Origin of the sequence: Ferruginivarius sediminum (assembly GCF_003344765.1) — a bacterium.
Classification (GTDB): domain Bacteria; phylum Pseudomonadota; class Alphaproteobacteria; order Kiloniellales; family Rhodovibrionaceae; genus Ferruginivarius; species Ferruginivarius sediminum.
Genome location: NZ_QPMH01000006.1, coordinates 173015 through 229811 on the forward strand (window position 1 = coordinate 173015; position 56797 = coordinate 229811).

A 56797-nucleotide genomic window follows, 5' to 3' on the forward strand; every position below is an offset into this window, starting at 1 on the left:
CGCTCAAGCGCGGCCTGGTACATCTGCCGCTCGCTGTACGACTGCTCGCCCTGGTCCTCGTTGCGGTGCAGGTCGCGCACGACCTCGGCAATGGAGACGGGATCGCCGGAGTTGATCTTCGCCTCGTACTCCTGCGCGCGGCGGCTCCACATCGTCTTCTTGGCGCGGCTACGGCCCTTCAGGGTGGCCAACGCGCTTTCCATGACCTTCTTGGTCGACAGCTTGCGCAGGCCCGAATTCGACGCCTTCGTCACCGGCACGCGCAACGTCATGCGGTCCTTGTCGAACTTGATGACGATGAGTTCCAGCTTCGTACCGGAAATCTCCTCCATCTCCACGCCGGTGACCTTGCCGACGCCGTGCGCCGGGTACACGACGTAGTCACCTTCGGAGAATCCCATTTCCTTCTGCTTCGCCTGCGCCATTTTTCTATCCCATCATCCACATCGACAATGCGGCCGAACCGCCATTCGCACACGCGACGGCGACAAACGTACTGCGGCGCAGCCCTCCCCCCGAGGTCGGGTCCCGCCGGTACGGCCAATACGAATTGCGCGCGAAATCCAGGCCCCCCTCAAGGCCCGTTCGCTTCGCCAAGCTACACCCCTAAGAAGCGGCGTAGTGCGCCCACGGAGTGCATGGGGCAGACAGCCGTGCGACTACTCACCCCAACCACTTCAAATATATACATGAATTTTTTATTGCAGGCAAGTTTTTGCGGCGCAGCAATTTCGGCGCCGGTCGCGCACGCACGCCTCCTTCCGAGGGGTAATCGCGCAGGATTCCAGGCATAAGCCTTTGCCCGCGAATTCTGCAAGGCTGGTATGCGCGACCGGGTGCCGCTGGGTGCGTCTATTCGTCGCCGGTTCCAGGCTCGCCGGTGAAGTACTTGTTGTACTTGTCGGGCTCGCCGTTGCGTTCGTCGGCGTCCGCCGGCGCCTCCTTCTTGCGCGTAATATTCGGCCAGATTTCGCTGTACTTGGTATTCAACTCCAGCCACGCCTCCGCCTGCGGGTCCGTGTCCGGCACGATCGCCTCGGGCGGGCACTCCGGCTCGCACACGCCGCAGTCGATGCACTCGTCGGGGTGAATCACAAGCATGTTGTCACCCTCGTAGAAGCAATCCACGGGGCAAACCTCGACACAGTCGGTGTACTTGCACTTGATGCACGCTTCCGTGACAACGTACGTCATCGTCGCTTCTTTCCCTCAATCAACTGCGCGCCAGCGGCGGCGGCAGCCGTTCACCTAATTGTCGATACCCAGGCGCGACAAGGCCCGTTTCCGCGCTTCGCCGCTTTCCCGGTCGCTCACGTAAATCAGCCCGGCCACGCGGCGCATCAGGTTTGCCTCGTAGTCGTGCAGCTCACCGTCGGCGTAGGCCACCTCCCAGAGCATCTCCATCATCTCCACGCGGTCCTCATGGGTGAAGGAGTCCTTCACGACCCGCGTGAATCCGTAGAGCTCCGCCGAGTCGGCCACCGTGGCCGCGGCCTTGTCGACCAGCTTCTCCGCCGCCGCGGCGTCCAGTTCAAAGCGGCGGGCCAGCAGGTCGACGATGCTTGACCGTTCGTCAGAGTGGAACTCGGAGTCCATGTGCGCCGCTTCGACAAGCAGCACCGCGACGGCCAGCTGCAGCTCCTCGTCCGGCGCGCCGTCCGATCCCGCGGACTCGCGCTCGCTCAGAAGACTCTTGATCCGCTCCCACATCGGCTTTGCCTATCACGTGGCAATCACCCGGTACAACCCTAGGTGAACTGCGGTTTTCAGGGTTTCGCCAACTCAGGCGAAGGTGTAGACAGGCATCATGAACGATCCACGATACCATTCAATGGATGGCGAGGACGGCCTGAGCAGCGGCGAGCAGCCATGCGACCCGCGCCTGCATGCACCTGCCACGCAACGCAACCGCGAGCCCATTCTCGATGTCCTTTCGCGGGTGCTGCCGGGCTCGGGAATCGTCCTGGAACTGGCCAGCGGCACCGGCGAGCACGCCATCTGGTTGGCCCAGCATCTCCGTCCGCTCGTCTGGCAGCCAAGCGACGCCGACCCGGACATGCGCAGGTCCATCGATGCCCATGCACGCCTTGCCGGCGCGCGGAACATCCGGCCGGCGCTTGCCATCGACGTAACCTCGCGCCCGTGGCCCATCGAGTTCGCCTCGGCCGCGGTCTGCGTCAATTTGCTGCACATCTCGCCCTGGACCGCGACCGAGGGTATGTTCGCCGGATGCGCCGAAATCCTCCCGGCTGGCGCGCCCATTGCCATTTACGGCCCCTTCAAGCGGCACGGACAGCACACGGCCGAGAGCAATGCCCGATTCGACAGCTCGCTGCGCGCCAGCGACTCGTCGTGGGGCGTGCGCGATGTCGACGACGTCTCGACTGTCGCCGAACGGCACGGGTTCGTCCTTGAAGAGATCGTGGAGATGCCTGCCAACAACCTGATCCTGGTATTCCGCCGCCAGGGCTGAGCCATCCGCACGCGACGACGGCGCGGAAAAGCGCAGCAACAGGCTTTTCCCTCGGCCGTTCGCGCGATAGCCTTTCGCCATGTTGCGGTTGCGCGAACTCGCGGCGATTGCCGTGCTGTCGATCGCCACGCCCGTGTTGGCCCAGGAGGGCGACGTCACACAGGGGCGCGATCTGGCACGCCAGCACTGCGCGCGCTGTCACGTCATCAAGAGCTACAACCCCTATGGCGGCGCCGGCAACTCGCCCACCTTCGACCGGCTCGTCACCTGGGACGACGGCATCGCGCGAATGGCCTCGTTCTTCCAGCGGCCGCCGCATCCCGTGTTCGTGCGGATGGAGGGGGTGGAGCCGATGAAGAACGTCCCGGCGACGGCGGCGACCTTCGAGCTGACGCTGGAGGATATCGAGGACCTGGTCGCCTACGCGAAGAAACTGAAACAGAAGCAAGGCAGCAGGGACTAACGCCGGTTCCCGCAAAAGACCTTGCCGGATTGCCCGCGCAGCCCCGCTACGGCTCCCGCGACAGGCCCTGCGCCTCCAGGTTCTTCAGGTACTCGGCCCACAGCTCGTCCTGCCGCTCGCCCAATTCGCGCAGGTAGGCCCAGGAGTAGATGCCGGTGTCGTGCAGGTCGTCGAACCGGATGCGCACCGCGTAGTTCCCGACCGGCTCGATCGCCATGATGCCGACGTGCTTCCGGCCCGGAACGATCTGTTTCTGGCCGGGACCGTGCCCCTGCACCTCGGCCGAGGGGCTTTCCACGCGCAGGAACTCCGCCGGATAGGTGAAGGACTGACCGTCGTCGAAATCGATCTCGACGGCCTTGGCCTTGCTGTCGTAGCGGATTTCCAGCGGCCAGTGCCGGGTGCCGTGGCCCTGCCTTTCACTCATCGTTTCAGCCCGCTCAGTCTTCCAGCCGGCGCGCCTCGTCCGGCAGCATGATCGGGATGCCGTCGCGGATCGGGTAGGCAAGGTGCGCCTGCCGGCTTATGAGTTCCTGGTGCTCCGCGTCGTATTCGAGCGGCCCCTTGGTCAGCGGGCACACGAGGATCTCCAACAGCTTGGGATCGACGCCCGCCTTGTCCGTATCGCTCATCGCGCTTGTCCTCCATATTGATCGCCGCCCAGCGGCCGCGTTTCAGTGGCGCGGCGCCTCGGCGCCCGACTGACCCGAGCCTAGAACCGCCATCTCCAGGATTGCCGTCATCGTCTCGGCCCGCTGCGAGAGGTCCGGCGCCTCCAGTAGTGCCTGCTTCTCCGCCGCGGAGAACGGGCAAACCATGGCAAGCGATGTCACCAGCCGCTCGTTCGAAGCTTCCTGGATGGCGTCCCAGTCGGCCTCTATACCCTGTTGATCGAAGTAATACTGCAACGCGTCCAACAAACGCTGCCGGTCGAACATGACGCGGCGGCGTTCAAGGTCGTCGGCAAAAGCCGAAAACGACGGCTGGACCCGCCGATAACCGTTCAACAGCGGCAATTCGCGCGAAATACGGAAGCGGACGACGCCGCGCAGGGTTATCAGATAGCGCCCGTCATCGGTCTCGGAGAACGCGACGATGCGGCCCGCGCAGCCGGTGGCGTAGACCGGCGCGCTACCGGGGTCATAGGTGGTGGATCCGCCGCCGGCCTCGTCCTCGAAGCTTGCATCCCCGCCCTCGCCGGCCTCTTCGTTGTCGGCTTCCTCCTCCTCGGCCACCGGCTGCACCATGCCGATCATCCGCGAGCCGGCAAGCGCGTCCTGCACCATGCTGAGGTAGCGCGGCTCAAAGACGTTTAACGGCAGCCGGCCGCCCGGCAGCAGCAGCACGCCCGGCAGCGGGAAAATCGGCAGCGTCTCCGGTAACTCGTCCAGAGTAGGGTCGAAGGGATGGACAACGTCGCTCATGCGAACAGAATCGACGACAGCTTGCGCCGCGCCTGCAAGGTGACCGGGTCGGTCGGCCCCCAGGCCTCGAAGAACTTCACGAGCTGCGCGCGCGCCGCGTCATCGTTCCAGGCCTTGTCGCGGCGGACGATTTCGAGGAGCTGCTCGCAGGCGGCCTCTCGCTTGCCGGCGGCGTTGAGTGCCAGCGCCAGGTCGTAACGCGCCTGCAAGTCGGCGGGATCGTGCGCGACCTTCTCTTCCAGGTCAGCGATATCGCCCCTGGCCGCCGTGCTCTCCTCGGCCAATTCAAGTGCGGCATAGGCCGCCTGAACCTCGGCATGGCCCTGTATCTCGTCGGTCAGGTTCTGGTAAATTTCCCGCGCACCCTGGGTATCGCCATTGGCGACGTGGCAGCGGATCGTGCCGGCCAGCGCGGCGGCGTTCTCAGGATCGATCTCCAGGATCTGCCCGTAGATCGACTGGGCGGCGGCAACCTCGCCCGCATCCAGCGCGCCCTTGGCCTGTTCCAGCGCGTGGTCGATCTGCTCCTGCGCGTTCTGGCCGCCGCCCATCTGGACCAGCTGCTGCACGAACTCGCGAAGCGCGGTCTCCTGCTGCGCACCGGCGAAGCCATCGACGGGGCGGCCCTGGTGGAAGGCGTAGACCGTCGGGATCGACTGGATGCGAAGCTGGCCTGCCAGCGCCTGGTTCTCGTCGACGTTGATCTTGACCAGCTTGACCTTGCCGCCGGCGGCCTGGACCGCCTTTTCCAGCACGGGGCCCAGCGTCTTGCACGGGCCGCACCACGGCGCCCAGAAATCGACGATGACCGGCGTCTGCATCGACGCCTGGATCACGTCCTCGTTGAAGGTCGTCTGGTCACCGTCCTTGATCGTGTCCGCGGGTGCCTGGCCGGCGGTGCCCTGCTGCTGCCCCTGCGTCTGGCCGATAATTGGTTCCATCAGGAAAGCCCGTCTCGTTTCGTCGTGTCGAACTGGATTGCCGTCCCCGAAAGCAGCGAGACGTTCGTGTTGCACGCCCGGCCGCCAGTCCACGGCGTCTTGCATGTCTAAATGGCAGTGTGCCCCTGTCCTGACAAGCCCGCGCGGGACGACGCCGTGGCACCCGAATTTCCCCGGTCGTCAGCCTAGTCGAAATCGAGGTGGACCGGCGTGTGGCCGGTGGCCTCCACGAAGCGGACCAGGTCGCCGGGTGCGATGCCCGTGGTCATGGCGTTGTCCAGCGGGTGGAAGTTCAGGCGCGCGAAGGATTCCAGCATGCCCTTGTCCAGCACCGCCGTGACCGCGCCCGTGCGGTCGTTCAGCAGCGAGAACGGCGTCACCGCGCCGGGAATGACTCCAAGGTAGGTCATCAGGCGGTCCGCGCTGCCGAAGGACAGCCGGCCGCTTTCCATGCGCTCGCCAAGCTGCTTGAGGTCGATGTCGCGGTCCTCCAGGCAGACGACGAGCCACATCCGCCCTTTCTTGTTGCGCAGGAACAGGTTCTTGGTGTGCCCGCCGGAAAGCTCGCCGCGCAGCGCCTTCGCCTCGTCCACCGTGAAGACGGGCGGGTGGTGCATCGTGTCGGTCTCGATGCCAAGGTCTTCCAGCATGCGGAAAAGGTCGTCCGGGGTGGAGGGCGCGCTGCCGTCGGCAAGCTGCGCCGGCGATTCGCTCTGTTGCTCGCTCATGCGTGACTGTTCCCAAGATGCGCGTTGAAACGCGGATGGTTGAACCGCGGCGCAGACTACGCGAGCCGCCCCCGCCGCCTCAAGCCGCCGTTGCCGGGCCGTGCGGCGAGGTCACGGGGAAGGTCACGGGACGGAACCGCCGGATCGTGCGAAAACGACTCTTGCAATGCGGGCGCTATCGTATTATTTCCCGCTCTGCAACGCGGCGGCGACGCCGACACGCGATGCGGGCGTAGCTCAGGGGCTAGAGCGTCTGCTTGCCATGCAGAAGGTCGTGGGTTCGAATCCCATCGCCCGCTCCATTTTTCCAGACATATCGAAGGTTAGCGTACCATCAAGGCTTGGGTGCGAACTGGCCTTGCACTTGTCAGGGGTACCGTCTTCCGATCGGGCGCCGTTAACGGTTGCGCCTCAATCCGCCATGTAGGTCATCAGCGCGAGCGAGCCGTTTCTCACCGATAGCGACTTGCGCGCGCGACGCGGGATCGGGATCTGCTTTTTCTGCGCGTACATCAGGACCGCCGCGGTCGTTTCCATCGCATCGAAACGCGCCTGCTGTTCGCCCCATTTCAGGGTTGTGGACACATCCGGGTCGCCGTCCACGGCGACGTCGTTCGGCACGCCGCTTGCCGGCAACTCCCGTTTTGTGCGGCCGGCATATTCCTGTAGCGCCTCTTTCAGCTCACGCGGGCTGAAGATGATCGACCGCTGCTCAATCGGCATTTTCTTGCATCCATTGCTTTGACGGGCAGGGGAACAAAAACACATGAAAAAACCCTTAAATGTAGAGTCCGTGGGCCGTCAACGTACGCTCAATAAACACGGTTTCCCGCGCTTTCTGAAAGCCCGTAGCCGATACAACGCCGTCCCGGCTCGAAGCTGGCGTATCCATCATCGCCGGTGAGCGGAGCTTGCTTCCTGCAGGCGCGGCGAATCGGATCTGCGACGCTGCGGCGCAGCAGGATGTTCTGGCTTGTTTGGAATTTTTCTAATATTTATATTTTCTAATACACGGACGCAAGGTGGATGGTTGAGGCCGATCAATGCGAATCCGCGAAATACTGCGCAGGCTCGCCAGCCCCGAACAATACCCCAGGAGGCAGGATATGAAACGCGCCATGCTTCTAGCCCCGCTTATGGCGGTGATGATGGCGACGGGTGCGGCCGCCGAGCCGACGCCCATCACCGTCCACGTCATCAGCAAGGACGCGAAATTTATCGGCTCCAGCATGGGCGGCGTGCGGGTGACGCTGAGCGATGCCGATACCGGCGAGCAACTGGCCGAGGGCCGCACCGCCGGTGCGACCGGCGACACCGCGCATATCATGGAAGCGGCGCACAAGCGGGGCGCACCGCTGTCCGAAGGCGGGGCCGCCAAGTTCGAAGCCAGCATCGACATCGACGAGCCGACGCTTGTCCGGGTCACCGCCTTCGGCCCACTGGGGCAGCGGCAGTCGGCCAACGAGGTCTCGGCCACGCAGTGGGTGCTGCCCGGCAAGGGCATCACAGGCGGCGACGGCTGGCTTTTGGAGATGCCGGGCTTCAACGTCGACGTCCTCGCGCCACCGGCGCACGTGAAGCTGAAGGGCCTGCCGCAGACCATCAATCTGCATGCCAACGTCACCATGATGTGCGGCTGCCCGATCGCGCCCGGCGACCTCTGGGATGCCGACAGCTACGAGATTGCCGCACTTGTCTACCGCGACGGCGAACTGCTGGGTGAAAAGCCACTCGCGTTTGCCGGCTCGGCCAGTCAGTTCACGACCGACCTGACCGTGGACGAGCCGGGCGTCTACGAGGTCGCCGTCTACGCCCGCGACAAGGGCAACGGCAACACCGGCCTCGACAAGGTGACCTTCGTCGTTTCCCCGCAATAGCCAGGGAGGGAGGCCGCCCCGTCGCAGGGCGGCCACTCGATAAGCAAGTCGTCAATGTATCAAGCTGACGACGCCGCCTGGGCGGGCCGATAGGCGGGATAGCGGCTTGAGTAAACCATCACCGCCGCGATCACGCACAACACGCCCGTCGCAATCCACATCGGATCGTAAGAGCCGAAGTTCGTCCGGATCAGCCCTCCGGAGAAAGCCATTGCGCCCGCGCCGACCTGGTGGACCGCATTGACCCATCCGAAAACCGCTGGTCCGTTGTCCCCGAAGGCGCGGTTGCAAAGCGCGATGACAGGCGGAACCGTGGCCACATCCAGGATGCCGAAGAGGATTCCGAAGGTCACGATCTGCGGATCGAAATCGCTGGAGATGATTAGCGGCAGCCAGAACAGCGTTCCGGCGCGCGCGAAGAAAACGAAAGCCAGGATCATTCGCGGGCTGATCCGGTCCGTAAGCCAGCCCGAGGCCATCGTGCCCACGACGTTGAAGACGCCGATAAGGAACAACACGCTCGACGCCGCCGTCGCGCTCATGCCGACACCGCAGACCGCCGGGGTGAAGTGGCTCCACATGACGCCATTCGTGGTCGCCCCGCATATCGCGAACAGGAACGCCAATGTCCAGAACGGCCGGCTCCTGACGGCTTCGTAGACCACGTGGAAGACGTCGACGAAGCGGCGCTTTTCGACCTCGGCGGCCGGAACGGCGTTCGGCGCATACTTCCGCTCGTCGCCCATCAGCGCGATGTTCGCGACAATCGCCAGGCCCGCCAGGACCGCCGAGCCGATCAGCGGCGCGCGCCAGCCGAACATGTCGGCGGCTTCCGCCCACAGGGGAAGCAGGGCGAACTGCCCGACCACGGCGGCGGCCGTGACGATGCCGGTCACCGTTCCCTGCCGTCCGCCGAACCAGGTCCGCGCGACGAGGGCGCCATACGCCATCGTCAGCGTGCCGGTTCCCAGGCCGACGAGAAGACCCCAGGAAAAATTGAACAAGGCCAGGTTCGGAATGAGGCAGACCGCACTGCCGGCTATCAGAATGCACAGAGCGATGACCGAGACCCGCCGGATCCCGTACTTCTGCATCGCGAATATGGCGAACGGCGCCGTCAGGCCATAGAGCGCCATATTGACGCCGATGCCGAGACTCATTGCCGACGCCGTCCACCCGAACTCGCTTTCGAAATTTGTCGAAAGCAGTCCGGCCAGGGTGGTGAACGAGCCCGCGGCGACGATGGACAGGACTGCGACGAACAGGGCGGCCCATTGTTTGCGCGGGTGTACGTCCGTGTAGATGCCCTCTTGTGCCATCCTATTCATTCCTTACAAGCTTCATACAAAGGCTGGCCGTTCGACAGGCAAAGCCGGCCGCCCGTCGCGCGGCATGCGCAACGGTCGGCCGGCTTCAATTCCGGCAGTCCGATCAGGCATCGGCCGACGGCGGGGGATAGGCGCCGTCCGCGTCATGGTCCTCCCGGCCGGTCACCGGCGGATTGAACACGCAGATCGCACGGAACAGCGTCTTCGGGCGCAGCGTGTGGCGATCGTGATTGTCCAGCAGGTACATGTCGCCCGGCGTGATGTTGAAAACCTCGCCGGTGTCCTCGTTGGTGAGCTCGCACTCCCCCTCGACGCAGAGGACGGCCTCGTAGTGGTGCTTGTACCAAAGCGTCGTTTCGGTGCCCGGATAGACCGTCGTCTCGTGCAGCGAGAATCCAACGCCGTCGTCGGCGAGGATGATCCGCTTGCTGCGCCACGTCCCCAGGGCGCCCTTGACGTCCCTCTCCGAGCCCTCGATGTCCTTGAACGAACGAATAAGCATGTGGTCCTCCTTTTTTACCACTCACGCGACATCTTGCGTGTCTCGATTGCCTTCACTCAGGCGGAAGGTGCGAACTTTCGATTTGCCGAGGACCAATGCGGTTCGATCTTTTATTCACCCCTGCCCTCACACAAATACTTGGCGCATATATTCGGAAGCGCCGTCGTGTCGCCCTTATGCTTGCTGCTGCTTCACCTCGACGAGGAACTTGACGTAGGCGCCGACCGTCAGGAAATCCTCGATGTCGAGTTCTTCCGGATCGACGTCGAACTGCAGCGTTTCCTCAAGCTCCATCAGGGTTTCCAGCATCGTCGTGGAATCCATGCGCAGGTCCTCGAACATGTTCATGCCGTCCTCCAGGGGCGGCGTGTCCTCCTCAAGGACCTTGCTCACGGCCTGACGCAACGCTTCTCTGGCTGTTTCGTGGTCGATTGCCACAGGTCATCTCCCCAATCTTGATGTTCTTACTGGTGGGCGAGCGCTTTCAGCGCCTTGCGGTCGAACTTGCCGTTCGGCGTGGTTGGAAATTCCGGCAAGGAAATGCATTTCCCCGGCAGCTTGTATTCCTCAAGCTCGTCCCGAAGCCGGGAGATCACGTCGAACTCGTCGCCGTCGAAGCCCACGAACAGGACACTCGGCTTTTTCTCGGCCGGCGGAACGAGGACGGCATGGTTGACACCCTTCAGGCCGCAGGCGGCCGCCTCTATTTCAGAGCAGCTCACCCTGAAGCCGCGCTGCTTGAAAATGTCGTCCCTGCGCCCCTGGCAATAGAGGAAGCCGTCCGCGTCCACCCAGCCGTAGTCGCCGCTCCGCAGCTCCCGCATGGTCGAGTGCCGAAGGACGTAGCGGTTGGCCGTTTCCTCGTCGTCCTTCCAATAGCCCGCCATCACGTGCGGACCCCGGATGACGATCTCGCCGACCTCGCCGGCCGGCAGCGGCCGACCTTCGTCGTCGACGATCGCGATCTTGGTGCCGCGAAGCGGAAGCCCGCAGGTGCCCGGACGTTCGAGATCGGCGTCCGGCGGGCATATCGTCGCGCGCTTGCATTCCGTAAGGCCGTACATGAGCTGGAAACGCAGGTTGGGGAAACTGCTGCGGAGATCCTGCACCGTGGCACGGGCCGCTGCCGCACCGGTGTTCGTGATCAGCCGCAGGGACTGTAAACTTCCCGCCTGCTTGCGCGCAAGTACCGCGAGTGTTTCTAGCATTGGTGGAACCGCGGGAAGTATCGTGGCCTGGGTCGTCGCCAATTCCTTCAACAAGCTGAGGCCCGCCGAGCGCGGATCGGCCAGATGCAGCGTCGCGCCGGTTTGGATTCCCAGGAATATTTGATAAAGCCCGTAGTCGAACGACAGCGGCAGCCCGAGGAATATCTTGTCGTCCTCGCGATAATCGAGGCTGTTCGCGATTGCCTTGACCGCGAAGACGACTTGCCGGTGAAGGCACGTCACGCCCTTCGGAAGGCCCGTCGATCCCGACGTGTAGATCAGGCAGGCGATATCCTCCGGAATCACGTCCGGGCAGAGCTCGGCCAGCCGCGTTTCATTCGCGGCACCGGCCAGGCTCTCGTCCACGCCCGGCACACGCACGGTGCCGGAGGCGTTTTGCGCGACAAGCTCGCCATCCTCGCGATGGATACTCAGGGCAGCCTCGGAATGCTCCGAGATGAAGCGGCGCTGCTTTGCGGGCGTCGTGGGGTGAATGGGGCAGAACGCCGCACCAAACGCGAGGGACCCGAAGATGATCCCGACCGTTTCGACGGTGCTTGCCGCCTCCACCACGACGCGGTCGCCCGGGCGCACGCCTTGCTCGCCCAGCCAGCGCGCATAGAAGTTCGCAATGCCGCGCAGCTCCGGATATGTGACGGAAGCGTTCCGGTTTTCGATGGCAACGCCGTCCGGCCAGGTTGCCGCGGCGTGGTCGAGCAGCTCGTGTACGAACTCGCAATTACTTGGCATTCCCGGCCCCTCCCCGCGCCTGGGCGTACGGGATCACGATCACACCGTTCGCATCGGCAACGCTTTCCGGAGGGTCGACCTTCTCGACCGTGGAATCCCTGCTGCTCAAGCCCCGGACGATCCGGCTCGCCGTGACCTTGATGAAGCTGCGCAGCTTCGTCCTCTTCTCGACACGCGCATCCACCTGGATGAAGTCGCCCGGATAGACCGGCTTGCGGAACTTGACCTCCTCCCAGGAAGCCAACAGCCCCTCGTCACCCCGGTCCATCGCCGACAGCCCGGTCACGGCATCGCCGAACAGTTCCAGGATGCGCGCGCCGGCGACGACGTTTCCGCCGTAGTGCGCGTCCGACGCACCCATGCGGACGACAAGCGTGAACTTGTCGCTTTCCTGTCTTTCACTACTCATAATCGCGGCCTTGGCTCAGAACTGGCTACGCACCAGGATTTGATTGTTCAGCATGTCCTCCACCGTCTCGCGCCGGCGGACGAGGTGCGCATCCTCCCCGATGACGAGGACCTCGGCGGGATAGCCGTGGCTCAGGAAATGCGTCGGCGAAGCCGTCGGGCCGTACGCCCCGGAAAGAAGCACACCCAGGATGTCGTCCTCGCCCACCCGCTTGAGCTGGACGCGCTTGGCAAGCGTGTCGTTCGGCGTGCACAGCGGACCCGTGACGGTGTAGGTCGCGTTGTCGTTCGACACCGAGGAAAAGTTGATGACCGGAAAATTCCGCTTCACGAAGCTACCGATACCGACGGCCGCCATGTGAAGGTTCGTGCCCCCATCGGCAATCGCGAAGGTCTCGCCCATCGATTCCTTCACGTAGCGGACCTTGGTGAGCATCACCCCGCACCCGGCGACCAGGAAGCGTCCCAGCTCCATGATGACGCGCGTGTCCCGATGCTTGGCGCGAAACTCACGGACGATCTCGTTGATGCCTTCGCTCAACCCGGCGACGTCGAGCGGCTCCTCGTTGTCGAAGTAGGGAACGCCAAGCCCGCCGCCGATATCGACCGCCTTCAGCGAGATACCCAGCTCGTCCGCCAACGAGTCGGTCAGCGAGAGAATGTTCGCGGTATTCTTCAGGATGGGGGATTGCTCAAGATACCGGGTTCCCATGTAGATATGGAATCCCAGCACCTCGATCGACTGGAGCTGCCGGATGGTCGAGGCCTCGGCGCGGATCCTGCGCTCATCGATGCCGAACTGCCGGGGCTTGCCGCTCATCGCGAGGCCCGAGCCGGCGCCGGAGAACTCCGGGTTCACCCGGATCATGACCGGCATCCTGAATCCCTGGCCCACCATATCGCGCGCCATCGCATCGATTTTCGCCATCTCGTCGATCGACTCGCAGACGATCGCAAAGATGCGGTGCTCTATGCAGGCGTCGATCTCCTCTTCGCTCTTTGCCGGACCGACGAAGATGATGTTCCTGGGGTCTACACCGGCGCGGACGGCGGTGCAGAGTTCCGCCAGCGACGACACCTCCGCCCCGGCGCCAAGCCTGCATATCTCGTTCGTCACCGAGATATTCGGGTTCGCTTTCAGCGAATAAAAAATATCGACGTCCTTCGAGATCCCATGCCGCAGACGGTTGAAATTCCTCTCGGCGAACTGTCCGTCATAGACGAAGGTCGGGGTGCCGTACTTCTCCACGATGGAGCCGACCAGGTCGGGAGAAGGGATCCACATGTCTTTCGTGTTTTCAGCGACGTGTTGCGCAATGGAAGGACTCATGCCGGGCTCCATTTTCTTGTAACTCGCAAGCGTGCCGGTCCCTGCCGGCGTCGGTTCATCCGCGATCCCGCAATCGGATCCGATACAGCGTTTCTTCGTGGTGCTGGGTGCCGTTGGCCGAGAGCGTTTCGGAATCGAACAGGACCTCGGTTTCGAGGTCTCCCCCTAGCCTTTTGCATAGGGTCTTCATCAGGATGGTCATCGGCTTGTTCTTGGCGTCGACCGAGGCTTCGACGATGCGCGCGCCGGACGCGATCTCGCGTTCGGCGGCGTACTGAATGAGATCGACGCCGAGATTCGGAATCCCGTGCCTGGATTTGGCGGCTGTCTGCCACAGGAAGTACACTTCCGGGGACGCCGGGCTGCGAAAGCCCGTCACGAACGCGAGAACCTCATCCCCATTGACGGCAACCGCCGAGTTCCGGGCGAAGTACGCGCACCACAGCGCGTATATGTACTCGCTGTTGTGGTCGAGCTTCGGGGTCTCCCTCACCAGCCTGGAAATCTGGGGTGCGTGCGACACCTCGGGAGGTTTAAATTCGACGCTACTCATCATTAAACTCCAGGGTCATTTAATTCGAAACCGACAGGCGCGCCAGCGCCGTGACCGAACACACCGGGCACGATCCGGACCGCCCGCGGGAATCGCGGCCACGTGGCGTATGCCGCGGCCCCAACGGCCCTTGCGAAGGTGCCGCGATCTTCGAACTCCCTCCCGCCGGCTGCCCACTGGTGTGCAAAAGGACAGGAAAGCCGCGAGAGCGGCGAAAACCTGTCTCGACGTGAGACATTGCCTTCTCCGATTTTCGTTAAGCGCGAAAATGTGCTTCTTAACTGCAACTGACGCGGCTTATATAGGCGCCCTTTCTAGTTGTCAATCATTCCATAAATATCAACTGTAAGTGATATTATAGTGACTGGTCACCCTACTCAACCGGCTTAACCCGGAAACTTGCGAGGGGAAGCCGTGTCTGGCCGCACAGGCGATTAAGGCGGATAACCGGCGTGTTCCTAACCAATGTGAGCAGTTGCGAAGGGGAAGTCGTTGGCGCATTGTTTTAATCACATATTCGTGTATTCGGACGAACGCGGTCCAATCGCATGCCCCGAACAGGCTTTCCGGTCGCCGCCCTTGCCCTTGCGCTTACACTCGTTGTCAGTGGCGGCGCCTGGGCGCAGGAGAAAATCGGGCAAGTGACCGCTCTCACGGGACCGGCAAACATCCTGCGCGATGGCGAATTGCAAGCCGTCCGGCTGGGCACGGCCATACACGCGCGGGACAGGCTGCGGACGCTTCAGGGCGCCAAATTGCGGATCGCCTTCGTCGACGGGACCCGCCTCATTCTGGGCGCGCGCAGCCAAATCGACATCGCCCGTTATGCCCATCGCCAGGAACGGCAAGGGATCCTGGAGTTGCTGCAGGGGATCGTACGGGTCCTGCTGGGCGGTACGGAGGATTGGCAGCGCTTCGATGTGGAGACCCGAACGGTCATCGCTTCCGCTCGTTCCACCCAATGGGTCGTCGATCTCACCAGTAAGGGTACGGCCGTATTCGTCGTCGAGGGTCTGGTCGCGGTGCGAGGCGGGGAGCGGGAGGTCATGCTCGACGCCGGGCTCGGAATCGACGTCGCGCCGGATACCGGGCCGACAACGCCGAAGCGGTGGGGCGCGGCCAGGGTGGACGACGTCCTGGCCCGTACCACAATTCGTCGATGAACCGCCGTCGGCCGGCCTTGCTGATCGTCCTGCTATTGCCGTTCATTGCCGTGGCGGCGGCCCTCCCATTCCTTCGCAACTGGCCACTGCTGGCAGCTATCGAGGAGTCGACGCTCGATTGGCGCTTTGCGCTGCGCGGAGCGAGAGTCCCCGATGCCCCGGTCGTTATCCTTGCGATCGACGACCGCACCGTGAGCGCCAACGGTGGCTGGCCCCTTCCGCGCGAGGTGTTGGCCCAGGCTATCGACCGCATGACCGCGTCCGGGGCCGGCGTCATTGCCCTGGACCTGCTATTCGCGGAGTCAGGCGAGACCGATCAGGCCGACCTGGCCTTGGCCGGTTCCATTCGGCGGAGCCAACGGACAGTCCTGCCGGTCGCGCTCACCTTCAAGGATAAAAGGGGTGAGCCCCAAACGGCGCACGAGGCCATGGCCGCCCATACCCTGACCCTGGTTCGTCGGCCGGGCGCGCCAGAGATCCCCGGGGCACGCGGCGCGCTTCCGCCGGTATCCGTCTTGGCGGAGGCCGCACGGGGACTCGGACACGTCGATGTGGTCCTGGGCGAGGACGGCGCGCTGCGGCAAATCCACCCGGCGGTGGAATACGACGGGCTGATAATGCCCGCACTGCCAGTAAGTATCGCGCGATTGCTCGACGACCGGCGGGGCCGGGCGTTCCGTCTCGATCTGCCGGGGGGCCTCCAGGTCGGCGGGCGCCATGTCGCTGTCGGCCTCGGTGGAAGGTGGACGCTGAACTTCTACGGTCCGGAGGGAACGTTTCCGACCTACTCTCTGCAAGCACTGCTCGCCGGTCGACTGCCTTCCGAGCGGTTGAATGGCGCCGTCGTATGGGTTGGCGCCACAGCAACGGCGATCGGCGACACCTTCGTCACGCCGTTCGACCGCAAGTTGCCGGGTGTGGAAGGACTCGCCACCGCGACGGCGAACCTGCTGGCAGACGGCTTCATCGTCAGGAACGAATGGGCAGCCCTGACCGACATGCTCGCCGTCATCGTCGTGGGCGCCGCCACGGCCGCCGCTGCGCGACGCCCTTCCGCCCTTCAGGTCATCGCAATATCGCCGCTGCCGGTCGCGATCTGGTTTGCCGTCACCGTTCTGGCGTTCTCACATTGGGGCATATGGCTGAACCTGACCGTGCCCGGCCTGACCGGCCTCGCCACGGGCAGCGTGATAGGAGCTTGGGACCTTGCTCTGAGCGACAGCCAGCGGCGACGTCTGTCAGCCTACATACCCGGCCCGGTCGCAAGCGCGCTGACTTCCACGGACCGCCCGGCCTTCGAGGGCCGCACCCAACCGGCGGCGGTGCTGTTCGTCGACATGGCCGATTTCACGGCGCAGAGCGAATTGGCGGGGCTGGACGCCACGGTCAGCCTTTTGCGCCGTCTTCACGCCATGGTCGAGGAGGTCGCCGCCGCGCATGGCGGCTACGTCGACAGCTTTTCAGGCGACGGAGCCATGCTGGTTTTCGGCGTCCCAAATCCTTCCGGCACAGATGCGTCGAATGCGCTCGCCTGCGCGCACGCACTGCTTTCCAACGCCAGGAAGCTCGATCTTGAGGTGAGGGTCGGCGTGCACTGGGGCGAGCTGCGCGTTGCCCGTTTCGGGGGCAAGCGATTCCGCCAGATCACCGTGGCCGGCGACACCGTCAACCTTGCCAGCCGCCTGGTGGAAGCCGCCAAGATGCATGAAGCCCGCCTCGCCGCTTCCGACGCGCTGGTCTCCCGGATCGAGGCATCCGGCGGGAGCGACCCGGCCGCCCATCTGCGCAAGGTTCCAGCCGTCCATATTCGCGGCCGCCGGACACCGACCGACATTTGGCTGAAGAGCGGCTGAAGCGCGTAGGCGGCTTTTTTAAGTGAAAAGACCTACCTTGCAACAAACGCGTTGCCGGCCCTGACGGTGACGGAGCTTCAGGGACCTGACCGCTTGAACAGGCAGTGCCTCTTGATCAGAACTTCCAGCGGATTTCCGTGCGAATGCCGGTGATGTCATCGGCATTCTCGCGCCAGCCGTGGATCGCGTCGGCACGGAAGATCCAGTCGCGAGCCAGCGGCAATTGATAGCGCAGCGCGAGCGCGTATTGCTCCCCCTGAGCCGGCTGACCCTGGACACGGTCGCCCTGGTGCGTCTGCACCGTCGCAACCTCACCGACGATCTGCTGGTCGAGGTCGAACAGATACTCGATACCGAGCGCACCACCGAAGGTATCGGCCGCGGTATCGTCGAGTTCCGGGAAGGCTGTCAGTGCATCGGCCTGAAAGGCGATGCCGGTATTCTGCAAAAGTCCCTGGTCGCTGACCAGCGGCTGCGGCCGGTCGATCCCGACCCAGGCGTTGAAATAAGGCACGAAGGTCAGCGGCTTTGCGGTGATCAGCGAGTTCTCGACCAGCAGCGCGAAGCCATCCGCGGTCTCGTCCAAGCCGTTGTCACGGTCCTGGCCAAAGTTGCCGAATACGCGGACCGAGTTCGAGAGCCAGCCTCCATAGCGCCGGGTGAAGGCGATCGTGGCCGAGACGTTGCTCTGGTCCTCGATCTCGCCCTCCCCGTCGAGGTAGGCGATGCCCGCTTCCCAGTAGCCCTGCGTGGCGTCGATGAAGGCCATGGCGCCATAGACATTGAGGTCGTTATCGTCGACGGCGCCATTGGCGTCGACAATGCCCGGGTTGTCGACGTCATCGAAGCCGGCGAAGAAAGTAATGTCCATGTTGGAGATGTCGAGCGACGGACTGTTCAGCGCCGGGATCGCAACCGCGCCGCCGATGATGGCGTCCTCCATCCACAGGCCGTTCTGCGCCACGAAGGGCACCTTGCCGACCGCGAAGGGCACATCGTAGTTGTTGTACTCGCCGGTCAGGCTTTCGGTGATGCGCCCCATGTCGCCTTCGAAGAACAGCGTCTCGGCGTTGCCATCGAGCTCGAGTTCACAGTCGTCTATGGAATCGCCGCCGAAAAATTCGCAGCGCGTGAATTTGCCATTCTTGTCCAGCGGCTGGAAGAAGGCGTGCAAACGCTCCGTCGCGGTCAGGCCCAGGTCCACGTCGATATTGAGACGGGTCGCCGCCTGCCCGATCTCTGTCGCGCCGTTATCGGCGTAGACGACCTCGTTGCGCCAGTCGCCAAAGACGCGAAGATTGGGGATGAAAAGGTTCTTCGAACCGGTAATCTCCGAACCCGGCTCGAACGGGCCCTCGACGTACAGCGGTCGCTGCAGTTCGAAAACCGGACGCGGTTCGTCGACTTCAGACTTGCCGCCATAGATCTCGACTTGTGCGCCCGGATTGTAGGGATCGCTTTCGTAACCCGGGTCCGGCTTGAACACGTCGGCGTCGTGAGGCACCCGCTCGACACCCTCGGGAATCCGAGGCTCAGGCTTTTCGTGTGCGCCGTCCTCCGCCGCGGCAACCGATCCCGGCGCCGGCGCAACGGCAAGGAACGCCGCGAAAGCGACGCCGGCGCTCATTGGTACCCAGCGGCGCACGCCGTCGATGGCTCGTTGCGAGCGAGCGAACCACAACATCTTATCGATCCCCCCAAATGGTCGCCCGCCCAAGCAGCGGCGGAACGGCCCGACCCCTTCTCTAGTCCGACACCTCGAATTCCACCGTGTAGGGATGAATATCGAGCATCCACTCGTTCATCGCGCGCTCCATCTCGGGCGTCGCCTCGACGAACTTCATGAAATAGATCGGCTCGGCGCGAGAGCGCATGCGTACCGCCAGCCGGTAGTGGCCAGGCTTGCTGATGGCTTCCGCCGGCACGGTGTACTCCGCCATCCGGCTGCCACCCGGCGGGACGCTGCGATTCTCCATGCGGATAAACGGCGGATGGTTGAGCACTGTCGTCGGCACGGTCGCCGGCCGGATGAACGGCAACTGATCGAGGTCGAAGTTGATCGGCAGGTACATTTCCCGATCGGTGCCCTTGACGTTCGTCGTCAGGAATTTCGTCTGCAGATTGAACAGCTGATCGTCATGCTCGATCTCGCCGGCGCGCACGTCGTGCGAATGCAGGTCCGCCATGTCGCCGTTGCTGTCAACGTAGCCGGATTCGAAGACCGTGTTGCCGTCGGGATCGATCAGAGCGACGTTGAGCCACAGTTCCGGCTGCGCGCCCAGCGAGCCGGAGGGCAGGTTGTGGCCCTCGTCGACGTTGACCACGCGATAGGAGAACTCGAAGGATTCGCCGACTCTCGGCGGCTCGTCAAAGAACGGCCCGTCGATGCGGGTCCCGTTCTCCATCACCTGGCGGCGCAGCTTGCGCTTCTCGTCCAGCAGGTCAAGGTTGAACTCGACCACTTCACGGGCGTCCTCGCGATCCACCGAGAAAGCCCATGCGTCCGGAAAGTCATAGGCGAAGGCCGTCTCCAATTCCGCGAAGGCGTCCCGCACAGCGGTAACGTTTTCGACCTGGATGCGGTCGGACCCAACAGCAGCTTCGAGGTCGTCGACCGCGGCGGTGAAGCGTTCATACGCATGCCGCAGTTCCCCAGGCCGTTCAAGCTGGCCGGCCCGGATATCCACCGCCGTGGCCAGGCGCTCTCGTTGACGCAGCAACTCCTCAAGCTGCGGCTCGGAGCCTTCAGCCGCGGCGGCCTCCATTGCATCGAGCTGATCCGGCAGGAAGGTGGAGGCGTCATTGGCGATGAACGCGGCTTCCTCGAAGTCCCGCTTGCCCCAGCCGGCGCGGTAGTCGAATTTCAGCCACTCCTCGACCGTCCAGCGGTCGGCGTCCGGATTGTGCGGGAAAATCCCCGGATGCGCGATCGAATAACCGGGGCCGTAGAAAGAGTGGTTGTGGTGATCGGTCTTCTTGCCGACCGGCTCCCCGCCCACCACGGCGGCGAAGTCCTGCTCGTAGCCGTCGGCGACGCCGGGCGTCCGGCCCATGTGACAGTCCTGGCAGGTTACCCCTTCCGCCAGGGCCGGGCTGTTGCGGTACTGGTCCCAGACGATCTCCAGCTTGATGCCAGGGTGGACGGCGACCTGATGGCATGAGACGCAGAACTCCGACTTCGACATCTGTTCGAAGGAGATGACGCCCGAGTGGATTTCGCGGCCGCGTTGCTTGCCGTCCAGCGCCACGCTGTAATCCGACGGGTTTTCCGCGACCTCTGCGAACTGACTGTCATCCGTGTCGGACTTCATCGGTTCCGACAGATCGCCCGGCTCGACGAAGCGCTCGCCATTCACCTTGCCGTACTGCCTGGCGACGCGATGGCAGGTGATGCAGGTTACACCCTCGCGCGAGACCTTGCTGCGCTCCCATAGCGGCAACCAGCGAGGTTCGCCGCGCTGCGTACCGACCTGCTGATGACAGCGCACGCAGAAGGATCCGATCGTGCCTTGGCTGAGATCGGTGATCTTCTGCTCGAACTTGTGGAACATCGGCGAGATCGAAGCGTAGGCGTGGTTGGAAGCGGCCCATTCCCAGTAAATACGCTCGTGGCAGGTCTTGCACTCGCTGGCGCTCGGGTACTGATCCTCCTGGAACACGGCCGCGTGCGGGTCTTCGTAAGTGCCCATCCGCGGCGACCATTCCACCTTCTCGACCTCGGAGCCTTGGTCGCCGTCGCCGTCCTCAACCGCCTCCACTTCGGCCTCGCCGCTGCTGTCGAGCAGGTCGCCTTCCGGGTCCTCGTCCAGGAGACCGTCGGCGCCGGCAGAGTCGTCCAGTAGAAGATCCCCGCTGTCCGAGTCGCCGCCCGAGATCAGAGCATCGTCCGTGCCGCCCCCATCGCCCGACAACAGATCGTCGTTGCCATCGTCTTCATCTGCGAGCAGTTCGTCGTCGCTGCTCTGGCTCACCTGGACGACGCCGGGGCTGGACGAAGCGGCGAACTCGGTGGGGTGAGAAACCTCCGGGCCGCCTCCCTCGGAAGCAGCCAAGGCGACCGGCGATCCACTGGCGGCAAAGAGAAAAAGCACGCCGACCGAGGCGCTCTTGGCCAAGCAAAGCTTGTATATGTCCACGACCCGTCCCCTGAACCCCAGCAACATATCGCCACGCAACAAATCCCGACGCAGCGAACCGATGCATTTAGTATGTGTCATCCGGCCATGTGGCCGCCTGCCACGATTCAATTCGATGAGGTATACCTCGATTATTTTCTACGAAGGTTTACAAACTCTTGCAGCATGGATCAAGTGACGCCTTGAGCCATCGCCGTATTTCCCCGGTCGGTACGGGCTGGAATAAGATACAGTGCATGCCCTCTTGCGGACGACAGGGCAAGCACGGGATGACCACCGCGCCACTTCTACGGCCTGGGTGCTGGCCTGCTACCCCGTCTACCCCACGACCACGGAAGACCCGCCGACAATGACCGCCGTCGCGACGGCCGCCGCGAGGAAGGCCGTTTCCACCACCATCAAGGCCACTGGGCGCCAGCCCAGTTCGAGGAAATCCTTGATGGCCGTCTTGACGCCGAGCGCCGCGATCGCCGTCACGAGGCACCAGCTTGAAGCGGTGCTTGCGGCCTCGACGGCTACAGGCGGCAGCACCGATAGGTTTGCCATGACCGCGAGTATCACGAAGCCGATCAGGAAGGTTGGAACCTTCACGCGCGCCTTGCCCGCGCCACCTGCGCCGCCGGTCACGAAGCGGGTCGCGGCGAAGGCGAGGATCAGCGTGGTCGGAATCAGCATCGCCACACGCAGGAGCTTGGTGAGCGTTGCCGTATCGCCGGCCTGCTCGGAGATCACATAGCCTGCGCCGACGACCTGCGCCACGTCGTGCACGCTCGCGCCGATGATATAGCCGGCCTGCACATCGGAGAGGTCGAAGAGACTGAGCACAGCGGGATAGAACACCATGCATATGGTGCTGAGCGTGGTGACGCCGACGACAGTGAACAGGGTGTCCCGCTCCCGGCTGCGCGATGGCGGCAGCACGCTGGAGATCGCCAGCGCCGCCGAGGCGCCGCAGATGGCCACGGCCCCGCCGGTGAGAATCCCCATCTGCCCCGATTGATCCAGACGGCGCGCGATTAGCCGGCCGAACAGTATCGTCAGCGGCACCATGCCGACGATCAACACCACCGCCACCCAGCCGACCTGAAGGATCTGTTCCACTCCGATTCGCGCGCCCAGCAGCGCGACGCCGATCCGCAGCACGGTTCGCGAGGCGAACTCCACACCCTGCATGACCCGCGCGTGATCGGAGAGGAAGTTGAACGCGATCCCCAGCAACAGCGCGAAAAGCAGCGTCGGCCCGCCATAGCGGCTGGAGACGAACATCGCGGCGACGGCGATGGTCAAAGAGGTGAGAAGACCCGGCCACAGGTCGACGAGGCTGGCGGTCATCCGCTTGATCACGGTGCCGGGGAACTTCGGACGAATCTCTGACGTCATGTCGTCGTGGCTTCCGCACCGTTCATATGAAAGCTCGGCAATTCCCGCATCGGTGACGGGCGTGGACCTGCGCGCAAATGGCATGGGCCAGCGGCGGCGGCGCTGTCCCGGCGGCAGCTCGCACGCCTATGCATGATCGGCCGGGACAGTCGTAAGCGCGCGCAGGTTCTCCTCGACAAAGCGGGTGGAGACGCCCCCCTTACGGTAAGCCTCGTCCGCCAGGACGTTGAGCAGGAAGTCCAGATTCGTTGCTACACCGGAAATCCGGCATTGCGCAAGGCCGGCCCGCAACCGCTCGATCGCGTGTTGCCGGTCATCGCCCACGGCGATCAGCTTCGCGATCATCGGGTCGTAATGGGCGGTGATCGTATCCCCCTGGCGTATCCCGCCGTCGATACGCAGACCGTCCGCCTGCTCCGGCAGATCGCATCGCTCAAGATGGCCGGGAGACGGCAAAAACCCCTTTTCGGGACGTTCCGCGTATATGCGTGCCTCTATAGCATGGCCCTCGGCCACCGGGCATGCGTCGGCAAGGGCCTCAAGGCCGTCGCCGGCGGCGAGCCGAAGCTGCAACCCGACCAGGTCGACGCCGGTCGCCATCTCCGTGACCGGGTGTTCCACCTGGATGCGCGTGTTCATCTCCAGGAAGAAGAACTCTTCGCTGTCGCCGTCGAGCACGAACTCGACCGTGCCGGCGCCGCGATAGCGTTCCTGCGCGGCCAGCGCCTCCGCCGCCTTTCGCATCGCCTCCCGCGTCACCGGAGAGAGACCCGGCGCCGGCGATTCCTCGATCACCTTCTGGAAGCGGCGCTGGACCGAGCAATCGCGTTCCGGAAAGGTTACCACACGGCCATCGCCCAGGCCGAACACTTGCACTTCCACGTGGCGCGCGCGGGCGACGAAGCGCTCAAGATAGACCGTACCGTCGCCGAAGGTGCGTTCGGCCTGCATCTGCGTCGCCTCCACGACCTCGGCAAGGCGCTCCGGCCCCTCGACCAGACGCATGCCGATACCGCCGCCGCCGCCGGCCGCCTTCACCAGCAGCGGGTAGCCGACGTCTTCCGCGCACTGCGCCAGGCCGGCCGCATCGCCCGCCGCGAAGCGGGGAGAGCCCGGCAATACCGGCACCCCCGCCGATTTCGCCAGCATGCGGGCGCGCTCCTTGTCGCCCATGTCCTCGATGGTCTTCGCCCGGGGGCCGATCCAGGTCATTTCCGCCGCCTCGACCGCCCGCGCGAAAGCCGGGCTCTCGGAGAGGAACCCATAGCCCGGATGGACCGCGTCGGCGCCTGACAGCCTTGCAGCTTCCAGAACCGCCGCCCGATCCAGATAGCTTTTGCGCGCCGGTGCCGGGCCGATGGGATAGGCCTCGTCGGCAAGCTCGGCGTGGAGCGCGTGCTCGTCCGCTTCGGAGAAGACCGCCGCGGTCTTCAGTCCCAGGGACCGGCAGGCCCGGATGACACGGCAAGCAATCTCGCCCCTGTTCGCGATGAGTACCTTCTTCATGGCTCCGCTCGGCAATCGGTTGGCTTATTCGTTCAGGAAATCCAGCAGCACGCGGTTGACCTCGCCGGGCCGCTCGTAAAGCACCCAGTGACCGGCGCCCTCGATCCGGTGCGCTCGGATGTCCGGCACGAGACCGCGGATCGCCGCTTCGTATGCGTGCAGGTTGCGAAGCGCATAAGCGTCCCGACTGCCCCAAATCGCCGCGACGGCCTCGACGGGCCTCAAGGCCAATGCATCCTTCAGGGCGGACGAACGCGAGTAGGGCCGCCCCACCGCGCGCGCCGCGCCGACATTCGCGTCCTGGATCAGGACCGTTTCCTCGTCGATCAGCGCCGGGTCGGCCAGCATCAACCTGGACAGGTTATGCCGGTGAACCGCGAGCCGCTCCGCCTGGGACATTCCGGCGCGCAGGCTTCGCAAGCCATCGAAGCCGCCCATGGGAACGCCCAGCCCGGCCGGCGCGCACAACGCCAGACGGCGGACACGCGGACCGGCCGGCGCGGCCCTTGCCATGCGAACGGCGAGCGCCCCGGACATGACGGTGCCGAAGGAGAAAGCTGCCACGTCGAGCCATTCGTGCGCCTCCGCGAAGCGCGCCAGCCCGCTGGCGAGCGCCGCCGGTATGGCGTCCAGCAGGTCGGGACCGGCGGGATCGTCGGACTCCCCGAAGCCCGGCATGTCCGGACAGATGACACGGCGGCTTTCGGCGAGCGCCGGAATGGTGCGCAGGAAGTGCATCCACGAACCGAAGCCGCCATGCAGCATGACGACGGGTGGTCCCTCTCCCCAGATGCGCCAGACGACACGGCCGCCCTTGTGGCGCGTCTCCAAGCGGCGCGCCGACGTGGCCAGCCGCCGGACGGCCGGTGCGCGCGCATCGTCCTGGGTGATCATCCCGCCTTCTCCGCCAGGAAAGCCGCCGCGTTCGCCGTCAACGCGCCAGCGCCACGACCGCGCCACCGGCGAAGACCTGCTTGTCCTCGACGTGCCCTGTCACCTCAAGCTCGCAGCAGCGCTGGCCGCCGGCCTCGAACTTGCGGGTGACATGGCCGTCGAAGCGCACGGAGTCGCCGGGTCTGACCGGGGTCAGGAACCGGCCCGAGATGTCCCGGACCAGCGCACCCGGCCCCGCCCAGGTGGTGACAGCCTGCCCGGCGAAGCCCATGGTCAGCATCCCGTGAGCGATCACGCCGCCGAGGCCGGCCTCGATCGCGAAGGGCTGGTCATAGTGGATCCGGTTGTAGTCGCCGGACGCGCCGGCATACATCACAAGCTGCCGTGTCGTGACGGGATCCTTCGTGAGATTGAAGACGTCGCCCTCGGCGACTTCGTCGAACCGCCGCACCTCGTCCGGCATTTCCCCTCTCCCGCTGTCCTGCTGTTGGATGGAGCCCGCTACCGCTGCAGCGTGGAATCGAACTCCTGGTCCAGTTCGGACTGTCCGATGATCTGGGCGGTGCGGTCGTGACCGGCGTGCAGGACGTGGGTTTCGAGGTCGCGGAGATAGCGGCTCAGCGGGAACTGATCGAACAGGGCCGTGGAGCCGGCGGCGTGGATGATCTTGTGCGACAGATCGAAGGCGACCTGCGCGGCCATCGACTTGGCGCTCATCGACAGCAGTTCCGCCTCGGTCACCGACTTCGTCTTGAAGGCGCGGATCGCGTCGTGGAAAACCGACTCCGCCGCGTCCAGGGCGATCCGCATCTCGCCGGTGCGCATCTGGATCAGGTCCGAACCGCCCTTGCCGCGACCGACGACGTACTGGCGATACCAGTTGTACATGCCCTCGGTCGTGCCGAGATAGTTCGCCGTGAAGCCCAGATGGAACTTACCCTGCCAGCGCCCGCGCGGGTAGTCGCCCGGCTTGCCCAGGATATTCTCGTCGGGCACGAAGACGTCGTCGAGCGTGATGACGGGGCTGGCGGCCGCGCGCATGCCGTTCGGCCGGTACCAGTCATTGTCGATGCTGACACCCTTCATGCCGGGCTCGATCATCACCATCAGGTGGTTGTCCTGATAGGATTCGACGCCCTCGATGGCGCAGAAGATGATCGCGAATCCCATCATCGGCCCGTTGGTGGCGTAGTTCTTCTCGCCACGAATGATGTAACCGCCGTCCACCTTCTTCGCCTGGGTGTTCATCATGTACATATGCTTGCGCTTGGCTTCCGAGCCGACGAAGGAGCTCAGGAAAGGCCGGCGGAACATCGGCTGGATATAGCGCTCGTGCTGGTCCGGCGTGCCGAGGTCGTGCACCGCCCAGGCGGTGTGATTGTGCACCTGGTAGCAGTGCGCCGTTGAGCTGCACCCGCGCGCGATCATGCGCAGCGCCTGCAGATAGGTGGCCGGATCGTCCGTTTCGAGGTTGCTGCCCTTGCCGCCGATCTCCTTCGGCAAGGTGGTCGTCAGCCAGCCGCGCTCGAACAGCGTCTGGATGTTCTCGCGGGGCATCTCGCAGTTCTCGTCGTAGGCGCGGCCGCGCGGTCGGAACTCCTTGGTGGCCAGCTCCTCAAGCTCCCTGATTTCGTCCCGTTGCAGGACGTCCACGGGGTCGATCATCGAATACCTCCATTCCTTATCCGAACCGCGGCCGCGTCGCGGCGGTCCGCCTTATTGCCGACGCGGCCCACGGGCCACGCGCCCTTCTTCGGATGCGGCGCCGGCCGCATCCCGCCTCAACGCAAGCTTCCCGATCCTCTCGCCGGTCTCGACGGCACCTCCGCCAGGCCGGAACCGGAAAGTGTCATCGCTTGGTTTCCGGGCCGCCGCTGACGTAGATGACCTGGCCGCTGACAAAGCTGGCCTCGTCGCTGCACAGGAAGGCGATGACATTCGCCACGTCGCGGGGCACGCCGACGCGCCCGATCGCGATGTTCTTGGCACGCGCCTCCTTGTACGCCTCGGGCTCATAGCCCAGACGTTTCGCCGTCGCCTGCGTCATCTCCGTATCGATGAAGCCCGGTGCGACCGAGTTCACGTTGACGTTGAACTTGCCGAGCTCCAGCGCCAGCGTCCGCGTGAAGCCCTGCAGCCCGGCCTTGGCTGTCGAGTAGTTGAGTTGCCCCCGGTTCCCCAGCGCGGAGGTCGAGGACAGGTTGACGATCTTGCCATAGCGCTGCTCGACCATGTGGCGCTGCGCCGCGCGCGAGCACAGGAAAGCGCCGCGCAGGTGGACGCCGATGACGGAATCCCAGTCCTCGTCGTTCAACTTGTGGACCAGGTTGTCGCGGGTCACGCCTGCGTTGTTGACCAGGATATCGACACCGCCGAAGCGCTCGGCCGCGGCCGCCACCATCGCCTCCGCCGAGTCCTTCTCGCCGACGTCGCAGGCGATACCCAGCGCCTCGCCCCCATGCGCCTTCGCGATGCCGGCGGCGGCCTCCTCGGCGGCGCCGCCGTCGAGATCCGCGACAACAACACGGGCGCCGGCCTCCGCGAAGCGATCCGCCGTCGCCCGGCCGATGCCGCGGGCCGCGCCCGTCACGATTGCCGTGCGGCCTTCGAAGCGTCGTCCCATGCTCTTTTGAACCCCCTCTTGCCTTCCGGGCCGTCACCGCTTTCCGACCATCCCAGGGGGAGGCGCTCAGCGGCGCGATGTTTCAATGTACTGCTTATTATGAACACGATATAGCGATATTGTCACGCTTTCTTTGAAGCAATTTTCCCGTGCGGCCGCTCGGGTGCGCGGCGCTACAGCGCTTCGCGGTCGACGACTTTCAGGCCATAGCCTTCGAGGCCGACGATCGTGCGGGCCGAATTGGTCAGCAGCACCATGTTCCGGACCCCGAGATCCGCCAGGATCTGCGCGCCGGTGCCATAGTCGCGCAGGTTGCTGCCGCTCACCTGGCGGCGCTGGTCGCGCTCTTTCAGGCTTTCGGAGGGACTGCTGTTGTGGGCCTCGCGCATCAGGACGATGACGCCGCGCCCCACCTCGCCGATTCGCCGCATCGCCTTGAAGACCTCGCCGCCGCGCGGATAAAAGAGGTCGCCGACGATGTCATCCAGCAGATTGACGGCGTGCACCCGGACGAGCGTCGGCTCGTTGCCGTCGATCTCCCCTTTCACAAGAGCGACATGCTCGACCCCGTCGACGAGGTTCCGGTACACGATAAGACGGAACTTTCCGCCGTGGCGGCTGTCGACCTCGCGCTCCAGGACGGTCGCCACCAGCTTCTCCCGCCGCCGGCGATAGGCGATGAGGTCGGCGATCGCCGCGATCTTCAGCGAGTGCCGCTCGGCGATGCGTTTCAGGTCGGGCAGCCGCGCCATGGTGCCGTCGTCATTCATGATCTCGCAGATCACGCCGGCGGGATAGAGCCCCGCCAGACGGGCGATGTCGACCGCCGCCTCGGTGTGCCCGGCCCGGACGATGACGCCGCCATCGCGCGCCATCAGCGGGAAAACATGGCCGGGCGTCACGATATCGTTGCGCCCGCACTTCGGATCGGTGGCGGCAGCGATAGTGGCGGCGCGGTCGGCCGCGGATATGCCGGTGGTGATGCCCTCACGCGCCTCGATGGAAACGGTGAACGCCGTGCGCATCCGGTCGCCGTCCCCGCGCGCCATCAGGGGCAGCCCCAGATCGTCGACACGCTGGCGCGTCAGCGCCAGACAGATCAGGCCGCGGCCGTGGCAGGCCATGAAGTTGACCGCGTCCGCGTCGGCAAACTGCGCGGGGATGATGAAGTCCCCCTCGTTCTCGCGGTTCTCGTCGTCGACGACGATCACCATGCGGCCGCGCTTGGCATCGTCGATGACGTCCTCGATCGGCGAAAGGCCTGAAGCGGCTCGCCTGGCATCGGCCATAGCGTCCGCGCGCGGTTGGGTATCGTCGTCGGATGTCATTGTCTCGAATCGCCCTGCTTTCATGGTCTCGCAGCCGCGCCGCGGCCTCTTCGCTCCAGAATTGCACCTCTAATGTGCCGCATCTAAGGGTGCGATTCCAGAACAATGACTCTGTCATTTCCTGGAAGTGTGGCAATATGGCTCGGTTCACAACCGGAGATACCGCCGCCGTGTCCGATCCGGCCAGAGCCGCCAAGGCCCATACAGACACAGAAGGAACGCGGGAATCCGTCCTCCACCGCTCGCCGCGCTTCCTGGTGATATTCGCGTCGCTCTCGGCGCTGTTCGCGATGGGTCAGTTCCACCGCTCTTCGGGCGGCGTGCTCTCCACGGTTTTCACGGCGGAATTCGCGCTGAACGCCAAGCAGCTTAGCCTGGTCATGGGCGCCATGTTCGTGGCCCAGGGCCTGGCGCAGTTGCCCGTCGGCGTACTGATGGATCGCTATGGCACACGGCGCGTCACCCCGGTGGCGACGGTGCTGGCGGTGGGCGGTTGCCTTACCATGGCGGCGGCCGGCGATTGGGGCACGTTGGGCCTTGGACGCCTGCTGCTGGGAACCGGATTCGCGGCGGCCATGATGGGAACCTATGCGGTCCTGGTGCATTGGGTCCCGCAGGAGTCGTTGACGACCTACACCGGGCGCTTCCTGTTCGTCGGCATGGCGGGCGGATTGCTGGCCACCTCCCCCTTTGCCGCCTTCATCGAGGCGGCGGGCTGGCGCACCGCGTTCGTCTGGCTGGCCGTGATCACGTCGCTCGTCGCGGTGCTGGCCGGCATCTTCGTTCGCGACCGGCCGAAGTCGGAGGCGCCGGGCGGCGACCGTCCGACCTCCCTCATGGAAAGCGTGCGCGGTGTCGTGATGGTGGTGCGTGCGCGCCGGTTCCGGCCCATCCTGCTGGTGTCGGTCCTGCTGTACTGCCCGGCGCAGGTTCTGCTCGGCCTGTGGAGTGGCCCGTTCCTCAGCGATGTCCACGGACTGGGCCCTATCGAGCGCGGCTATGCCATGACCGCGATGATGGTCGGGATGAGTACCGGCGTCCTGATCTATGGCCCCATCGAGAAATGGCTGAACGCCCGCCGCGCCGTCGTCATCGTGGGCGCCTGCCTGGTTTCGGCGGAATTCGCCGCGCTGGCGTTCGTGGCGCATCTTTCCCCTTGGCCGGCGATCGCGCTGTTCGTCGCCGTCGTCGCCACGGCGCCGTTCTTCGTCGTGGTGCTGGGGCACGCGCAGAGCCTGTTCCACAAGGATTATGCCGGGCGCGTTGTCTCCACCGTCAACCTGCTGGCCATCACCGGCATCTTCATCATGCAGAACGCGACCGGCCTGCTGGTCTCGGCCGTGCCGCATCCGCCCGGCAGCACGGGCGCGGTGCTGGGCTACCGCCTCGTCTTCGCGCTGATGGCCGTATTGTTTGCCGGGCTGGCCCTTGTCTACACCAGAACGAAGGAAGTCAGGCCCCTCGGTACGGAATGAGGGCGGCAGCGCAAGGCCTAGCGGAACCTTGGCTTGCGCTTCTCCTTGAACGCGGCGACGCCCTCGGCGAATTCCGCGCTCTCGAAGCACAGCGCCTGCATCGTGGCTTCCATTTCCAGCGCGGCGTCCAGCGACTGCGGTGCGCTGGCAAGCTGGCGCTTCGTCAGTTCGAGGGCGAGCGGCGCGGCCTCCCGGTACTGCTCGCAGATCTCCAGCGCTTTTTCCTGCACATGGCCGGTGTCGGCCAGCTCGTCGCCGAAGCCCAGCCGCACGGCCTCTTCCCCCTTGAAGTTCCTGGCCCGCAGCAGCGCCTGCCGGGCGAGTTGCAGACCGACGCGGCGCGGCAGGATGTAGCTTGTCGCGAAGTCGGGACCGAGGCCGACCTTGAGGAACGGAAAGCCGATGGTCGTGTCCGCGTCCATGACCACCGTATCGGCCGCCATGGCCAGACCGGCGCCCGCGCCCATCGCATAGCCTTCGACGGCGGCGACGACGGGCTTTGCGCAATCCATGATCAACCGCTGCAAGCGGTGGCCGGACTGGATGCGGCGGCGCCCGTCAGCGGCGCCCATGCCCTCCAGGCTGGCAAGGTCGCCGCCGGCGCAGAAATGGCCGCCCGCGCCGGTCAGCAGGATCACGCGGACGCCGCCGTCCGCCGCCGCCTCGCCAACGGCCTCGGCCACGCTCTCCCGCAGCTCCGTCGTCAGCGCGTTGCGCTTGGCCGGGCGGTTCAGCGTCAGGCGGCACACGCCTTCGAGCGGTTCGTCCTTCAGCACCAGTGACATCCACGATCTCCTCTTTCCGGTCCGGGCGCGCGCATCATGCGAAGAAGGCGTTGAAGATCGACACGTAGGCGCCGCAGACAAGCGCGCCCAGCGCCGAATAGGCGCCGTTGCGGACCCAGGCCACACGCCACTGCGGCTCGCCCAGGGTCCGTGCCATGAACAACGTGAGTCCCGAGGCCGGCGACAGCACCGCCCCCAGGCCCCAGAAGCAGGCCATGATCAGGGCCAGGCTCTGCTGCGTCAGGCCAAGGCGCTGCGGGTCGAGAACATGTGCCAGGACGACGATCAGCACAAGCGGATGGATCGCCATCGCGGCACACGCCAGCATGCCGATCAGCAAGGCGAAGATCGCCGCCGGGCCGGTCAGACCGGCGGCCTGCATGGCGCCTTCAACCGTTCCGGGGTCGACGGCGCTTGCGATACCCTGACCCAGCACGTTCGCGGCCAGGAAGAGTAGCACTTCGCCGCGCAGGCCGGGCAGGCCCGCGCGGATGTGTTCGGTAAAACCCGGAACGGAGCCGTCGCCCGCCGCCTCGTACTTCCGCAGCACGAGCAGCCATGCCAGCGAGAAGCCCGGCACGACCAGGAAGATGGCGAGCGGCATCGGCATCGAGCCGCCCTCGGCCACGGCCAGGACAAGCGCGACCAGCATGACGGCCAGGACCGCCAGCCGGCCGAACGCAGCCGGGCGGACTGCCTCGGCCGCCTGCGCGTTCGCGCGCGGCTTGGCGCGGCGCCCGCGCGTTGCCCTGTCGAACAGCCAGCCATAGGCCAGCACCAGCAGGCCAAGCGGAAAGCCGGGCAGAGCAATGTCCGACCAGTTCAGGTCGGGCATGACGCTGAGGATGACGGCCATGCTGACGAAGAACGGCGACCATGTGGCGGCGATGGCGAACCCGCGGCACATGGCGGCCCCCATGCGACGGCGAACGTCGGTTTCCAGCGCCTGATGCAGGAAGGTCGCCAGCAGCGTCATCGCGGCGAAGTTCACCAGCGCACCCAGGCAGTGCGCCGCGGCCGAAACCGCCAGGTAGCGCCGGCCCGGCGGCTGCTGCAGGATCATCTGGCGCGCGTGGTGCATCGACGGACTGCGCAACGCCGGATACTGAATGAAAGTCACCGCGCCAAACAGGACCAAGAACAGCAACGCGCCGTCGGAGGCGTCGAGAAAGGCCTGCCCCGGCCGCCCGCCGTACCAGGCCAGTCCACCGCCGACCAGCATCAGGGCCAGGGCGATCAGGCGCTGGGTTGCCGGTATCCGCGGCGCTTCGAGGGCCAGATACAGCCACATCAGGCCGGCGGCCGCATAGGTCGCCTCCACCACGTCGCCCAGGATGCCGACGGTCGCGCTGGCGGCGCTGATCAGGAAGACCGCAGCCGACAACCACCCGGCCGGAGACTCGGGCATCAAGGGCCGGGCCGCGGCGGCCGGAGCACTGACGGAGGCATCCTTCATCCCGCCGCCGGCGCTTCCCGCCGAAGGCGCCCAATCGCGTCCTCGCGCAGCTTGAACTTCTGCACCTTGCCGGTCCCGGACGTCAGCGGGAAGGATTCAACGACGAAAACGTGGGCCGGCAGCTTGAAGGACGAAAGCCGGTCCTTGAGGAAGCCCAGGACGTCCGCTTCGTCGAGGTCGCTGTCCTCCGTCGGCATGACGTAGGCGACGCCGATCTCGCCCGCTTCCGGGTCCGGCACGCCGACGACGGCGGCCGCGGCCACACCCGGATGCTGTTGGATCGCCGCCTCCACCTCGGGCGTCGAGACGTTGAAGCCCTTGTGCTTGTACCCGTCCTTCAGCCGCCGCAGGAACACGACCGCGCCGTCCTCCCGCAGATAGCCCATGTCGCCGGAGCGCAGCCAGCCATCGGGCGTGATGGCGCGCGCTGTCTCCTCCGGCTTGTTGTAGTAGCCCAGCATGACCGAATAGCCGCCAATCCATATCTCGCCCGGCTCTCCGGCGGGCATGTCCTGGCCGCTCTCCGGATCGACGATGCGCAGATGACAATCCGGCAGCGGCCAGCCCTGACAGGCCGTGCGCACCGCCAACGGCTGGTCCCAGCGGCAGCGGGCGACGAGACCCGTGGATTCGGTCAGCCCATAGCCGGTGATGAAGCCGGGCGCGTCGAGTTCGCGGGTCGCGCGCTCCATGACGGCTGGGTCGCTGCTGAGGATGACGCCCCCGCGCAGTTGCGGAAACGCCGCCGGATCGAACTCGGGATGCGCGCTCAAGCGGTCCAGCATGGAGGGGAGCAGATGGATCTGCGTGCATCGCAGGTCGCGCAGCGCGCGAATGCAGCTATCCGCCTCGAACCTCTGCTCCAGCACGATGCTGGCTCCGTGCGCCCAGAACGTCAGCAGACCGTTCAGGCAACCGAGGACGCCGAACAGAGGGACGCTCAGGAAAAGCCGCTCGTCGGGACCGAGGTCGAGATAGGTTCCGCCGTCATAAGCCTTGCGCCAGATGCAGTGCGACAGCACCGCGCCCTTCGGCTGCGCCGTCGTGCCCGAGCTGTAGGCGATCAGCGCGGGCTTGCCGGGATCGCGCTCCATCGCCGGCAAGGGGCCGTCATCTGGCAACGCCGTCCAGTCGAGCGCTTCCGGCCGGTCGGGTCCCGGCGAATCCAGCGCGATCACGTGGCGTAGACGAGGGAAGCGATCCGGCGGCACATCAGCCAGTTCGCCCAGGAAATCGCGGAACGCGCCCGGACCGGGAACGACGACCGCGCGGCTGTCCGACTGAGCGATCTGGTAGACGAATTCCTCGCGCTTCAGCCGCGTGTTCAGGATGACCGTCACCAGTCCCATCTCCGAGGCGCCGAGCCAGACCCAGGCGAACTCGGGCCGGTTGGGGCACCACAATGCGATCGTGTCGCCCGGCTGCAGGCCCAGCGCGGCCAGCTTGCGGGACGCGGCATCGGCCTCGCGCTTGATGTCTGCGAAGGTATGGTGCCGCCCCTCGAAGATCAGGGCCGTGCGGCCGCCGTGACGCTCGGCAATGTAGGCAATCGATTCGGCATAGGTCTTGCCGACGAAGGGGTTCATGCGCTCCGCGCCCCCTGCGTTTTCGGGGCGCCGGTCCGGCCAAGGCGCTCCTCCGCCTGTTCGCGCAGCTTGAACTTCTGCACCTTCCCCGTCCCCGATGTCAGGGGAAGCTCGTCCACGACAAGCACGTGCTCCGGCATCTTGTAGCTGGCGACCTTGGGCGCCAGGAAGCGCAGGATCTCGTCCTCGGTCGGGCGCGCCCCTTCCGCCACCACGAACGCCACGCCCACGGCACCGTGACGCTCATCCGGGATGCCGACGATGGCGCAGGAATGGACCGCCGGATGGTTCTGCAGCACGTGCTCCACCTCCGCCGGGGCAACGTTGAAGCCGCGCGACTTGTAGGTGTCCCCGAGGCGCCCGACCAGGGTGACCCGCCCCGTCGCGTCCATGGTGCCCAGGTCGCCGGTGCGCAGCCAACCGTCGTCGGTGATCATGCGCGCGGTCTCCTCCGGCTTCTTGTAGTAGCCGGCCATGACGCAGTATCCGCGTACCCAGATTTCGCCGGTCTCCCCGGCCGCAAGGTCCTTCAGGCCTTCGGGATCGACGATCCTGATCTCGATGTCGGGAAGCGCCCAGCCCTGTGTTGCGTGCCGGATTTCGCGCGGGTCGTCCCAGCGGTTGCGCGTCACCACTGTCGTCGTCTCGGTCATGCCATAGCCGGTCATCACCGCCGGCACACCGATGACGTCCGCGATGGTGTTCAGCACGTCCGGGTCGATACTCAGGGTGTAGGAGATACGCCACGAGGAGATGTCCCGAACGCCGAAGTCCGGATGCGCCAGAATCTGCCGCATGATGGGCGGCAGCACGTGCATGCCGGTGACGCGTTCCTGCTCGATCGCCTTCAGGCAATGACCGGCGTCGAACTGCTCGCCAAGGACCACCTTGGCCCCGCGCGCCCAGTACGGCATGACGCCGTTCATCGTCGCCATCGAACCGAAAAGCGGTATCGACATGTAAAGGCAGTCGTCCTCGTCAAGATCGACGCGAATGCCGATATCCCAGGCCTTGCGCCAAACGCAGTGGGTGATCATCGCCCCTTTCGGCAGCGCGGTCGTGCCCGAGCTGTAAGCGATGATGGCGGGCTGATCCGGGTCATCGGCCATTTCGGGAAACGGCAGGCCCGCCTGGGCTTTCCCGGACCAGTCCGTGACCCCCGCATACCCGGCTTCCGGCGGGTCGCAGGCAATGACCCAGCGCAGTTCCGGCAGCGCCTCGCTGGCAAGCTGGCCGGGCGTGCCGCTTCGCACGGCGGGCGCCAGTTCGGCCAGCTCGGCGATGAAGTCCCGGAACGCGCCGGCGCCCGGAACGACAACGGCGCGGCTGTCCGACTGCGCCAGCTGATATGCGATCTCGTCGCGCCGCAGGCGAGTGTTCAGCATGACGGCAACCAAGCCCAACTGCGCCGCGCCCAGCCAGTACCAAAGGAACTCGGGACGGTTCGGCATCAGGATGGCGATCTTGTCGCCCGGCTTCAGCCCCAGGCCCGCAAGACGGGCCGAGGCCTTGTCCGCCTCGCGCTTCAGGTCGGCGAAGCTGTAGCGTTCTTCGCGGAACACCAGGGCGGTGCGCGGCCCGAAGCGCTCGGCCAATGCCCCGATGGCCTCGGCGTAAGTGCTGCGCTTAAAGGGATTCTCCACGGATTGTCTCCTCGTACTCGTATTCTTGACCGCGATCCGTCAGGCGCCCGTGTCCGGCTGGCAGCCGCGCGCCGCCAGCTCGGCCAGGGCGAATTCCTTCAGGCGGTACTTCTGGACCTTGTCGGTTCCGGCGGTTTTCGGGAGTGCATCGAGAAAGAACACGTGCGCCGGCAGTTTGAACGAAGCGAGCTGCGCGCTCAGCGCGTCCATAAGCTCCTCGGCGGAAAGCGTCTCGCCGGGCTCGGGAACGACGAACGCGCCGCCCACCTCGCCCGCGGCGCCCGCCGGCAGCCCCACGACGGCGGCTTCCCGCACCCCATCGTGGCAGCGGATGGCCGCCTCGACTTCGGCGGTGGACACGTTGAAGCCCTTGTACTTGAAGCCGTCGCCATGGCGGCGGAGGTAACGCAACGCGCCGTCGGGCAGCATCTCGCCAAGGTCGCCCGTCCGGTACCAGCCGTCCTGCGTGAAGGCCCGCGCCGTTTCAGCCGGCTTGTTGTAATAGCCAGCCATGACGTTGTAGCCGCGCACCTGGATCTCCCCGACCTCGCCCGGCGGCAGCGGCGCGTCGGTATCGGGCTCGGCCACGCGCACTTCGATATTGGGAAGCGGCTTGCCGTGCGTGGTGGTGCGCACTTCCAGCGGATCGCTCCACCATGTCCGCGTGACGGCGCTTGACGTCTCCGTCATGCCATAGCTGGTGACGAGATCGCGCAGGCCCAGCTTCTCTGCCGCCAGCGACTGGTGGTCAGGGTTGCTGCTGACCACGATGCCGGTCCGCAGGGAGGACAGGTCGAAAGCCTCGAAACCGTCATAGGCGAGCAGCCGGTCGATCATCAGCGGCAGCAGGTAGACCGCCGTGCAACGCTCCCGCTCGATCGCGGCCAGGGCCCTCTCCGCCTCGAAACGCTCATCGAGGACGACGCAGGAGCCCCGCGACCAGAAGGTGAGCGCGCCGTTCACATTGGCCAGGATGGAGAACAGCGGCACGCACAGGTATAGCCGGTCGTCGGCGGACTGCCGGAAACGTTCGCCGTGATCGAAGGCTTTGCGCCAGACCGCGTGCGTCAGCATGGCGCCCTTGGGCAGCGCCGTGGTGCCCGAGCTGTAGACGATCAGGGCAGGCGCATCCGGGTCGCGGGCATACATCCCGCCATCGGCCGGCGCCTCGTCGAGACGGTCCCACGTGAGGGCACCCGGATAATCCGCACCCGGCGGGTCGCAGGCGATCACGCGTTCCAGCATCGGCAGTTCGCCGCCGGCGCTTCCCCCGGCCACGACCGGCGAAAGCGCGGCAATATCCTCCAGGAAGTCCCGGAACCCCCCTTCTCCGGGCACAACCACAGCACGGCTGTCGGACTGCTTGAGTTGATAGGCGGCCTCGTCCCGCTTCAGCCGCGTGTTCAGCATCACCGTGACCAGCCCGGCCTGCGATGCGCCGAGCCACACCCACAGGAACTCGGGCCGGTTCGGCAGCCAGAGGGCCACCTTGTCGCCCGGGCGGCAGCCCATGCGAAGCAGCCTGCGCGATGCACGGTCCGCCTCCGCCTTGATGTCGCGGAAGGTGTAGCGCTGCTCGCCGAAGACCAGCGCCTCGGTTTCGCCGTACCGCTCCGCAAGCAATTCGAGGGCTTCGGCGTAGGTCTTGCCCTTGAAGTCGTTCACATTCTCCCCCCGCCGCCGCGTGACCCGTCCACCCGCGACGCACGCACCTTGCAACACCCGTTCACGCGTCGATTGGCAACGATTTCGCAGACATTGTTATCGTTTCCCCATTGCGCACACGGTACCGCCCGCATAAATTGTCACCATTGCTCGCCCAGGAGGTCGCAGACCCCGAGCCTGCGCGTCAGGCCGGACCGCGGCTCCCAGTGACCGCCCCGGTACGGTGAAGCCTCCGGAGCGTCGCGTCCGGCGCGCATGCATTCGGTTGGTGCGACATATTGTTATTATGTTTCCCAACCAACTTTATGTCAATGTGACCATGAACGATAGCACAATATTGCGGCAATTAGACGATACAAGGTCGCAGTCCGGGGAGGAGACGGGTCATGTGGGTACCTGACATTTCGAAGATCGACGGACCCCGCTATCTCGCGCTCGCAAGCGCGATCGCCGAGGCCATCGACAGCGGCGAACTGGGCGCCGGTGCCCAACTTCCCCCGCAGCGCGATCTGGCGGAACAGCTCAACGTGACCGTCGGGACGGTGGGCCGGGCGTACAACATCGTGAAAAAGCGGCAACTGGTCACCGGCGAGGTCGGGCGCGGCACCTTCGTCCGCGACATCGCCGACAACGACGAGCGACCGAACTTCCTGCCCGAGCGGATGCCCGGAACCATCGACTTCGCCTGTTACCGCTCGCCCGTCGAGGGACTGTCGGAAGCCCTGTCTTCCGCCCTGGCCGAGGTGGCGGAGCGGGCCGTCCTGCTGCCGATTCACAAGTACCCGCCGGCCGCCGGCTTCCTCAGCCACCGCACCGCCGGCGCGACCTGGATCCGGCGCACCGGCCTCGACGTCCCGCCCGAGCGCATCATCGTCTGCGGCGGCGCGCAGCAGGCGATACAGCTTTCCCTTGCCGCGCTTGCCACGCCCGGCGAGACGATCCTGACGGAGACGCTGACATACTCCGGCGTCAAATCGCTGGGTGCGCTGCTCAACCTGCCGCTCGCCGGCGTGGCGATCGACGAGCAGGGCATCGTCCCCGAGAGGCTGGAAGCTGCGATCGCCGAAACCGGCGGGCGGATTCTCTATCTCCAGCCGACCGTGCACAATCCGACCGCGGCCGTGATGCCGGAAGAACGGCGCCGCCGCATCGCCGATATCGCGCGCCGGCACGAGCTTATCCTGATCGAGGACGATGCCGGCGTCAGCGCGCTGACGGACCGCCCGCTCCCGATCGCCCATTTCGCGCCCGAGCGGACGATCTACATCACCAGCCTGTCAAAAAGCATCAGCCCCGCCTTCCGCGTCGCCTTCATCGCGACGCCCGCCCGCTTGGTGGAGCGCATGTCGAACACCCTGCACGGCCTGACCCTTGCAGCTTCGCCGCTGACCATGGAAGTCGCGTCGGTGATGATCTCAAGCGGCACGGCCGACGAGATCGCGCGCAACAACCTGGCGGAACTGAAAAAGCGCCATACGGCGGCACTGCGCGGTCTGAAGGGCTGGGACGCGGCAAGCCACCCAGCCGCCTTCTTCATCTGGGTGAACCTGCCCGAACACTGGACCGCCGCCGGCTTCGACGAGGCGACGCGGCGCGAGGGACTGTCGCTCGTCCCCGCCGATAACTTCACGGTCGGCGACGCGGTACCCGCGCGCGGCGTGCGCATCTCCATCAATCCGGGACAGAAGGAAGGCATGCTGGAAAGTGGGATAGAGACGCTGACCCGAATGATGCGCGACCGCCCGCAGCCCCGGCCGCCGGTCGTGTAGCGGCGGGGCTGCAAATACCGCCTAGATCGGGTCCCAGGCGAAGACGTCGGCGGAACGCTCAAGTGCGTAGAGGCTTGGCGCGAAAGCGGGAAATGCCTGTTCGGCCACTGCCCGCGGCGTCCACCCCTCCGCGCGGTGGACCGAGCGGATCGGCCGGTTCTGCGAGAACAGGAAGATCTCGTTGCGGCGCACCGCGAAGATCTGCCCGCTGATGCCGGCGGCAGCGTCGCTGATGAGGGAGGCCGCGAGCGGGGCCACCTTGTCGGGGCTCATCGACTTGATCTTCTGCAACCGCTCTTCGGCGCCTTCCGCCGTCTCGGGGATCGAGCCGGTCAGGCGGCTCCAGGCCGTCGGCGAGATGCAGTTCGAGCGGACGTTGAAGCGTTTCATATCCAGCGCGATGGACTTCGACAGACCGACGATGCCCATCTTCGCCGCCGCGTAGTTCGCCTGTCCGAAGTTCCCGATCAGGCCGGAGTTCGAGGTCATATGCACCATCGCGCCGCTTTCCTGCTTACGGAAATGTGACGCGGCCGCGCGGGAGACGTTGAAGCTGCCTTTCAAATGAACGGCGATGACGGAATCGAAGTCCGCTTCCGACATCTTATGGAAAATGGTGTCGCGCAGGATTCCGGCGTTGTTCACCACACCGTCGATGCGCCCCCAGGCGTCCAGCGCCGTCTGGATCATGGCATGCGCGTCGTCCCATGACGCGACGCTATGGGTGCTGGCAACAGCCTCGCCGCCAGCCTCGCGGATCTCCTCGACCACCGCCTGAGCCGGCCCGACGTCGGTGCCCTCGCCCCCGGCAGAGGAGCCGAGGTCGTTCACCACGACCTTTGCCCCCTCGGCCGCCATCTGCATGGCGATGGCGCGGCCGATCCCGCGCCCGGCGCCGGTGACGACCACGACCTTGTCTTGCAGCATTCCCTCCAAGATCCCCTCCTCTTGTGCCTTGGCTACGTTCCGACGCCGCGTATCCGCACGCGGCCGTTCAGCCGTCGTAGGAGCCAACAATCGCGACGGAGCAGACGTTCTGATGCGGCGCGCCGCCGAGGTTATGTGTGAGGCCGAACTTCGGATCCTTCACCTGCCGGTCGCCGGCCCGGCCCTGAAGCTGCAGGTACATCTCGTACAGCATCCGCAGCCCCGACGCGCCGATGGGGTGCCCGAAACACTTGAGGCCCCCGTCGATCTGGCAGGGCAATCCGCCGTCGGCGTCGTAGAAGCCGTCCAGCACGTCCTTGACGCCGCCGCCTTCCGGGGAAAGGTGCAGGTCTTCCATCGTCACCAGCTCGGTGATGGAAAAGCAGTCGTGCACCTCGGCCAGGCTGATCTCGGCGCGCGGGTCCTTGATGCCCGCCTCTTCATAGGCTTTCCGGCTGGCGATCCGCGCGGTCATGAAGTGACTGCCGTCCCACGAGCTGTACCCGGATTCGACGCCGTTGGAGACGGAAAGCTGCAGGGCCTTCACCGTGACGAGATCCGTCTTGCCGAGGCTCTTCGCGATCTCCGGCGTGGTGACGATGGCGCAGGCCGCCCCGTCGCTCACCCCGCAGCAATCGAAGATGCCCAGCGGCTCGGCCACCATCGGGGCATCCAGGACCTTTTCTTCCGTGATCCGGTTTCGCAGATGCGCCTTCGGGTTCTTGGCGCCGTTCTCGTGGCTCTTCACCGAGACATGCGCCATCGCGCGCTTCAGTTCGTCGACCGCGATGCCGTGCTTGGCGCGATAGGCCGCCGCAAGCTGCGCGAACGCGCCGGGGGCGGAGTAGTTCGCCCACCACATCGAGTTCAGCACGCCGCGGCTGCGCTGCGGCAAGCCGCCGTAGCCGGTGTCCTTCAACTTCTCCACGCCAAGCGCCAGCGCGACGTCGCACGCGCCCGAGGCCACCGCGTAGACCGCACCGCGCAGCGCTTCCGAACCGCTGGCGCAGAAGTTCTCCACCCGCGTCACCGGGATGTACGGCAGCCGCAGGCCGAAGGACAGCGGCAAGCCGCCCTTGCCGACGTGAATCTCCTCGATGGCGGTGGCGAGCCACGCCGCCTCGATCTGCCGCGTCTCGATGCCGGCGTCGCCCAAGCATTCCTCGAAGGCCTCGACCATCAGATCCTCGGGATCGCAGTCCCAGCGCTCGCCGAAGTTCGAGCACCCCATGCCGAGAATCGCCACCTTGTCCTTGATTCCGCTTGCCATGGCTCTACTCCCCTGCTGCCGAAGCCGAAGCCGCCGCCTGCGGCGCGAACTCGGGCGCGGCCTTCCAGAAATAGCGGCGGAAACCGCGCTGGTCGTCGTAGTCCTTCACCCGGAACATCATCCGCATGCGCTGGCCGACCTCGACGCTTCCGACATCGACGTCGGTGAAGTTGGCGAAGATGCGCCCGCCGCCGTCGAACTGCACCATGCCGTAGTGCAGCGGCGGGTCCGGGCAGTAGGTCAGATGGTCCGCGGACCAGGTGACGATCCGGGCCGGCACCTCCGAGAAGCGGAATTCGCTCTGGCTGTTCATCGCGTTGCAGTTCGGGTTGACGCAGACGCGGCTTTTCGGGAACTGCCGGGTCCCGCAGACATCGCAGGTGCCGCCCACCAGGCCCAGCAGCATCTCGCGGCGGCGATAGAGCTGCGTCAGCGCCGTCTGGTTGTCGACCTCGGCGCGCATGCCTTTTTCGCGCTCGATCAAACCGTTAAACGCCAGGAACTTGTTGTAGTTCGACTCCTCCCGCCGCCTGGCGAGCGAGCCCTGGACGCCGCGCCTTTGCGGAAGCTCGGCAATCGCCTCGGTCGTCTCGAAGACCAGGACGTCGCAACCCTGGCCGAAGGACGCCACGACGAGCACTTCGCCCGGCCCCGCCGTTTCCAGCGCCTGCACAAGCATCAGCGGGGGATGGGCGGTGCCGGCCTCGCCGACACCGGCGTGCAGGGAATCGGCCAGGCGGTCGGCGGGGATGCCCAGGCTGCCGGCCACCTTCTCCGCCGCGCGCGGCAGGGTGGAAGAGAGGATCAGGCGGCTGACCCGTTCCGCCTCGACGCCGGCGTCCGCCAGTGCCTTGGAGATCGCGCGCGGCACGATCTTCAGGAAGCCCTCGTCGCGGATCCAGCGTTCTTCCCAGTTGTAGTCGAATTCGCGGTTGGCGCCGCGATAGTGGTCGACGAAATCGACGCTGAGGGTGTGCATGCCAAGCAGCCGGGCAACGACGCCCTCGCGCCCCACGGTGAACGCCGCCGCGCCGTCGCCGAACTGCAGTTCCTGCGCCGCGCCGGCCTTCGTCCGCCGCTGGTCCGAGGCTACGACGAGGCTGCCGCCCTCGCCGCCGCGCGCGGCTTCCAGCGCGGCCATCAGCGCCGAGGTCCCGGCCCGCTGCGAGGAGGTCACGTCGGCGGTGCGCACATCTTCGCCCAGGCCCAGCGCCGCGCCCAGGATGCCTGCATTCTGCCGGTCCTCGAAGGGCAAGGTGGTCGAGCCCAGATAAACCGCCGGAACGGCGCTGTCGCGCATCCCTTCGAGGCAATCGCGCGCGGCCTCAACCGCCATCGTCAGGCTATCCTCGTCCCAGTTGCACATCGCGCGCTCGCCCTTGCCAAGACGCGCCAGGCCCGGCTGGTTCCAGCGGTGCGCGTCGACGATGCTACGCCGTGACAGCCGCAGCCGCGGGATATAGGCCCCGAAAGCCGTCAATCCGATCATGCCCTCTCCTCCTTCGGCCTGCGCCGGGGCGGATGGCCGCCATCCTGCGCTGCCGCCTCGCTAATCCTCGACGGAAACGATGATGAGTGACTGAAACTATTGCGCATACTTCCGCCCCAGGCGCGTCTCCCATTCCAGGTAGCGCAGCATGCCGTCCCGGCCCTTGTGGTACGGCGGCTCCACGACATCGCCGGGATCCTCGCACCCCTCGGGCAGGCCGGTTTCCAGGGGCAGGCCAGCCGATTTCCACGCCGGGTTGCCACCCTTGAGCGCACGGACATCGACGTAGCCAAGGTCCAGCAGCGTCGCGGCCGCCAGAAGGGCCTGCCTCGGATCCGCGGCGGTCACGACGACAGGCGTGTCATGGCCGCCGTGCGCCCCGGCGCGCGCCTCCAGCCAGCCACGTGGAACCCAGTGGGCGTCGGCGATATGGCCGGCGGCGTAATGCCGGCTCGTCCCAACATCCAGCAGGACCGGTGAGACCCGCCCCTTCAGGTGGGCGGCCAGGGCAGTGGCCTCGATCTGCTTGACCCGCCGCCGGGCGACCTCGAACCCCAGCGGGTCCGCGCGCCCGCGCCCTTCCTCCAACTCGCGTCCCGATGCCGACCAGGCGGACACGCCGCCATCGAGCACCCGGACATCGGGGAAGCCCATCCGCCCATACCAGTATGCCGCCAGCCAGGCCCGCGCGTCGCCATCGTCGACGAACACGACAGGCGCGCCCGGCACGGCCGCGAAATCGTCGGCGCGCTGAACCGCCTGCCCGCCGGGCAGCGCAACGGCGCCCGGAATATGGCCGGCACGGAAGTCCACGAGCGAACGCACGTCGAAGATGTAGCCATTCCGCTCCGAGAGGCCGTCGCATAATTCCGCCAGTTCGTCGGCTGCGATACGGCGTGCGCCCTCGGCGCGGGCCAGGCTGGCGGCCTCGCTTCGGACTACGCGCCGCCCTTCGGGACTTTCAGCGGGCAACGCCGGCGGCGAGCCGCTTTCGAGCTTCCGGCCGGCAAGGCGCCAGCCCATCGTCCCGTTCTCCAGCGCCCAGACGTTCCTGGCGCCAAGCTGGCGCAGCGTCGCCGTCGCGATGATCGACCGCGTCCGCCCGGCGCAGTTGACGACGATGCCCTCGTTCGCCTCGCCGAAATCGCCCAGGCGCAATGCCAGCTCGAAGCCGGGCGTGCTGTAGCCGCCGGGCACGTGCCCGGTTTCGTATTCCTCCAGCGTGCGGACATCGCAGACCGCAAGACACTTTCCATCCGCCAGCCGGGCGTTCAAAGCGTCGGCGTCCACATACGGCACGCCGTCCTCGGCAAGGACGCGCTCGCCGAACTCCTTGCAGGGAACGTTGACACCTTCGAAGACCCGCTCGCCGATTGCGCGCCAGGCCTCCAGGCCACCGGCAAGCACGCAAGCCCCCTCGTAGCCGTGCAAACGCATGGTCCTGGCGGCCAGCACGGCCCGGCGGTCGTCCGCCTTTCCGGAATCGTAAACGACGATCCGGGTCCGTTTCGCGGGCACAAGCTCCGGCAGGCGGAACTCGATCAGCCGCCGGGGCAATGGCGTCGCCGAGGGAATGTGGCCGCGTTCCGCCTCGCCCTGCTCGCGCACGTCGAATAGTGCCCAGCCGCGATAAGGCCAGGCACCGTCCGGCCGGTGCAATCCGGCCGCCAGGGCATCGGCGGTCATGGTCTTCATACTGGCTGCGTTCCGGCGGTTGGGGTCGAACACGGCGGGATCATCCGCGCCCCTTGGCGGCCCGGTAGATCGTGGTCTTGCGATGGGTGAACACCAACGCCCCGTCGCCGTCCCTGCCCCGCACCTCCTGCAGCAGCAGTTCCATGCGCCCGGAGCGCCCCTCCTTGTCCTGCACGTCGATGAAGTGCGTGCGGCAGGTCAGCACGTCGCCGGCGACGATCGGGCGCTCGTAGTGGAAGGACTGCTCCCCGGCCAGGATCCGGCGCCGGTCCAGGTCGCGCGTCCAGACCGGCTCTTCCGGCGGGTTGAAGCTGACCGGAAAGGTCGGCGGCGCGATGATGCCCGGATAGCCCTGCGCCCTGGCCTCTTCCAAATCGTGGAACACCGGGTTGGGGTCGCCGATCGCGGCCGCGAACTTGGCGATGGCGCCCTTTTCCACCTCGACGGTGAAAGGCTCGCCAACGGAGCCGATCAGGGAGCGGTCAATCTCCATTTGGTATGTCCTGTCTTTCGGCTGGCCTGTTTCTTCGAGAATGACGGATGGCACGGCGGCGGGCGGTCAGTCCTTCTTCCACTGACTGATCCGCCGGTCGAGGATGGCGGCCGCAATCATGTTCTTGTGGATCTGAAGCGTGCCGCCATAGATCGATCCGCCACGCACCTCGGCATAGCGGTGAGCCAGCGGGTACTCCTTGGTGTAGCCGTTGGCGCCCAGGATCTGGATGGCGTCGTCGCAGATCTCCTTTGCGGCCTGGGCCGTGAAAACCTTGGCGATGGAGGTTTCGGCCGGAACCGGCAACCCCGTCGCGCTGGCATTCGCCGCCGCGCGGTAGGTCAGGAGCTTTGCCGCGTCCAGCTTGACGCGCATGTCCGCCAGCATCCACTGGATGCCCTGAAAGTCGCAGATCTCGCGGTTGAACTGCCGGCGCTCCTGAGAATAGGCGAGCGCGTAGTCGTAGGCCGCCTCCGCCGAGCCCAGCATGCGCGAGACGCTGCCCAGGCGCTCGGCGTTATAGACGCTGATCAGCTTCCCGAAAGCCTCGCCATCCAGCAGCACGTTCTCGCGCGGCACCTCGCAGTCGTCGAAGTACAACTCGAACAGCAGCTCGTCGGCCATGTTAAGGGTGCCGTTGGAGTGGCTGAACCCCGGCGCGTCGTGCGGCACGATCACCGCGCCGATGTCCCGCGCGCGGCCGGTGTTGCCGAAACGGCAATAGACCACCGTATACTGGTTGTAGTTGACGAAGCTGACGAACTGCTTGCTGCCGTTCAGGATGACCTTGTCGCCCTCCACCCGGGCGCGGGTCTTCATCGCCGTGGCGGCGGAGCCGGCTTCCGGCTCGGTGATGCCTATGGAGATGCCGATCTCGCCCCGGCACAGCGGCGCCACGAATCGCTGACGCTGGTCCTCCGTGCCATATTCGGCGATGGCGCCGACCGCCCCGGTCGATGTCCGATGGGCAAGGCCGCCCAGGATCGGCGCGCAGGACTGGAGCGTCTGGATGATCAGCAGCGTGTCCAGCAGGGGCAGGCCGACGCCGCCGTACGCCTCCGGCATGTTGAGGCCAAGCAGGCCCTGCTCGGCCATCGTCCAGCGCAGCGCGTGCACGCCTTCCACGCTGTCGTCGGAAACGAGAGGCTCCAGCTTGCGCCGGTAGACCTCGCGCGCCGCGTCCATCAGTTCCCGTTGCCGGTCGCTCAACTGAAAGTCCATCGTCGTCCCCTTCCATCGGTAGCCCGCGTGGCGCGCGCAGCGGAACAGCATTCCCAGCCGCCGGCGCAGCCCCGGCGGACCGGGCGCCCCGGTGAATGTGCGCGGTCTACCCGCTTATTGTGTCGCCTATTGTGACCTTGTTGATGCACACATTGTTGCTTGATAATCCCAATTCATCAAGGCAAAATTACGCATGACCACGGAAAAGCAGCCCGTTTCCGGCGCGCCGGGACGTCCCGGCGGACCCCTTGAAGGCGTGAAGGTTCTGGAGGTCGCAAGCATCGGCCCCGGCCCGTTCTGTGCCATGATGCTGGCCGACATGGGCGCCGAGGTGCTGCGCCTGGACCGCGCGGCGACGGACGAGTCCGGGCCTCGCCAGCCCTATCAGCTCAATTTGATGAACCGCGGGCGCCGCTCGGTCGCCATCGACCTGAAGCGGCCCGAAGCCGTGGAACTGGCCCTGGATCTCGCGGGCCGCGCGGACGTGTTGGTCGAGGGATTCCGGCCGGGCGTGATGGAGCGGCTGGGTCTTGGGCCAGACAGGGTGCGTGAGCGGAACCCCGCACTGGTTTACGGGCGAATCACCGGATGGGGCCAGGACGGGCCGATGAGCCGCGAGCCGGGCCACGACATCAACTTCATCGCCCTTGCCGGCGTGCTGCACGCCATCGGGCGCGCGGGCGGGCCGCCGACCCCGCCACTGAACCTCGTCGGCGACTTCGGCGGCGCCACCTATCTTGCCTTCGGTATCGTATCCGCGTTGCTGAACGCGGCAAGGACGGGCGAGGGGCAGGTTGTCGACGCGGCGATGGTGGATGGCGCCGCGTCGATGATGACAATGTTCTGCGGCATGGCCCGCTCCGGCATGTGGCGGGAAGAGCGTGGCACCAACGGCCTCGACAGCGGCGCGCCCTTCTATGACGTTTACGAAACATCGGACGGGGAGTTCATCGCCGTCGGCGCCATCGAGCCCAAGTTCTACGCGGAACTGCTCAGAGTCCTGGAACTATCGGACGCGGCCTTGCCGGCACAGCACGACCGCGAAGGGTGGCCAATCCTACGGGACCGATTCGCGGAGGCCTTCGCCTCCAAGACGCTGGCCGACTGGACCGCCCGCTTCGAAGGGAGGGCGGCCTGCGTCACCCCCGTGCTGCCGCTGTCGCGGGCGATGGCGCATCCTCACCTGGAGGAACGCGGCACCTTCACCGAGGTCGCGGGTGTGCGGCAACCGGCACCGGCGCCGCGCTTCAGCGGAACACCGGGGCGAATCGCCGGCCCGCCGCCGCGGCCCGGACAGCACACGCGCGCCGCGCTCCACGACTGGGGCGTAGAAGCGCGGACAGTGACGGCATTGCTGGACGCCGGCGTGCTGCACGAGGCGAACGATCACGCGCAAACGAACTCTGGACGGAAAGCATGAGCCAAGTGGACCCACAGGAATTCAAGAACGGCATGCGGCGGCTGGCCGCGGCGGTCAACATCATCTCCGCCTGCAGCGACGGCCAGCCCGCGGGCTTGCTGGCGACGGCCGTCTGCTCGGTCTGCGCCGAGCCGCCGACGCTGCTTGTCTGCCTTAATCGAAGCGCGCGCTCTTACGCGGCGATCAGCGACAGCGGACGTTTCTGCGTCAACCTGCTGGCGCAGGAACAATCCGAAATGGCGCGCCGCTTTCTCGAGCTGGAAGGGGCGGACAGGTTTTCGGCATGCCGCTGGACGACGCTGAAGACCGGGGCTCCGGCCATTGACGGCGCGCTCGTCAACTTCGATTGCGAGATTACCGAAACCGTGCAGGCGGGGACCCACACGGTCTTTCTTGGACGTGTCGTGGCGGTGCGCACGACCGAGGCCGGCGAGCCGCTGCTGTACTTCGATGGCGACTACGCCGGCCTCGCGGCCGAACATGAGGCAGCGCGCTGAAGCGCCGGCTCACGCCTCGATGACTGCCAGGATCTGGCCCTCGTCCACCATGTCGTCCACGGCGACCAGGATCTCGCTGACAACGCCGGCCACCGGCGCCATCACGGGAATCTCCATCTTCATGGATTCGATGATCAGGATAGGATCGCCTTCCGCGATCCTGTCCCCCTTGGCGGTCTCGACTTTCCAGACGGTTCCGGTGACGGTCGATGTCACATCCTGCTTCGTCATATGCCGGCTCGCTCCCCCTCGTTGATCGGAATGTGTGCATTCGCGGCGCCCTCGGGGCCGCTCGTGACCTTATTCACTGACACAATGTATGGCAAATGAGTTGATATGCATAGGCACATTATGGAATAAGTAGCTGAAGGGGGAGCGACGCGGCGGCACGCGCTCGCGATCTGCAACGAAAGAAGGAAAACTCAGGATGGATCGGGACACGCTGGACGAGCTTGAGCGTCGACGGCGCGCCGCCAGGGAGATGGGCGGAAAGGCGGCAATCGACAAATTGCACGCGAAAGGCAAGCTGACAGCGCGCGAGCGGCTCGACATCCTGCTGGACCCCGGATCCTTCAGCGAAATCGGCATCCTGGCCCGCAGCCAGCACCCGGATCTGCGCGAACGCACGCCGGCCGACGGACTTGTCGCCGGGTCGGGAACCATCGACGGACGCGAGGTTTATGTCACCTCCGACGACGGGAGCGTCCTGGCCGGCACGCGCGGCCGCGTCGGCGAGGCCAAGACCGTACGGATTCGCGAGCTGGCGCTGAAGCATGGCAAGCCCTTCATCGCGCTGATGGAAGCCGGCGCCGGGCGGTTTCAAGAGAACAACGGCGCCATGGCCGCCGGTATCGGCCACCGCTTCCGGGAGCACTACCGCCTCTCCGGCCAGGTTCCACAGGTTGCCGCGCTCATGGGCGCATGCTTCGGCGGTCCCTCGTTCACCGCCATGCAGTCGGACTTTGTCACAATGGTGAAGGACACCGGCTTCATGGGCATGTCGGGCCCGCCGGTGGTGAAGGTCGGCATCGGCAAGGAGGTCTCCGCCGCCGAGATCGGCGGGGCCGAGAAAGCAGCGAAGAAGACCGGCCAGGTCGATCACGTCGGCGACAGCGAGGAGGAAAGCCTGCTCGCCATTCGCCGGTTCCTGTCCTACATGCCCTCAAGCTCGGCCGAGTTGCCGCCTTGCGCGGAACCTCGGGCAGCGGAAGTCGACACCGAGGACGGCCGGGCGAAGATCGCCTCGCTCGTATCCGAAAACGGCCGGCGCGCCTACGACATGGAGCAGGTGGTCCGGCTGATCGTGGACGGCGGCGAACTGTTCCACTACCGCAAGCTCTACGGCCCCAATCTGCTGACCGCCTGGGCGCGCATCGACGGCGAAACCGTTGGCCTGATCGCCAATAACCCGATGCATTGGGCCGGCGCCCTGGACGACAAGGCCGTGCACAAGGTGCGCAAGTTCATCGAACTCTGCGACGCCTTTCACATTCCCCTGGTCTTCCTCACCGACTGCCCCGGCTTCGTCGTCGGGCCGGACATCGAGGGCCAGCGCATGGTTTCGCTGGCATCGCGTTTCCTCAACACGATCATCGGCGCCAGCGTGCCGAAGGTCACGATCGTGCTGCGCAAGGCCATCGGGCTGGCCTACCTGGCGATGGGCGGCAAGACGATGAACCCGGACGCCATCGTCGCCTGGCCGACCGCGCTGTTCGACGTGATGGGCCCCGCCGCCGGAGTGGAGATCTCCTGTGCGCGGGAGATCGCGAACGCCGCCGACCCCGACGCCAAACGCAAGGAACTGCTGGCGCGGGCGGAGGAACAGGCCTCGGCCCACCTGGCCGCCGAGATGGGGCTGATCGACGACGTCATTCAGCCCGGCGAGACGCGAAAGATCATCGCCGGCACCCTGGCGCGCGCGAGGGCCACCCGCGCCGCCGGCTTCAAACACCGTATCGACCCGTGAGGGCGCCGAGGCTTCGCGCGCATATGGCAGACATGAACGAATCAATTCCGACGACCTGGGACCGGGACGTCGACATCGTCGTGGTCGGCTATGGCGCCGCCGGCGGCGTCGCGGCAATCGAGGCGCACGATTCCGGCGCCGAAACGCTGATCCTTGAGAAGATGTCCTTCCCTGGCGGCCTGTCCATCGCCTCCGCCGGCGGCGTGCGCGTCACCGACGATGCTGCGGAGGCTTTCGCCTATCTCAAGGCGACCTGCGGGGGCAGGACGCCGGAGAACATCTTGGAAGTGCTGGCGGAGGGGATGGCACTTGCCCCCGACTACATCCGCCGGTTGGCGGCCGTGAACGGCGCCTCGGTCAGGGTGACGCCGGCGCTTGGGAACTATCCGCTGCCGGGGTTCGAATCGCTGGCCTACTGCGAGGTCAACGCCGTGCCCGAGTTGGAGGGGCGCGAGAGCTATCATGCAATGCAGCCGGTCAAGAACGGCACGCGCCTGTTCAAGCTGCTGGAGGACAACGTCGAGGCACGCGGCATTCCCGCCGCCTTCAACGCCCGCGCCGAACGGCTCGTGACCGGAAGCGACGGCACCGTCCTGGGGCTCGTGGCCTCTATCGACGGGGAGCGCCGCGCGATCCGGGCGCGGCGCGGGGTGATCCTGACCTGCGGCGGCTTCGAGGCGGACCGCGAGATGCAGAACCAGTATTTCCAGGCCACGCCCATCCTGACGGGCTCGTTCCGCGGCAATACCGGCGACGGCATCCGCATGGCCCAGGCCGTCGGCGCCGACCTCTGGCACATGTGGCATTACCACGGGCCCTATGGCCTGAAGCACCCGGATCCGGACTATCCCTTCGCGCTGTATCTGAAAGCGATCCCGATGTGGACGCCCGGCCGGCCGGACTTCGTCTCCGATCTCGGGGTCACCAATGGCGGCAACGACCGTGCGTCGACCAAGGCCCTGGCGAAAATGGTGTGGATCCTGGTCGATCAGTCTGGCCGCCGGTTCATGGACGAGTACCCACCCTATCCCGGCGACACCGGCGTGCGCCCGTTCGATGCCTTCGACCCGAAGACCCAGTCCTTCCCGAACAACCCCGCCTTCATGGTGTTCGACGAGGACGGGCGGAACACCTATCCGCTTGGCCGCTCGGTCCACAACGACCCGCACGCGCGCTATGACTGGAGCCCCGACAACAGCCGGGAGATCGAGCTCGGCATCTTCGAGCGCGCCGACGACCTGACCGCACTGGCGGAAAAGATGGGCGTTCCGGCAGCGAATCTGATCGAGACCGTCGAACGCTGGAACCGCGCCGTCGAGACCGCCGACGATACCGACTTCGGCCGGCAGCCCGACACGATGGGGGCGATCCGCAAGCCGCCGTTCTACTTCGGCCGCGTGCATCCGGTGGTGATCAACACCCAGGGCGGCCCCCGGCGGGACGCCTGCCAGCGTGTGCTGAACCCGTTCGGCGAGGCGATCCCCCGCCTCTATGCCGCTGGCGAGCTGGGCAGCGTCTTCGGTCACATCTACATGGGCGGCGGCAACCTGGCCGAGTGCTTCGTCGGCGGCTGGACGGCGGCCCGGCACGCCGCCCGGCTGCCGAGCTGGTGCGACTAGACGCCGGAAACAGGGAGCACGTGCCGCGATGAGTGAGCCTGTCCTGCTGATCGAGGATATCGGCGGCGTCCGCCGGGTGACGCTGAATCGCCCGGAGAAGCTGAACGCACTCAACGAGGCGCTGATCGCCAAGCTTTCCGCGACCCTCTCGGCGGCCGAGCGTGATCCGGCTGTGCGGGCGGTCCTGCTGAGCGGGGCCGGGCGCGCCTTCTGCGCCGGGGTCGATACCGGCGGCTTCGCGACGCTCGCGGACGAGGCCACGATCCGCGCGCACGCGCAGCGGCTGGCCGCCGTCTTCCAGACCCTTGTCTCCATGACGAAGCCGGTCATCGCCGCGGCTCATGGCTACGCCCTGGGCGCGGGCTGCGGACTTGTCGCCACCTGCGATATGGCCATTGCCGCGCACGACGCGGTGCTGGGGTATCCCGAGGCGGCAAGGGGCTTGATGCCCGCGCTTGTGACGCCGACGCTTCTGCGGGCCGTCGGGGAAAAGCGGGCGTTCGACCTGCTCGCCACCGGCCGGCGCCTGTCGTCGCGGCAGGCGGCGGAACTGGGCCTGGTCAGCCGGGTCGCCGACACCGATGCCGCCAAGGAAGCGCTGGACATCGCGCAGAGCCTGGCAAAGGTGGAGCCGGAGTTGCTGGCGCGGCTGAAGCGCCTGCTGCGCGACTGCGCGGGCCAAACGCCGGAGGTCGCAATCCAACTGGCGGCGGAGGCGAATGTCGGTTACCGCCTGGCCGCCGCACGACAGGGCGAGGCCTGAGCGGTTCAGAGCGAGGCGGTGCCGCCGCCGTCGACCTGAAGCACGCTGCCCGTCATGAACCGCGCGCGCTTCGAGGCCAGGAACAGGATGACGTCGGCGACCTGGGCCGGCTCGGCCATGTCGCCCAAAGGGCTTGCGACCGGCGTGCCGCTGCGCTCGCTGACGCCGCCGGATTCGGCAAGCGCCTGGTTCGCCGCCCGGATGCGCTCAAATCGCTCGGAGGCGACCGGACCGGGCGCGACGGCGTTCACGCGGATACCGCTGGGTCCGTACAGGTTGGCAAGGCCTTTCGTCAGCGTGTTGACCGCCCCGTTGGCGCAAGAGCCCGCCAGGTGAGACGGCGAGTTCGGCTGATGCCCGCCACGCCCGGAGACGTTCACGATGACACCGCCGCCCGCCTCGATCATCCCCGGTATCACCGCCCGCGCCGTGCGGACGTACGCCAGCGCCTTGGCATCCAGGACGGAAAGCCAGTCCGCATCCGTCAGGTCCAGAAAGTCCCCGAAAATCGGGCAGGTGGTCGAGTTCACCAGGATGTCGATCCGCCCCGCCTGCCCGCGAACCGAATCCGCCGCCGCCGTAACCTGCCCGGCGTCGCTCACGTCGCCCGGCGCGATGATGGGATCGCAACCACCGGCCGGAAGAGACGCCGCGACGTCCGCCAGCTTGTCGGCATTGCGCCCGGTCAAGGCAAGACGCGCGCCTGCCTGCGAGAATGTTTGGCAGACGGCCCGGCCAATCGCACCCGACGCGCCCGTCACCCATGCCATCTGTCCCTCAAGTTCGCCTGTCACCCGAGTCCTCCCCTTTCCGCCGCCGAAACCCTCGGCGTTTCGCCCATTGAATTTTCCGCAAGCGATACAACCCGGCAAATTGCTACAATTTCATAAGATCGATTTTGCGTCTTTGTGTTGATTGCCAACGGCACAATGTTATAATGCGTCTAAGGTGCCCGGTCCAGAGAGACGGCATCCAAGAACCATCAAGGCACATCGAGGGGGGAGGCATCCGCATGCACCTGTTGGAGCGGAGCACCGAACGTCTGGCCAAGGCGCTTACGTTCGTGGCAGCCGTGTGTATCGTTGCCATGATGCTCCAGGTTATGCTGGACGTCACCTTACGTTACGCGTTCGCCGCGCCGATTCCCGGCACGGCCGAAATCGTCTCCGCCTATTACATGATCGGTGTCGTCTTCCTGCCGCTTGCCATGGTCCAGCGCGAGCGCGGCCACGTGATGATCGAGCTTTTCACCATGTGGATGCGCCCACGCTCCAAAGCGTTGATGGACGCGGCGGTACTTGTCGTCTGCGCCGCGGCGCTGGTGATTTTCACCTACTCCGGCATCGAGAAGGCCATCGCCATGACCGCGCGCGACGAGATCCGCGTGGGCCTCATCGATGTCACGGTCTGGCCGTCGCGCTGGTTCGTCCCGTTTGGATGCGGCGCCATGGCGATCGTCATGGTCCTTCAGGCGATCCACGAGCTTCTGTTCGGCCTCGGCCTCGATGGCGGTCATCAGGAAGCCAAGCACACCGAAGACGCTGAGCAGGTCTAAGCGGTATGTCATCAGTCACGATTGGCGTTCTCGGGCTCGGTATCCTCCTTGTCCTTCTGGGGCTTCGCGTGCCCATCGCGTTTGCGCTCGGCATCGTGTCCGTCGGCGGCATCGCCGCGCTGCGCGGCATCGGTCCGGCCGTCGCATCGCTGGAAACGTTGCCTTACAACTTCATCGCCCACTGGTCGCTGTCCGCCGTGCCGATGTTCCTGTTGATGGGCAACGTCGCCTATCACACCGGCTTGACGGAAAGCCTCTTCAGGACGGCAAGGCTCTGGCTCAGCCGGTTGCCGGGCGGCCTGGCGATTGCCAGCACCGCGGCCTGCGCAGGCTTTGCCGCGGCCTCGGGCTCAAGCGTGGCGACAGCCTCCGCCATGGGCCGGATCGCCATCCCCGAGATGCTGAAGTACCGCTACGACCCCGGTCTCGCGACCGGTTCCGTGGCGGCCGCCGGCACGCTCGGCTCGCTGATTCCGCCGTCGATCCTGATGATCCTGTTTGCGATTTTCGCGGAAGCCTCGATCGGCAAGATGCTGATCGCCGGCATCCTGCCCGGCCTGCTGTCCGCCGCCGTCTTCGCGGCCATGATCATCACGCGCTGCGTCCTGAACCCCAAGCTCGCGCCGCCGGCCGAGACCGCCGTCACCTGGCGGGAGCGCTTTACCGCATTGCAGGACGTCTGGCCGCTTCCCGTCCTTGTCGTGGGCGTCCTGGGCGGTATCTATACGGGTTTCTTCACCCCGACCGAGGCCGGCGCGGGCGGCGCATTCATCGCCTTCGTGATCGCCGCCGTGAAGCGCCGCCTGAACTGGACGGTCGCCAAGGAAGCGGTTCTGGACTCGCTGAAATCGACGTCGGTGATCTTCTTCATCGCGCTGGGCGGCATCCTGCTGACCCGCTTCATGGCCATGTCCGGCGTCCCCATCGCGGTGAGCCAGGTCATGGAGGACTTCGCCGTCAATCCGGTGCTGCTGGTGATTGGCGCCTCAGTGATCTACATCGTTCTGGGGATGTTCCTGGACTCCATCGGATTGATGCTGCTGACGCTGCCGATCCTGCTGCCGATGTTCGAGGCGAGCGGCGCGGAGCTGATCTGGTTCGGGGTGCTCGTCATCAAGTACCTGGAGATCGGCCTGATCACACCGCCGGTCGGCCTGAACGTCTACGTGATCAAAAGCGTCGTCGGGAACCAGGTTCCGCTGGAGACGATCTTCAAGGGGATCCTCTGGTTCGTCGGAGCCGAACTGGTGACGCTGACGCTGCTGATCGCGTTCCCCGAAATCTCCCTTGTCCTGCCAGACTTAATGCAATGATCGAGGCGCGCACAACAGGCAGGACATGCAAATGCGCCTCGGCGCCTTCGCCCCAGCCGGACGGCTGGCCCATGTCCCAGTTCCAGCAAAAAAGCGGTGCAATCGCCCGCATACACGGGAGGGTTCAATGAGGAAATGCCTGATGGGCGCGGCGGTCGCCACCTGCGCGGTGGCATCGCTTCTCAACTCGGCGGCGGCCGATACGACGAATATCGTCTACGCCAACTATCTCGGCCTGAAGCACTCCACAAACCCGGTGCTCGAACAGTTCTTCGAGGACGTCGAGCAGGAAACCGACGGCAGCGTCACCTTCGAGGCGCACTTCGCCTCGTCGCTGCTGGGTCCGAAGGACATCCCCTCGGGTGTCCGCGACGGCCTGGCCGACGCCGGCTATTTCGTGGGCGTCTACGTGCCCTCGGAGATGCCGGTGGATAACTATCTCGCCGACTTCATGGTCCTGAACAACGACGCCCTGGCCATGACCGGCGCCACCAACGAGCTTATCCTCTTCGAGTGCGAGGAATGCGCGGAAGAGTACGAGAAGGGCTTCAACACGAAGTTCCTCGCCACCTACGCGCTGACCGACTACCTCCTGCAGTGCAAGGAGGAATACCGCAGCCTCGACGACCTCAATGGCACGAAGATCCGCGGCTTCGGCGCGATGGCCGACCTCATCCGCGAGATGGGCGGCGTGCCGATCAGCATGTCCACCAACGACATGTATGAGGGGCTGGAGCGCGGGACGATCGACTGCGCCACGCACTCCATCACCAGCCAGCGCACGCGCTCGCTTGGCGAGGTGGCGGACAATGTCATCCTTAACTCGCTCGGCGGCTTCACCGGCGCGTCACTGTTCAACCTTCGCCTGGAGAAGTGGAACGAACTCACCCCGGACGAGCGGCGCGCGATGATGAAGCACATCCCCCACCTCGTCGCCCGCAGCGTGATGAACTACATCGAGCTGGATGAGGAAGTCCGCAAGGAGATGGAGGCCAAGGGCAACAAGTTCTACTACGCCGACCAGGACGTGGCCGACTTCCTGGCGAAGTTCCGCGAGAATTACGTCGATTTCGTCGTCGCCAAGGGCAAGGAACGCGGCATCAAGAAGCCGCAGGAAATTGCCGAAAAGGTCATCGCCCTGAAAGAGAAATGGGTCGGCCTGCTGGAAGAGCACGGACGCGATATCGAGACGTTCGAGAAGCTTCTCTGGGATGAGATCTACAGCAAGGTCGCCGTCAAGTAATCCCTGTCGACTGACTTGATATGCGCGGGGCGGGCCCGGCCCGTCCCGCGTTTTCTTTTTTGCCCTTCCGCCGCGGCGC

General features: G+C 65.8%; 52 protein-coding genes, 1 tRNA gene and 1 pseudogene (1 of these 54 only partly in view). 16 read left to right on the forward strand and 38 right to left on the reverse strand.

The window, feature by feature from the left end; genetic code table 11:
- The 3 genes from DRB17_RS08750 to DRB17_RS08760 all read right to left on the reverse strand — a co-directional run.
- A protein-coding gene (locus tag DRB17_RS08750) for a CarD family transcriptional regulator (protein ID WP_241503779.1) crosses the window boundary here: on the reverse strand, positions 1–425 show its 5' portion. The gene continues 85 nt to the left of window position 1, outside the view; only the first 425 of its 510 coding nucleotides appear in the window; it begins with the start codon at positions 423–425; its stop codon lies off the left edge, out of view.
- 427 nt (positions 426–852) lie between these two features.
- Complete coding sequence (gene fdxA, locus DRB17_RS08755) at positions 853–1194, reverse strand: ferredoxin FdxA (RefSeq protein ID WP_114581823.1); 342 nt, start codon at positions 1192–1194, stop codon at positions 853–855.
- Between the two features lie 54 nt (positions 1195–1248).
- Positions 1249–1710, reverse strand: coding sequence for a tellurite resistance TerB family protein (locus tag DRB17_RS08760; protein ID WP_114581824.1), 462 nt, complete (start codon positions 1708–1710; stop codon positions 1249–1251).
- 97 nt (positions 1711–1807) lie between these two features.
- Between DRB17_RS08760 and DRB17_RS08765 the strand changes: the two genes are divergently transcribed.
- A complete protein-coding gene (locus DRB17_RS08765; protein ID WP_241503780.1) occupies positions 1808–2473 on the forward strand; it encodes a DUF938 domain-containing protein in 666 nt (221 codons plus the stop codon).
- 79 nt (positions 2474–2552) lie between these two features.
- The gene (locus DRB17_RS08770) at positions 2553–2936 is read left to right on the forward strand and encodes a c-type cytochrome (protein ID WP_114581826.1); all 384 of its coding nucleotides are present in this window, start codon (positions 2553–2555) and stop codon (positions 2934–2936) included.
- Between the two features lie 46 nt (positions 2937–2982).
- Here DRB17_RS08770 and DRB17_RS08775 read toward each other — a convergent pair whose 3' ends face one another.
- The 5 genes and pseudogenes from DRB17_RS08775 to DRB17_RS08795 all read right to left on the reverse strand — a co-directional run bounded on the left by DRB17_RS08775 (position 2983) and on the right by DRB17_RS08795 (position 6029).
- Positions 2983–3363, reverse strand: a complete 381-nt coding sequence (locus tag DRB17_RS08775; protein WP_114581827.1) for a gamma-butyrobetaine hydroxylase family protein — start codon at positions 3361–3363, stop codon at positions 2983–2985.
- Positions 3364–3376: 13 nt separating this feature from the next.
- Entirely contained in the window at positions 3377–3568 is a 192-nt protein-coding gene (locus DRB17_RS08780; protein ID WP_114581828.1) for a Trm112 family protein, read from the reverse strand.
- A gap of 42 nt (positions 3569–3610) precedes the next feature.
- Complete coding sequence (locus tag DRB17_RS08785) at positions 3611–4360, reverse strand: LON peptidase substrate-binding domain-containing protein (RefSeq protein ID WP_114581829.1); 750 nt, start codon at positions 4358–4360, stop codon at positions 3611–3613.
- 62 nt (positions 4361–4422) lie between these two features.
- A pseudogene (trxA, locus tag DRB17_RS08790) lies at positions 4423–5406 on the reverse strand (thioredoxin); the annotation flags it as partial.
- Between the two features lie 80 nt (positions 5407–5486).
- Positions 5487–6029: a prolyl-tRNA synthetase associated domain-containing protein gene (locus DRB17_RS08795; protein ID WP_114581831.1), complete on the reverse strand. Its 543-nt coding sequence runs from the start codon at positions 6027–6029 to the stop codon at positions 5487–5489.
- A gap of 226 nt (positions 6030–6255) precedes the next feature.
- On the opposite strand from DRB17_RS08795, the gene DRB17_RS08800 reads away from it, so the two are divergent.
- Positions 6256–6331, forward strand: a tRNA-Gly gene (locus DRB17_RS08800).
- Between the two features lie 109 nt (positions 6332–6440).
- On the opposite strand, the gene DRB17_RS08805 is transcribed toward DRB17_RS08800, so the two are convergent.
- On the reverse strand, positions 6441–6752 hold the full coding sequence (locus tag DRB17_RS08805; protein ID WP_114581832.1) for a hypothetical protein: 312 nt from the start codon (positions 6750–6752) through the stop codon (positions 6441–6443).
- Between the two features lie 383 nt (positions 6753–7135).
- Between DRB17_RS08805 and DRB17_RS08810 the strand changes: the two genes are divergently transcribed.
- Positions 7136–7906, forward strand: a complete 771-nt coding sequence (locus DRB17_RS08810; RefSeq protein WP_114581833.1) for a hypothetical protein — start codon at positions 7136–7138, stop codon at positions 7904–7906.
- Between the two features lie 59 nt (positions 7907–7965).
- Here the strand turns inward: DRB17_RS08810 and DRB17_RS08815 are convergent, their stop codons facing one another.
- The 7 genes from DRB17_RS08815 to DRB17_RS08845 all read right to left on the reverse strand — a co-directional run bounded on the left by DRB17_RS08815 (position 7966) and on the right by DRB17_RS08845 (position 13985).
- A complete protein-coding gene (locus DRB17_RS08815) occupies positions 7966–9225 on the reverse strand; it encodes an MFS transporter (RefSeq protein ID WP_161958756.1) in 1260 nt (419 codons plus the stop codon).
- Between the two features lie 112 nt (positions 9226–9337).
- Positions 9338–9736, reverse strand: a complete 399-nt coding sequence (locus DRB17_RS08820; protein ID WP_114581835.1) for an ectoine synthase — start codon at positions 9734–9736, stop codon at positions 9338–9340.
- Positions 9737–9910: 174 nt separating this feature from the next.
- Positions 9911–10174 carry a phosphopantetheine-binding protein gene (locus tag DRB17_RS08825; RefSeq protein WP_277738571.1) on the reverse strand — a complete coding sequence of 88 codons (264 nt, stop codon included), beginning with the start codon at positions 10172–10174 and terminating at the stop codon, positions 9911–9913.
- 26 nt (positions 10175–10200) lie between these two features.
- Positions 10201–11694 carry a class I adenylate-forming enzyme family protein gene (locus DRB17_RS08830; protein WP_114581836.1) on the reverse strand — a complete coding sequence of 498 codons (1494 nt, stop codon included), beginning with the start codon at positions 11692–11694 and terminating at the stop codon, positions 10201–10203.
- Positions 11684–12103, reverse strand: a complete 420-nt coding sequence (locus tag DRB17_RS08835) for a hotdog family protein (RefSeq protein ID WP_114581837.1) — start codon at positions 12101–12103, stop codon at positions 11684–11686. The genes DRB17_RS08830 and DRB17_RS08835 overlap by 11 nt, the downstream gene beginning before the upstream one ends.
- Before the next feature lie 15 nt (positions 12104–12118).
- Entirely contained in the window at positions 12119–13387 is a 1269-nt protein-coding gene (locus DRB17_RS08840; protein WP_114581838.1) for a type III PLP-dependent enzyme domain-containing protein, read from the reverse strand.
- 100 nt (positions 13388–13487) lie between these two features.
- On the reverse strand, positions 13488–13985 hold the full coding sequence (locus DRB17_RS08845) for a GNAT family protein (RefSeq protein WP_147274859.1): 498 nt from the start codon (positions 13983–13985) through the stop codon (positions 13488–13490).
- 548 nt (positions 13986–14533) lie between these two features.
- Here DRB17_RS08845 and DRB17_RS08850 point away from each other — a divergent pair.
- Both DRB17_RS08850 and DRB17_RS08855 read left to right on the forward strand, forming a co-directional pair.
- A complete protein-coding gene (locus DRB17_RS08850; RefSeq protein WP_114581840.1) occupies positions 14534–15148 on the forward strand; it encodes a FecR family protein in 615 nt (204 codons plus the stop codon).
- 17 nt (positions 15149–15165) lie between these two features.
- Complete coding sequence (locus DRB17_RS08855; RefSeq protein WP_161958757.1) at positions 15166–17001, forward strand: CHASE2 domain-containing protein; 1836 nt, start codon at positions 15166–15168, stop codon at positions 16999–17001.
- A gap of 115 nt (positions 17002–17116) precedes the next feature.
- Here DRB17_RS08855 and DRB17_RS08860 read toward each other — a convergent pair whose 3' ends face one another.
- From DRB17_RS08860 to ribB, 9 genes are all read right to left on the reverse strand, one after another.
- Positions 17117–18685, reverse strand: coding sequence for a hypothetical protein (locus DRB17_RS08860; RefSeq protein WP_147274861.1), 1569 nt, complete (start codon positions 18683–18685; stop codon positions 17117–17119).
- A gap of 61 nt (positions 18686–18746) precedes the next feature.
- Complete coding sequence (locus tag DRB17_RS20540; protein WP_206607829.1) at positions 18747–21137, reverse strand: multiheme c-type cytochrome; 2391 nt, start codon at positions 21135–21137, stop codon at positions 18747–18749.
- A 318-nt stretch (positions 21138–21455) separates the two neighbouring features.
- Complete coding sequence (locus tag DRB17_RS08870) at positions 21456–22517, reverse strand: YeiH family protein (RefSeq protein WP_206607830.1); 1062 nt, start codon at positions 22515–22517, stop codon at positions 21456–21458.
- Between the two features lie 126 nt (positions 22518–22643).
- Positions 22644–24023 carry an acetyl-CoA carboxylase biotin carboxylase subunit gene (locus DRB17_RS08875; protein WP_114581843.1) on the reverse strand — a complete coding sequence of 460 codons (1380 nt, stop codon included), beginning with the start codon at positions 24021–24023 and terminating at the stop codon, positions 22644–22646.
- Positions 24024–24047: 24 nt separating this feature from the next.
- A complete protein-coding gene (locus DRB17_RS08880; protein WP_147274862.1) occupies positions 24048–24917 on the reverse strand; it encodes an alpha/beta fold hydrolase in 870 nt (289 codons plus the stop codon).
- Between the two features lie 37 nt (positions 24918–24954).
- Complete coding sequence (locus DRB17_RS08885) at positions 24955–25380, reverse strand: MaoC/PaaZ C-terminal domain-containing protein (RefSeq protein ID WP_114581845.1); 426 nt, start codon at positions 25378–25380, stop codon at positions 24955–24957.
- Between the two features lie 38 nt (positions 25381–25418).
- On the reverse strand, positions 25419–26582 hold the full coding sequence (locus tag DRB17_RS08890) for an acyl-CoA dehydrogenase family protein (protein WP_114581846.1): 1164 nt from the start codon (positions 26580–26582) through the stop codon (positions 25419–25421).
- A gap of 184 nt (positions 26583–26766) precedes the next feature.
- On the reverse strand, positions 26767–27540 hold the full coding sequence (locus tag DRB17_RS08895) for an SDR family oxidoreductase (RefSeq protein WP_114581847.1): 774 nt from the start codon (positions 27538–27540) through the stop codon (positions 26767–26769).
- A gap of 173 nt (positions 27541–27713) precedes the next feature.
- Positions 27714–28829 (reverse strand): 3,4-dihydroxy-2-butanone-4-phosphate synthase, encoded by a 1116-nt coding sequence (gene ribB, locus DRB17_RS08900; RefSeq protein WP_241503787.1) that lies wholly within the window; start codon positions 28827–28829, stop codon positions 27714–27716.
- Between the two features lie 176 nt (positions 28830–29005).
- Between ribB and DRB17_RS08905 the strand changes: the two genes are divergently transcribed.
- Positions 29006–30343 carry an MFS transporter gene (locus DRB17_RS08905; protein WP_161958758.1) on the forward strand — a complete coding sequence of 446 codons (1338 nt, stop codon included), beginning with the start codon at positions 29006–29008 and terminating at the stop codon, positions 30341–30343.
- Positions 30344–30360: 17 nt separating this feature from the next.
- On the opposite strand, the gene DRB17_RS08910 is transcribed toward DRB17_RS08905, so the two are convergent.
- The 5 genes from DRB17_RS08910 to DRB17_RS08930 are packed head-to-tail and all read right to left on the reverse strand — an operon-like array spanning position 30361 to position 37478.
- Complete coding sequence (locus DRB17_RS08910; protein ID WP_114581849.1) at positions 30361–31128, reverse strand: enoyl-CoA hydratase/isomerase family protein; 768 nt, start codon at positions 31126–31128, stop codon at positions 30361–30363.
- A gap of 34 nt (positions 31129–31162) precedes the next feature.
- The gene (locus DRB17_RS08915; protein WP_147274863.1) at positions 31163–32536 is read right to left on the reverse strand and encodes a hypothetical protein; all 1374 of its coding nucleotides are present in this window, start codon (positions 32534–32536) and stop codon (positions 31163–31165) included.
- 44 nt (positions 32537–32580) lie between these two features.
- On the reverse strand, positions 32581–34170 hold the full coding sequence (locus tag DRB17_RS08920; RefSeq protein WP_114581851.1) for a class I adenylate-forming enzyme family protein: 1590 nt from the start codon (positions 34168–34170) through the stop codon (positions 32581–32583).
- Positions 34167–35813, reverse strand: a complete 1647-nt coding sequence (locus DRB17_RS08925) for a class I adenylate-forming enzyme family protein (protein WP_114581852.1) — start codon at positions 35811–35813, stop codon at positions 34167–34169. The genes DRB17_RS08920 and DRB17_RS08925 overlap by 4 nt, the downstream gene beginning before the upstream one ends.
- A 39-nt stretch (positions 35814–35852) precedes the next feature.
- Entirely contained in the window at positions 35853–37478 is a 1626-nt protein-coding gene (locus DRB17_RS08930) for a class I adenylate-forming enzyme family protein (RefSeq protein ID WP_147274864.1), read from the reverse strand.
- 386 nt (positions 37479–37864) lie between these two features.
- Here DRB17_RS08930 and DRB17_RS08935 point away from each other — a divergent pair, with 386 nt between their 5' ends.
- Complete coding sequence (locus DRB17_RS08935; protein WP_114581854.1) at positions 37865–39247, forward strand: aminotransferase-like domain-containing protein; 1383 nt, start codon at positions 37865–37867, stop codon at positions 39245–39247.
- Positions 39248–39268: 21 nt separating this feature from the next.
- Here DRB17_RS08935 and DRB17_RS08940 read toward each other — a convergent pair whose 3' ends face one another.
- The 6 genes from DRB17_RS08940 to DRB17_RS08965 all read right to left on the reverse strand — a co-directional run bounded on the left by DRB17_RS08940 (position 39269) and on the right by DRB17_RS08965 (position 46393).
- Positions 39269–40174, reverse strand: a complete 906-nt coding sequence (locus DRB17_RS08940; protein WP_161958759.1) for an SDR family NAD(P)-dependent oxidoreductase — start codon at positions 40172–40174, stop codon at positions 39269–39271.
- A gap of 67 nt (positions 40175–40241) precedes the next feature.
- Positions 40242–41444, reverse strand: a complete 1203-nt coding sequence (locus tag DRB17_RS08945; protein ID WP_114581856.1) for an acetyl-CoA acetyltransferase — start codon at positions 41442–41444, stop codon at positions 40242–40244.
- Between the two features lie 4 nt (positions 41445–41448).
- Positions 41449–42933, reverse strand: coding sequence for a hydroxymethylglutaryl-CoA synthase family protein (locus tag DRB17_RS08950; protein ID WP_114581857.1), 1485 nt, complete (start codon positions 42931–42933; stop codon positions 41449–41451).
- 96 nt (positions 42934–43029) lie between these two features.
- Positions 43030–44628: a rhodanese-like domain-containing protein gene (locus DRB17_RS08955; RefSeq protein ID WP_114581858.1), complete on the reverse strand. Its 1599-nt coding sequence runs from the start codon at positions 44626–44628 to the stop codon at positions 43030–43032.
- 40 nt (positions 44629–44668) lie between these two features.
- On the reverse strand, positions 44669–45121 hold the full coding sequence (locus tag DRB17_RS08960; protein ID WP_114581859.1) for a MaoC family dehydratase N-terminal domain-containing protein: 453 nt from the start codon (positions 45119–45121) through the stop codon (positions 44669–44671).
- A gap of 66 nt (positions 45122–45187) precedes the next feature.
- Positions 45188–46393 carry an acyl-CoA dehydrogenase family protein gene (locus DRB17_RS08965; RefSeq protein ID WP_114581860.1) on the reverse strand — a complete coding sequence of 402 codons (1206 nt, stop codon included), beginning with the start codon at positions 46391–46393 and terminating at the stop codon, positions 45188–45190.
- A gap of 142 nt (positions 46394–46535) precedes the next feature.
- Here DRB17_RS08965 and DRB17_RS08970 point away from each other — a divergent pair, with 142 nt between their 5' ends.
- A complete protein-coding gene (locus DRB17_RS08970; RefSeq protein ID WP_114581861.1) occupies positions 46536–47762 on the forward strand; it encodes a CaiB/BaiF CoA transferase family protein in 1227 nt (408 codons plus the stop codon).
- Complete coding sequence (locus DRB17_RS08975; RefSeq protein ID WP_114581862.1) at positions 47759–48259, forward strand: flavin reductase family protein; 501 nt, start codon at positions 47759–47761, stop codon at positions 48257–48259. The genes DRB17_RS08970 and DRB17_RS08975 overlap by 4 nt, the downstream gene beginning before the upstream one ends.
- A gap of 9 nt (positions 48260–48268) precedes the next feature.
- Here the strand turns inward: DRB17_RS08975 and DRB17_RS08980 are convergent, their stop codons facing one another.
- The gene (locus DRB17_RS08980) at positions 48269–48490 is read right to left on the reverse strand and encodes a biotin/lipoyl-binding carrier protein (RefSeq protein ID WP_114581863.1); all 222 of its coding nucleotides are present in this window, start codon (positions 48488–48490) and stop codon (positions 48269–48271) included.
- A gap of 196 nt (positions 48491–48686) precedes the next feature.
- Here DRB17_RS08980 and DRB17_RS08985 point away from each other — a divergent pair, with 196 nt between their 5' ends.
- The 3 genes from DRB17_RS08985 to DRB17_RS08995 are packed head-to-tail and all read left to right on the forward strand — an operon-like array spanning position 48687 to position 52607.
- On the forward strand, positions 48687–50225 hold the full coding sequence (locus DRB17_RS08985; protein ID WP_114581864.1) for an acyl-CoA carboxylase subunit beta: 1539 nt from the start codon (positions 48687–48689) through the stop codon (positions 50223–50225).
- Between the two features lie 32 nt (positions 50226–50257).
- The gene (locus DRB17_RS08990; protein ID WP_114581865.1) at positions 50258–51844 is read left to right on the forward strand and encodes an FAD-dependent oxidoreductase; all 1587 of its coding nucleotides are present in this window, start codon (positions 50258–50260) and stop codon (positions 51842–51844) included.
- Positions 51845–51872: 28 nt separating this feature from the next.
- Complete coding sequence (locus DRB17_RS08995) at positions 51873–52607, forward strand: enoyl-CoA hydratase/isomerase family protein (protein WP_114581866.1); 735 nt, start codon at positions 51873–51875, stop codon at positions 52605–52607.
- Between the two features lie 5 nt (positions 52608–52612).
- Here the strand turns inward: DRB17_RS08995 and DRB17_RS09000 are convergent, their stop codons facing one another.
- On the reverse strand, positions 52613–53401 hold the full coding sequence (locus tag DRB17_RS09000) for an SDR family NAD(P)-dependent oxidoreductase (protein WP_147274865.1): 789 nt from the start codon (positions 53399–53401) through the stop codon (positions 52613–52615).
- A gap of 218 nt (positions 53402–53619) precedes the next feature.
- Here DRB17_RS09000 and DRB17_RS09005 point away from each other — a divergent pair, with 218 nt between their 5' ends.
- The 3 genes from DRB17_RS09005 (at position 53620) to DRB17_RS09015 (ending at position 56718) form a co-directional block, all read left to right on the forward strand.
- A complete protein-coding gene (locus DRB17_RS09005; RefSeq protein ID WP_161958760.1) occupies positions 53620–54162 on the forward strand; it encodes a TRAP transporter small permease in 543 nt (180 codons plus the stop codon).
- 5 nt (positions 54163–54167) lie between these two features.
- Positions 54168–55475 (forward strand): TRAP transporter large permease, encoded by a 1308-nt coding sequence (locus tag DRB17_RS09010; RefSeq protein ID WP_114581869.1) that lies wholly within the window; start codon positions 54168–54170, stop codon positions 55473–55475.
- A gap of 127 nt (positions 55476–55602) precedes the next feature.
- Positions 55603–56718 (forward strand): C4-dicarboxylate TRAP transporter substrate-binding protein, encoded by a 1116-nt coding sequence (locus DRB17_RS09015; protein WP_161958761.1) that lies wholly within the window; start codon positions 55603–55605, stop codon positions 56716–56718.
- Positions 56719–56797: the final 79 nt, after the last annotated feature.

Bases quoted from the DNA above. Each gene is read 5' to 3' on its own strand.
- fdxA (WP_114581823.1), bottom strand. From the start codon at position 1,194: ATGACGTACGTTGTCACGGAAGCGTGCATCAAGTGCAAGTACACCGAC.
- DRB17_RS08760 (WP_114581824.1), bottom strand. From the start codon at position 1,710: ATGTGGGAGCGGATCAAGAGTCTTCTGAGCGAGCGCGAGTCCGCGGGA.
- DRB17_RS08765 (WP_241503780.1), top strand. From the start codon at position 1,808: ATGAACGATCCACGATACCATTCAATGGATGGCGAGGACGGCCTGAGC.
- DRB17_RS08770 (WP_114581826.1), top strand. From the start codon at position 2,553: ATGTTGCGGTTGCGCGAACTCGCGGCGATTGCCGTGCTGTCGATCGCC.
- DRB17_RS08775 (WP_114581827.1), bottom strand. From the start codon at position 3,363: ATGAGTGAAAGGCAGGGCCACGGCACCCGGCACTGGCCGCTGGAAATC.
- DRB17_RS08780 (WP_114581828.1), bottom strand. From the start codon at position 3,568: ATGAGCGATACGGACAAGGCGGGCGTCGATCCCAAGCTGTTGGAGATC.
- DRB17_RS08785 (WP_114581829.1), bottom strand. From the start codon at position 4,360: ATGAGCGACGTTGTCCATCCCTTCGACCCTACTCTGGACGAGTTACCG.
- DRB17_RS08795 (WP_114581831.1), bottom strand. From the start codon at position 6,029: ATGAGCGAGCAACAGAGCGAATCGCCGGCGCAGCTTGCCGACGGCAGC.
- DRB17_RS08805 (WP_114581832.1), bottom strand. From the start codon at position 6,752: ATGCCGATTGAGCAGCGGTCGATCATCTTCAGCCCGCGTGAGCTGAAA.
- DRB17_RS08810 (WP_114581833.1), top strand. From the start codon at position 7,136: ATGAAACGCGCCATGCTTCTAGCCCCGCTTATGGCGGTGATGATGGCG.
- DRB17_RS08815 (WP_161958756.1), bottom strand. From the start codon at position 9,225: ATGGCACAAGAGGGCATCTACACGGACGTACACCCGCGCAAACAATGG.
- DRB17_RS08820 (WP_114581835.1), bottom strand. From the start codon at position 9,736: ATGCTTATTCGTTCGTTCAAGGACATCGAGGGCTCGGAGAGGGACGTC.
- DRB17_RS08830 (WP_114581836.1), bottom strand. From the start codon at position 11,694: ATGCCAAGTAATTGCGAGTTCGTACACGAGCTGCTCGACCACGCCGCG.
- DRB17_RS08835 (WP_114581837.1), bottom strand. From the start codon at position 12,103: ATGAGTAGTGAAAGACAGGAAAGCGACAAGTTCACGCTTGTCGTCCGC.
- DRB17_RS08840 (WP_114581838.1), bottom strand. From the start codon at position 13,387: ATGTGGATCCCTTCTCCCGACCTGGTCGGCTCCATCGTGGAGAAGTAC.
- DRB17_RS08845 (WP_147274859.1), bottom strand. From the start codon at position 13,985: ATGAGTAGCGTCGAATTTAAACCTCCCGAGGTGTCGCACGCACCCCAG.
- DRB17_RS08850 (WP_114581840.1), top strand. From the start codon at position 14,534: ATGCCCCGAACAGGCTTTCCGGTCGCCGCCCTTGCCCTTGCGCTTACA.
- DRB17_RS08860 (WP_147274861.1), bottom strand. From the start codon at position 18,685: ATGTTGTGGTTCGCTCGCTCGCAACGAGCCATCGACGGCGTGCGCCGC.
- DRB17_RS08870 (WP_206607830.1), bottom strand. From the start codon at position 22,517: ATGACGTCAGAGATTCGTCCGAAGTTCCCCGGCACCGTGATCAAGCGG.
- DRB17_RS08875 (WP_114581843.1), bottom strand. From the start codon at position 24,023: ATGAAGAAGGTACTCATCGCGAACAGGGGCGAGATTGCTTGCCGTGTC.
- DRB17_RS08880 (WP_147274862.1), bottom strand. From the start codon at position 24,917: ATGATCACCCAGGACGATGCGCGCGCACCGGCCGTCCGGCGGCTGGCC.
- DRB17_RS08885 (WP_114581845.1), bottom strand. From the start codon at position 25,380: ATGCCGGACGAGGTGCGGCGGTTCGACGAAGTCGCCGAGGGCGACGTC.
- DRB17_RS08890 (WP_114581846.1), bottom strand. From the start codon at position 26,582: ATGATCGACCCCGTGGACGTCCTGCAACGGGACGAAATCAGGGAGCTT.
- DRB17_RS08895 (WP_114581847.1), bottom strand. From the start codon at position 27,540: ATGGGACGACGCTTCGAAGGCCGCACGGCAATCGTGACGGGCGCGGCC.
- ribB (WP_241503787.1), bottom strand. From the start codon at position 28,829: ATGGCCGATGCCAGGCGAGCCGCTTCAGGCCTTTCGCCGATCGAGGAC.
- DRB17_RS08905 (WP_161958758.1), top strand. From the start codon at position 29,006: ATGGCTCGGTTCACAACCGGAGATACCGCCGCCGTGTCCGATCCGGCC.
- DRB17_RS08910 (WP_114581849.1), bottom strand. From the start codon at position 31,128: ATGTCACTGGTGCTGAAGGACGAACCGCTCGAAGGCGTGTGCCGCCTG.
- DRB17_RS08915 (WP_147274863.1), bottom strand. From the start codon at position 32,536: ATGCCCGAGTCTCCGGCCGGGTGGTTGTCGGCTGCGGTCTTCCTGATC.
- DRB17_RS08920 (WP_114581851.1), bottom strand. From the start codon at position 34,170: ATGAACCCCTTCGTCGGCAAGACCTATGCCGAATCGATTGCCTACATT.
- DRB17_RS08935 (WP_114581854.1), top strand. From the start codon at position 37,865: ATGTGGGTACCTGACATTTCGAAGATCGACGGACCCCGCTATCTCGCG.
- DRB17_RS08940 (WP_161958759.1), bottom strand. From the start codon at position 40,174: ATGCTGCAAGACAAGGTCGTGGTCGTCACCGGCGCCGGGCGCGGGATC.
- DRB17_RS08945 (WP_114581856.1), bottom strand. From the start codon at position 41,444: ATGGCAAGCGGAATCAAGGACAAGGTGGCGATTCTCGGCATGGGGTGC.
- DRB17_RS08950 (WP_114581857.1), bottom strand. From the start codon at position 42,933: ATGATCGGATTGACGGCTTTCGGGGCCTATATCCCGCGGCTGCGGCTG.
- DRB17_RS08955 (WP_114581858.1), bottom strand. From the start codon at position 44,628: ATGAAGACCATGACCGCCGATGCCCTGGCGGCCGGATTGCACCGGCCG.
- DRB17_RS08960 (WP_114581859.1), bottom strand. From the start codon at position 45,121: ATGGAGATTGACCGCTCCCTGATCGGCTCCGTTGGCGAGCCTTTCACC.
- DRB17_RS08965 (WP_114581860.1), bottom strand. From the start codon at position 46,393: ATGCTGTTCCGCTGCGCGCGCCACGCGGGCTACCGATGGAAGGGGACG.
- DRB17_RS08970 (WP_114581861.1), top strand. From the start codon at position 46,536: ATGACCACGGAAAAGCAGCCCGTTTCCGGCGCGCCGGGACGTCCCGGC.
- DRB17_RS08975 (WP_114581862.1), top strand. From the start codon at position 47,759: ATGAGCCAAGTGGACCCACAGGAATTCAAGAACGGCATGCGGCGGCTG.
- DRB17_RS08980 (WP_114581863.1), bottom strand. From the start codon at position 48,490: ATGACGAAGCAGGATGTGACATCGACCGTCACCGGAACCGTCTGGAAA.
- DRB17_RS08985 (WP_114581864.1), top strand. From the start codon at position 48,687: ATGGATCGGGACACGCTGGACGAGCTTGAGCGTCGACGGCGCGCCGCC.
- DRB17_RS08990 (WP_114581865.1), top strand. From the start codon at position 50,258: ATGAACGAATCAATTCCGACGACCTGGGACCGGGACGTCGACATCGTC.
- DRB17_RS08995 (WP_114581866.1), top strand. From the start codon at position 51,873: ATGAGTGAGCCTGTCCTGCTGATCGAGGATATCGGCGGCGTCCGCCGG.
- DRB17_RS09005 (WP_161958760.1), top strand. From the start codon at position 53,620: ATGCACCTGTTGGAGCGGAGCACCGAACGTCTGGCCAAGGCGCTTACG.
- DRB17_RS09010 (WP_114581869.1), top strand. From the start codon at position 54,168: ATGTCATCAGTCACGATTGGCGTTCTCGGGCTCGGTATCCTCCTTGTC.
- DRB17_RS09015 (WP_161958761.1), top strand. From the start codon at position 55,603: ATGAGGAAATGCCTGATGGGCGCGGCGGTCGCCACCTGCGCGGTGGCA.